Source organism: Pseudomonas kairouanensis (assembly GCF_004682055.1).
Classification (GTDB): domain Bacteria; phylum Pseudomonadota; class Gammaproteobacteria; order Pseudomonadales; family Pseudomonadaceae; genus Aquipseudomonas; species Aquipseudomonas kairouanensis.
In genome coordinates this window covers 114,193-170,387 of record NZ_QUZU01000005.1, presented here as the reverse complement: position 1 = coordinate 170,387, position 56,195 = coordinate 114,193, and the positions used below count along the sequence as shown (strand labels likewise).

At 53.3% G+C, this 56,195-nt stretch carries 54 protein-coding genes, 8 pseudogenes and 1 riboswitch (2 of these 63 only partly in view); of the genes and pseudogenes, 27 read left to right on the top strand and 35 right to left on the bottom strand.

The window, feature by feature from the left end; all coding sequences use genetic code 11:
* The 6 genes from DYL59_RS06760 to DYL59_RS06735 form a co-directional block, all read right to left on the bottom strand.
* A protein-coding gene (locus tag DYL59_RS06760; RefSeq protein WP_135288475.1) for an intradiol ring-cleavage dioxygenase crosses the window boundary here: on the bottom strand, positions 1 to 578 show its 5' portion. 295 nt of this gene lie to the left of the window's left edge; the window shows 578 of its 873 coding nt (coding positions 1-578); the start codon lies at positions 576 to 578; its stop codon lies beyond the left edge, outside the window.
* A gap of 70 nt (positions 579 to 648) precedes the next feature.
* A complete protein-coding gene (locus tag DYL59_RS06755) occupies positions 649 to 1,716 on the bottom strand; it encodes a maleylacetate reductase (RefSeq protein WP_135288474.1) in 1,068 nt (355 codons plus the stop codon).
* Between the two features lie 7 nt (positions 1,717 to 1,723).
* Positions 1,724 to 3,187, bottom strand: a complete 1,464-nt coding sequence (locus DYL59_RS06750; RefSeq protein ID WP_135288473.1) for an aldehyde dehydrogenase family protein — start codon at positions 3,185 to 3,187, stop codon at positions 1,724 to 1,726.
* A 66-nt stretch (positions 3,188 to 3,253) separates the two neighbouring features.
* Positions 3,254 to 4,270: a hydroxyquinol 1,2-dioxygenase gene (locus tag DYL59_RS06745; RefSeq protein ID WP_135288472.1), complete on the bottom strand. Its 1,017-nt coding sequence runs from the start codon at positions 4,268 to 4,270 to the stop codon at positions 3,254 to 3,256.
* Between the two features lie 31 nt (positions 4,271 to 4,301).
* Positions 4,302 to 4,793, bottom strand: coding sequence for a cupin domain-containing protein (locus DYL59_RS06740; protein ID WP_135288471.1), 492 nt, complete (start codon positions 4,791 to 4,793; stop codon positions 4,302 to 4,304).
* Positions 4,794 to 4,940: 147 nt separating this feature from the next.
* Entirely contained in the window at positions 4,941 to 5,870 is a 930-nt protein-coding gene (locus DYL59_RS06735) for a LysR family transcriptional regulator (protein ID WP_135288470.1), read from the bottom strand.
* Positions 5,871 to 6,134: 264 nt separating this feature from the next.
* Here DYL59_RS06735 and DYL59_RS06730 point away from each other — a divergent pair, with 264 nt between their 5' ends.
* Entirely contained in the window at positions 6,135 to 7,052 is a 918-nt protein-coding gene (locus DYL59_RS06730; protein ID WP_135288469.1) for a LysR family transcriptional regulator, read from the top strand.
* Positions 7,053 to 7,084: 32 nt separating this feature from the next.
* Here the strand turns inward: DYL59_RS06730 and DYL59_RS06725 are convergent, their stop codons facing one another.
* Complete coding sequence (locus DYL59_RS06725; RefSeq protein ID WP_135288468.1) at positions 7,085 to 7,474, bottom strand: nuclear transport factor 2 family protein; 390 nt, start codon at positions 7,472 to 7,474, stop codon at positions 7,085 to 7,087.
* Positions 7,475 to 8,075: 601 nt separating this feature from the next.
* Here DYL59_RS06725 and DYL59_RS06720 point away from each other — a divergent pair.
* The 7 genes and pseudogenes from DYL59_RS06720 to DYL59_RS06690 all read left to right on the top strand — a co-directional run.
* Complete coding sequence (locus DYL59_RS06720; RefSeq protein WP_135288467.1) at positions 8,076 to 8,978, top strand: EthD domain-containing protein; 903 nt, start codon at positions 8,076 to 8,078, stop codon at positions 8,976 to 8,978.
* A gap of 230 nt (positions 8,979 to 9,208) precedes the next feature.
* Entirely contained in the window at positions 9,209 to 10,891 is a 1,683-nt protein-coding gene (locus tag DYL59_RS06715; protein ID WP_135288466.1) for a DUF1302 domain-containing protein, read from the top strand.
* Positions 10,892 to 10,905: 14 nt separating this feature from the next.
* A complete protein-coding gene (locus DYL59_RS06710) occupies positions 10,906 to 12,273 on the top strand; it encodes a DUF1329 domain-containing protein (protein WP_135288465.1) in 1,368 nt (455 codons plus the stop codon).
* 57 nt (positions 12,274 to 12,330) lie between these two features.
* Positions 12,331 to 13,389 (top strand): WD40/YVTN/BNR-like repeat-containing protein, encoded by a 1,059-nt coding sequence (locus DYL59_RS06705; protein ID WP_135288464.1) that lies wholly within the window; start codon positions 12,331 to 12,333, stop codon positions 13,387 to 13,389.
* A gap of 3 nt (positions 13,390 to 13,392) precedes the next feature.
* On the top strand, positions 13,393 to 15,813 hold the full coding sequence (locus DYL59_RS06700) for an efflux RND transporter permease subunit (protein ID WP_135288463.1): 2,421 nt from the start codon (positions 13,393 to 13,395) through the stop codon (positions 15,811 to 15,813).
* Positions 15,788 to 16,131: pseudogene (locus tag DYL59_RS06695) on the top strand (IS66 family transposase); the annotation flags it as partial. The gene DYL59_RS06700 and the pseudogene DYL59_RS06695, both read left to right, overlap by 26 nt.
* Before the next feature lie 165 nt (positions 16,132 to 16,296).
* Positions 16,297 to 16,445 (top strand): annotated as a pseudogene (locus DYL59_RS06690) (fumarylacetoacetate hydrolase family protein); the annotation flags it as partial.
* A 162-nt stretch (positions 16,446 to 16,607) separates the two neighbouring features.
* Here DYL59_RS06690 and DYL59_RS06685 read toward each other — a convergent pair.
* Together DYL59_RS06685 and DYL59_RS06680 are read right to left on the bottom strand one after the other, a co-directional pair.
* Entirely contained in the window at positions 16,608 to 17,969 is a 1,362-nt protein-coding gene (locus DYL59_RS06685) for a purine-cytosine permease family protein (RefSeq protein ID WP_135288462.1), read from the bottom strand.
* Between the two features lie 13 nt (positions 17,970 to 17,982).
* Positions 17,983 to 18,657, bottom strand: coding sequence for a cysteine hydrolase family protein (locus DYL59_RS06680; RefSeq protein WP_135288461.1), 675 nt, complete (start codon positions 18,655 to 18,657; stop codon positions 17,983 to 17,985).
* Between the two features lie 943 nt (positions 18,658 to 19,600).
* Between DYL59_RS06680 and DYL59_RS06665 the strand changes: the two are divergent.
* A pseudogene (locus tag DYL59_RS06665) lies at positions 19,601 to 20,086 on the top strand (IS66 family transposase); the annotation flags it as partial.
* On the opposite strand, the gene DYL59_RS06660 reads toward DYL59_RS06665, so the two are convergent.
* Both DYL59_RS06660 and DYL59_RS06655 read right to left on the bottom strand, forming a co-directional pair.
* Entirely contained in the window at positions 20,083 to 20,694 is a 612-nt protein-coding gene (locus tag DYL59_RS06660; protein WP_135288458.1) for a LysE family translocator, read from the bottom strand. The pseudogene DYL59_RS06665 and the gene DYL59_RS06660 overlap by 4 nt on opposite strands.
* A 506-nt stretch (positions 20,695 to 21,200) precedes the next feature.
* The gene (locus tag DYL59_RS06655; RefSeq protein WP_238340625.1) at positions 21,201 to 21,983 is read right to left on the bottom strand and encodes a DUF4253 domain-containing protein; all 783 of its coding nucleotides are present in this window, start codon (positions 21,981 to 21,983) and stop codon (positions 21,201 to 21,203) included.
* Positions 21,984 to 22,195: 212 nt separating this feature from the next.
* Between DYL59_RS06655 and DYL59_RS06650 the strand changes: the two genes are divergently transcribed.
* A complete protein-coding gene (locus DYL59_RS06650; RefSeq protein ID WP_135288457.1) occupies positions 22,196 to 22,432 on the top strand; it encodes a hypothetical protein in 237 nt (78 codons plus the stop codon).
* Positions 22,433 to 22,574: 142 nt separating this feature from the next.
* Positions 22,575 to 22,838, top strand: a complete 264-nt coding sequence (locus DYL59_RS06645) for a hypothetical protein (protein WP_238340624.1) — start codon at positions 22,575 to 22,577, stop codon at positions 22,836 to 22,838.
* A gap of 217 nt (positions 22,839 to 23,055) precedes the next feature.
* On the opposite strand, the gene DYL59_RS06640 is transcribed toward DYL59_RS06645, so the two are convergent.
* From DYL59_RS06640 to DYL59_RS31565, 3 genes are all read right to left on the bottom strand, one after another.
* Positions 23,056 to 23,355, bottom strand: a complete 300-nt coding sequence (locus DYL59_RS06640) for a hypothetical protein (protein WP_135288456.1) — start codon at positions 23,353 to 23,355, stop codon at positions 23,056 to 23,058.
* Between the two features lie 206 nt (positions 23,356 to 23,561).
* A complete protein-coding gene (locus tag DYL59_RS06635; protein ID WP_135288455.1) occupies positions 23,562 to 24,383 on the bottom strand; it encodes a metal-binding protein in 822 nt (273 codons plus the stop codon).
* Positions 24,384 to 24,769: 386 nt separating this feature from the next.
* Positions 24,770 to 24,991, bottom strand: a complete 222-nt coding sequence (locus DYL59_RS31565) for a hypothetical protein (protein ID WP_238340623.1) — start codon at positions 24,989 to 24,991, stop codon at positions 24,770 to 24,772.
* A 265-nt stretch (positions 24,992 to 25,256) separates the two neighbouring features.
* Between DYL59_RS31565 and DYL59_RS06625 the strand changes: the two genes are divergently transcribed.
* Both DYL59_RS06625 and DYL59_RS06620 read left to right on the top strand, forming a co-directional pair.
* Entirely contained in the window at positions 25,257 to 25,751 is a 495-nt protein-coding gene (locus tag DYL59_RS06625) for a hypothetical protein (protein WP_135288454.1), read from the top strand.
* 170 nt (positions 25,752 to 25,921) lie between these two features.
* The gene (locus DYL59_RS06620; RefSeq protein ID WP_135288453.1) at positions 25,922 to 26,257 is read left to right on the top strand and encodes a hypothetical protein; all 336 of its coding nucleotides are present in this window, start codon (positions 25,922 to 25,924) and stop codon (positions 26,255 to 26,257) included.
* A gap of 102 nt (positions 26,258 to 26,359) precedes the next feature.
* Here the strand turns inward: DYL59_RS06620 and DYL59_RS06615 are convergent, their stop codons facing one another.
* The 4 genes from DYL59_RS06615 to DYL59_RS06600 all read right to left on the bottom strand — a co-directional run bounded on the left by DYL59_RS06615 (position 26,360) and on the right by DYL59_RS06600 (position 30,203).
* A complete protein-coding gene (locus DYL59_RS06615) occupies positions 26,360 to 27,304 on the bottom strand; it encodes a DMT family transporter (protein ID WP_135288452.1) in 945 nt (314 codons plus the stop codon).
* Between the two features lie 79 nt (positions 27,305 to 27,383).
* Complete coding sequence (locus DYL59_RS06610) at positions 27,384 to 28,112, bottom strand: helix-turn-helix domain-containing protein (RefSeq protein ID WP_135288451.1); 729 nt, start codon at positions 28,110 to 28,112, stop codon at positions 27,384 to 27,386.
* A gap of 261 nt (positions 28,113 to 28,373) precedes the next feature.
* Positions 28,374 to 28,736 carry a response regulator gene (locus DYL59_RS06605; RefSeq protein WP_122674066.1) on the bottom strand — a complete coding sequence of 121 codons (363 nt, stop codon included), beginning with the start codon at positions 28,734 to 28,736 and terminating at the stop codon, positions 28,374 to 28,376.
* A 24-nt stretch (positions 28,737 to 28,760) separates the two neighbouring features.
* On the bottom strand, positions 28,761 to 30,203 hold the full coding sequence (locus DYL59_RS06600) for an ATPase domain-containing protein (RefSeq protein ID WP_167496663.1): 1,443 nt from the start codon (positions 30,201 to 30,203) through the stop codon (positions 28,761 to 28,763).
* Between the two features lie 844 nt (positions 30,204 to 31,047).
* On the opposite strand from DYL59_RS06600, the gene DYL59_RS06590 reads away from it, so the two are divergent.
* The 4 genes and pseudogenes from DYL59_RS06590 to DYL59_RS06575 form a co-directional block, all read left to right on the top strand.
* Positions 31,048 to 31,383: a hypothetical protein gene (locus DYL59_RS06590; protein WP_135288448.1), complete on the top strand. Its 336-nt coding sequence runs from the start codon at positions 31,048 to 31,050 to the stop codon at positions 31,381 to 31,383.
* A gap of 146 nt (positions 31,384 to 31,529) precedes the next feature.
* A riboswitch (Fluoride riboswitch) is annotated at positions 31,530 to 31,591 on the top strand.
* A gap of 138 nt (positions 31,592 to 31,729) precedes the next feature.
* A complete protein-coding gene (crcB, locus tag DYL59_RS06585; RefSeq protein WP_135288447.1) occupies positions 31,730 to 32,113 on the top strand; it encodes a fluoride efflux transporter CrcB in 384 nt (127 codons plus the stop codon).
* 10 nt (positions 32,114 to 32,123) lie between these two features.
* The gene (locus tag DYL59_RS06580) at positions 32,124 to 32,477 is read left to right on the top strand and encodes a DUF190 domain-containing protein (protein ID WP_073638063.1); all 354 of its coding nucleotides are present in this window, start codon (positions 32,124 to 32,126) and stop codon (positions 32,475 to 32,477) included.
* Positions 32,478 to 32,479: 2 nt separating this feature from the next.
* Positions 32,480 to 32,692: pseudogene (locus DYL59_RS06575) on the top strand (inorganic diphosphatase); the annotation flags it as partial.
* Here DYL59_RS06575 and DYL59_RS06570 read toward each other — a convergent pair.
* Positions 32,686 to 33,381, bottom strand: a pseudogene (locus tag DYL59_RS06570) (universal stress protein); the annotation flags it as partial. The pseudogenes DYL59_RS06575 and DYL59_RS06570 sit on opposite strands and share 7 nt — an antisense overlap.
* A 10-nt stretch (positions 33,382 to 33,391) precedes the next feature.
* The gene (locus tag DYL59_RS06565; RefSeq protein WP_135288446.1) at positions 33,392 to 34,879 is read right to left on the bottom strand and encodes a SulP family inorganic anion transporter; all 1,488 of its coding nucleotides are present in this window, start codon (positions 34,877 to 34,879) and stop codon (positions 33,392 to 33,394) included.
* 594 nt (positions 34,880 to 35,473) lie between these two features.
* Between DYL59_RS06565 and chrA the strand changes: the two genes are divergently transcribed.
* Entirely contained in the window at positions 35,474 to 36,691 is a 1,218-nt protein-coding gene (chrA, locus tag DYL59_RS06555; RefSeq protein ID WP_186351792.1) for a chromate efflux transporter, read from the top strand.
* A 323-nt stretch (positions 36,692 to 37,014) separates the two neighbouring features.
* Here the strand turns inward: chrA and DYL59_RS32220 are convergent, their stop codons facing one another.
* A complete protein-coding gene (locus tag DYL59_RS32220; protein WP_442968582.1) occupies positions 37,015 to 37,743 on the bottom strand; it encodes a methyl-accepting chemotaxis protein in 729 nt (242 codons plus the stop codon).
* Between the two features lie 129 nt (positions 37,744 to 37,872).
* Positions 37,873 to 38,643, bottom strand: a pseudogene (locus DYL59_RS32215) (MCP four helix bundle domain-containing protein); the annotation flags it as partial.
* 808 nt (positions 38,644 to 39,451) lie between these two features.
* On the opposite strand from DYL59_RS32215, the gene DYL59_RS06545 reads away from it, so the two are divergent.
* Positions 39,452 to 40,003: an arsinothricin resistance N-acetyltransferase ArsN1 family B gene (locus DYL59_RS06545; RefSeq protein WP_135288444.1), complete on the top strand. Its 552-nt coding sequence runs from the start codon at positions 39,452 to 39,454 to the stop codon at positions 40,001 to 40,003.
* 26 nt (positions 40,004 to 40,029) lie between these two features.
* Here DYL59_RS06545 and DYL59_RS06540 read toward each other — a convergent pair.
* The 3 genes and pseudogenes from DYL59_RS06540 to DYL59_RS06530 all read right to left on the bottom strand — a co-directional run.
* Positions 40,030 to 40,323: pseudogene (locus tag DYL59_RS06540) on the bottom strand (FAD-dependent oxidoreductase); the annotation flags it as partial.
* Positions 40,221 to 41,285 (bottom strand): hypothetical protein, encoded by a 1,065-nt coding sequence (locus DYL59_RS32000; RefSeq protein ID WP_420359270.1) that lies wholly within the window; start codon positions 41,283 to 41,285, stop codon positions 40,221 to 40,223. The gene DYL59_RS32000 and the pseudogene DYL59_RS06540, both read right to left, overlap by 103 nt.
* 159 nt (positions 41,286 to 41,444) lie before the next feature.
* Positions 41,445 to 42,548: a CHAT domain-containing protein gene (locus DYL59_RS06530; RefSeq protein ID WP_135288443.1), complete on the bottom strand. Its 1,104-nt coding sequence runs from the start codon at positions 42,546 to 42,548 to the stop codon at positions 41,445 to 41,447.
* Positions 42,549 to 42,650: 102 nt separating this feature from the next.
* Between DYL59_RS06530 and DYL59_RS06525 the strand changes: the two genes are divergently transcribed.
* Positions 42,651 to 43,145: a hypothetical protein gene (locus tag DYL59_RS06525; RefSeq protein ID WP_135288442.1), complete on the top strand. Its 495-nt coding sequence runs from the start codon at positions 42,651 to 42,653 to the stop codon at positions 43,143 to 43,145.
* Between the two features lie 319 nt (positions 43,146 to 43,464).
* Here DYL59_RS06525 and DYL59_RS06520 read toward each other — a convergent pair whose 3' ends face one another.
* The 4 genes from DYL59_RS06520 to DYL59_RS06505 form a co-directional block, all read right to left on the bottom strand.
* Positions 43,465 to 43,767, bottom strand: a complete 303-nt coding sequence (locus tag DYL59_RS06520) for a Sir2 family NAD-dependent protein deacetylase (protein WP_420359269.1) — start codon at positions 43,765 to 43,767, stop codon at positions 43,465 to 43,467.
* Positions 43,768 to 43,770: 3 nt separating this feature from the next.
* Positions 43,771 to 44,154, bottom strand: coding sequence for a hypothetical protein (locus DYL59_RS06515; protein ID WP_135288440.1), 384 nt, complete (start codon positions 44,152 to 44,154; stop codon positions 43,771 to 43,773).
* A 90-nt stretch (positions 44,155 to 44,244) separates the two neighbouring features.
* A complete protein-coding gene (locus DYL59_RS06510) occupies positions 44,245 to 44,535 on the bottom strand; it encodes a hypothetical protein (RefSeq protein WP_223816899.1) in 291 nt (96 codons plus the stop codon).
* A gap of 210 nt (positions 44,536 to 44,745) precedes the next feature.
* The gene (locus DYL59_RS06505; RefSeq protein ID WP_135288439.1) at positions 44,746 to 45,141 is read right to left on the bottom strand and encodes a DUF6957 family protein; all 396 of its coding nucleotides are present in this window, start codon (positions 45,139 to 45,141) and stop codon (positions 44,746 to 44,748) included.
* Positions 45,142 to 45,271: 130 nt separating this feature from the next.
* Between DYL59_RS06505 and DYL59_RS06500 the strand changes: the two genes are divergently transcribed.
* Positions 45,272 to 45,733, top strand: a complete 462-nt coding sequence (locus DYL59_RS06500; protein WP_073637131.1) for a helix-turn-helix domain-containing protein — start codon at positions 45,272 to 45,274, stop codon at positions 45,731 to 45,733.
* 139 nt (positions 45,734 to 45,872) lie between these two features.
* Here the strand turns inward: DYL59_RS06500 and DYL59_RS31560 are convergent.
* Positions 45,873 to 46,098: pseudogene (locus tag DYL59_RS31560) on the bottom strand (hypothetical protein); the annotation flags it as partial.
* Between the two features lie 1,917 nt (positions 46,099 to 48,015).
* On the opposite strand from DYL59_RS31560, the gene DYL59_RS06490 reads away from it, so the two are divergent.
* On the top strand, positions 48,016 to 48,249 hold the full coding sequence (locus DYL59_RS06490; RefSeq protein WP_073637135.1) for a helix-turn-helix domain-containing protein: 234 nt from the start codon (positions 48,016 to 48,018) through the stop codon (positions 48,247 to 48,249).
* Positions 48,250 to 48,282: 33 nt separating this feature from the next.
* Here DYL59_RS06490 and DYL59_RS06485 read toward each other — a convergent pair whose 3' ends face one another.
* Positions 48,283 to 49,419, bottom strand: coding sequence for a tyrosine-type recombinase/integrase (locus DYL59_RS06485; RefSeq protein WP_073637137.1), 1,137 nt, complete (start codon positions 49,417 to 49,419; stop codon positions 48,283 to 48,285).
* A 145-nt stretch (positions 49,420 to 49,564) separates the two neighbouring features.
* Between DYL59_RS06485 and dusA the strand changes: the two genes are divergently transcribed.
* Together dusA and tal are read left to right on the top strand one after the other, a co-directional pair.
* On the top strand, positions 49,565 to 50,530 hold the full coding sequence (gene dusA / locus DYL59_RS06480) for a tRNA dihydrouridine(20/20a) synthase DusA (RefSeq protein WP_135288438.1): 966 nt from the start codon (positions 49,565 to 49,567) through the stop codon (positions 50,528 to 50,530).
* A gap of 176 nt (positions 50,531 to 50,706) precedes the next feature.
* Complete coding sequence (gene tal / locus DYL59_RS06475) at positions 50,707 to 51,633, top strand: transaldolase (protein WP_135288437.1); 927 nt, start codon at positions 50,707 to 50,709, stop codon at positions 51,631 to 51,633.
* 191 nt (positions 51,634 to 51,824) lie between these two features.
* Here tal and rssC read toward each other — a convergent pair whose 3' ends face one another.
* Both rssC and rssB read right to left on the bottom strand, forming a co-directional pair.
* Positions 51,825 to 52,307: an anti-sigma factor antagonist RssC gene (gene rssC, locus DYL59_RS06470; RefSeq protein ID WP_010566476.1), complete on the bottom strand. Its 483-nt coding sequence runs from the start codon at positions 52,305 to 52,307 to the stop codon at positions 51,825 to 51,827.
* Positions 52,307 to 53,488, bottom strand: coding sequence for a two-component system response regulator RssB (rssB, locus tag DYL59_RS06465; protein ID WP_135288436.1), 1,182 nt, complete (start codon positions 53,486 to 53,488; stop codon positions 52,307 to 52,309). The genes rssC and rssB overlap by 1 nt, the downstream gene beginning before the upstream one ends.
* Positions 53,489 to 53,763: 275 nt before the next feature.
* On the opposite strand from rssB, the gene DYL59_RS06460 reads away from it, so the two are divergent.
* Positions 53,764 to 54,060, top strand: coding sequence for a PilZ domain-containing protein (locus DYL59_RS06460; RefSeq protein ID WP_135288435.1), 297 nt, complete (start codon positions 53,764 to 53,766; stop codon positions 54,058 to 54,060).
* A 59-nt stretch (positions 54,061 to 54,119) separates the two neighbouring features.
* On the opposite strand, the gene DYL59_RS06455 is transcribed toward DYL59_RS06460, so the two are convergent.
* Positions 54,120 to 54,809: an MlaA family lipoprotein gene (locus DYL59_RS06455; RefSeq protein WP_135288434.1), complete on the bottom strand. Its 690-nt coding sequence runs from the start codon at positions 54,807 to 54,809 to the stop codon at positions 54,120 to 54,122.
* Positions 54,810 to 55,004: 195 nt separating this feature from the next.
* Here DYL59_RS06455 and DYL59_RS06450 point away from each other — a divergent pair, with 195 nt between their 5' ends.
* A complete protein-coding gene (locus DYL59_RS06450; protein WP_135288433.1) occupies positions 55,005 to 55,613 on the top strand; it encodes an HAD superfamily inactivated hydrolase PcrP in 609 nt (202 codons plus the stop codon).
* Positions 55,614 to 55,723: 110 nt separating this feature from the next.
* On the top strand, positions 55,724 to 55,990 hold the full coding sequence (locus DYL59_RS06445) for a DUF4404 family protein (protein ID WP_135288432.1): 267 nt from the start codon (positions 55,724 to 55,726) through the stop codon (positions 55,988 to 55,990).
* 137 nt (positions 55,991 to 56,127) lie between these two features.
* Here the strand turns inward: DYL59_RS06445 and queF are convergent, their stop codons facing one another.
* On the bottom strand, positions 56,128 to 56,195 hold the end of the coding sequence (gene queF, locus DYL59_RS06440; RefSeq protein WP_135288431.1) for an NADPH-dependent 7-cyano-7-deazaguanine reductase QueF. It continues 763 nt past the right edge of the window; only the last 68 of its 831 coding nucleotides appear in the window; the start codon falls outside the window, past its right edge; it ends in the stop codon at positions 56,128 to 56,130.

Below are 56,195 nucleotides of genomic sequence, written 5' to 3'. Positions count from 1 at the left end.
GGGTAACTCACCGGTACCACGGTACGGATGGCGTAACGACCTTGCTCATCAGTGTGGTAACGCCCGCGCAGATTTCCAATCGGCTGTTCGGTGTCCTGGCCGGAGTACATACCGTTGGTAGCGGTCTGCCAGATATCCAGGGTCGCATTTGCCAAAGGGGAACCGTCAGCGTCGGTGACCTTGCCCGTCACCAGTGCTGGAACACCTGGTGTGAAGGCCATGTTCTCGCCAAACTCACGATCAGGCATGCCCTCGATGTAGAACGGCCCGAACACGGTACTTTCAGTAACCGTGTGCTGAGCTCGGTGGTTGATAGCGTCGACCAGCATCGACACCCCGAGCACATCCGACAGGAGAATGAATTCCTGGCGCACCAGGCCATCGCACATCTGGCCAGTTGCGGTCAGAAAGCGCACTCCCGCCAGCCACTCCTCCTCGCTCAGCTCCACCTCTTGAGTAAACGCATGAACGTGGCGAACGAGGCTTTGCACTATTTCGCGGAGCCTGGCATCTGGTGTCGTACTGAAGCTGGCGACCGCCTTTTCGGTGATCGTCTCTTCTGCAGGGGTCTGTTTCATTGTTATTGGCTCCCTGATAAAAAAAGACGCAGGCTCTCCGCATGGAAGCCTGCGCCAAAAGGTGAATACGTCAGGCGGGTGCCATACCCGACCTTGCCCGCTGCAGCATCTGCTCAATCGCCGCACGCTCAAATGGTCGCGGGTTGTAGTAAGGACTTTCGCACGCAATCCTCGCCGTTTCAGCCGGCCCTTCGACAGGGAAGCCAACGGCTTCCAATGCCAATGGGATTCCCAGCTTACGGTTCAGCTCGTAGATCAGAGGCCCGACCTCCTCCGCTTCCACGCCGCCCAATGCGCGCGCAGCGCGCCTGAGCTGGGAGGCTGCTGCCTCTCGGTTGTAGTGGGCTGAGTGCGGCAACATTATCGCGTGAGCTTGGGCGTGGGGCAGATTGAAGGTGCCGCCCAGGGTATGGCAGAGCTTATGGTGGATCGCCATTCCAACCGCCCCCAGGCAGATGCCTGCCAGCCAAGCGCCGTAAAGTGCCTCCTCGCGCGCCGATGCATCATGAGGGTCAGCCACTACCGCAGGTAGCGCATTGGCCAGGGCCCGAATGGATTCCTCAGCCATCAGACTGATCACAGGATTCGCATCCTGCGCATACAGTGCCTCCACTGCATGGGCCATCGCATTCATGCCGGAGCAGGCAGAGATTTCAGCCGGCAAGGTGTGGGTGAGTCGAGGATCGTAAATCACCGTCCTTGGCAGGACACGGCTATCTCGCCCGGTTTTCTTCAGGCGGTTTTCCGTCAGGCCCCAGATGGGCGTCATTTCCGAGCCAGCGTACGTCGTCGGCACCGCGAGAATCGGCAGTCCGGAGTCCAGCGCAATTGCTTTGCCCAGGCCAATGGTGGAGCCGCCACCGACCGCCACGCAGCAATCTGCTCCACGTTTGGCAGCTTCCGCGCAAGCCGCTTGTGCAACCTCCAATGGCACATGCATGACCGCTTCTGCATATACACCAGCACTGCGTTGACCAATCAGTTGGGAAATTTCCTCGCCCAAGTCCCGTTGCTCTGGAGTAGTGAGAATGAGTGCGCGCTCTGCACCCAGGCGCTCGATTTCTTCCGCCAATTTCTGCAGCGCACCTGTGCCAAACACAACGCGGCTGGGGTTACCTTGATACGTAAAAGACTTCATGGCGACCTCAGCGTTTGTAGTGCGGTGGGATAGTTGCATCCACGTTGACCCAGACCGAGTGCGCCTCGGTGTAGTCATGAATGGCCTCGAAGCCCATCTCACGGCCATAGCCTGATTGCCCCACGCCGCCGAACGGGCTACCTGGGCTAACACGCTTGTAGCAATTGATCCAGCACATGCCGGCGCGAATCTTGGACGCCATCTTGTGGGCACGCTGCAGGTTCTGCGTCCACAGACCGCTGCCTAAGCCATAGGCAGTGCCATTGGCGATGGCCAGTGCTTCTTCGTCAGTAGAGAACCGCATCACCGTCACGAACGGCCCGAACACTTCCTCCTGCGACACTCGGTGGTGCGGCAGGGCCTCAACGACAGTCGGTTCGACATAGTATCCATCCACCAGACCAGGTGCGGTTGGCGCGCGGCCTCCGGTGAGGATCTTCCCTCCTTCCTCCTGGGCGATAGCCACAAAGGAAAGGACGCGATCACGGTGCAGGGCTGACGTCAGCGGGCCCATCTCGGTGTTCGGATCCATGGGGTCACCCAGGCGGATGGATTCGGCTAGCTTGATGAATTTTGCCAGGAACTCATCGGCGATACTTTCGTGCAGCATCAGACGAGAGCCCGCAATACAGGCTTGGCCTTGGTTGTGGAAAATGGCCCAAGCTGCCCCATTCACTGCAGCGTCGATATTGGCATCTTCGAAGACGATATTTGCGCCTTTGCCGCCCAGTTCGAGCTGAACACGCTTGAGATTTGCCTTGGACGCCTCAACAATCCTTTTACCAGTGGCCGTCGAACCGGTGAAGGCAATCTTGCCCACGTCGGGATGATCAGCCAGCCGTTGGCCAGCTGTATGACCGAAACCCGGCACCACGTTAACGACACCGTCTGGGAAGCCGACTTCTTTCATGAGCTCGGCGATGCGAAGCGTGGACAACGGTGTGATCTCGGACGGCTTGATTACAACGGTATTACCCGCTGCCAAAGCCGGGCCCATTTTCCAGCTGGTGAACATAAGCGGGAAGTTCCAAGGCACGATCTGCCCCACCACCCCGATCGGTTTACGCTGGACATAGTTCAGGAAGCCCGCCTCGACAGGAATCACCGAACCTTCGATCTTGTCCGCCATGCCACCGAAGTAACGGAAGCATGCGGCAGTGCGTGGCACATCCAGGTTACGCGAATCGCGGATAGGGTGACCGGTGTCACGCGACTCAAGTTGTGCCAGCTCTTCGGCATTAGCTTCAATGGCATCAGCTAGCTTGAGCAGCAAACGACCGCGTTCAGCCGGCGAGAGCGCTGCCCAGGCAGGGAAGGCACGCTGCGCAGCAGCAACAGCCAGATCAACATCCTCCGCTTCGGCGGCAGCGATCCGAGTGAGCAGCGAGCCGTCGAGGGGGCTCATCACATCGATTTCGCCGCCTTTGATGGCAGGTACAAAACGTCCATCGATGAAAAGTTGGTTTTGCATGGCAATAACTCTCCCTACGCCGCAAGGGCTGCGGCGTGGTTCAAAAAGTTCGACGGAACGAAAAAATTAGAAGTCGACGGGATATGGCTTGAGTTCGCCACTCTCGTAGCGCTGAGGCAGATTCGGGGTGGCGTTCTCCCACACCATCAACATCGAACGCTTGGTGGAGTAGCCTTGGTGACGGATGTCGGCAGGCATGGCGGCGATGTCGCCGGCTCGCATGGTCAAACGAGCGCGCGGATTACCGTCGTCCTTGTCACACACATCCCAGATGATTTCGTCCGACATCTGCAGGAACCACTCAACACGGTCATTGCCGTGGAAGATCGGCAGGATGTATTCCTCGGTGGTTGGACAGAACAAGCTGGCCTTGCAGACCGAGCTGACCGATGGGTTCCATGTAACGTCAGAGCGCGACAAGTATTTGAATAGGTTGAAGGCATGCAGCTGCCCTTCAAAACCGGCGGCGACGTGCACCTCAGGTTCATCTTGAACGACATCTTCAAAATGGCGGTTGACCGGCAGGTCGTTACGCAGCGGCGAATCGCCGGGCAGACCAGGCATGCGCTTTGTAGCAATGCGGAAGCGCTCGATGGCCTCAATGTTGTCGCCGTGCTTACGCCCGAATGCACTACCGGTTTCCTCCGGCGCGGCAAATGGATCGAAGCCTTCGTTCGTCCAGTCACGCAGGATGGCCTTGAAGGTTGCCATGATCTTCGGGGTTTCGAACTGCTCGACGTAGTCAACGCCGGCAGCGCGCAGCACGCCGTTGAAGGCGCCGGCGTACAGGTCGACTTTGCCGTAGTGGTTCTGGGTGCCAATCACGGAGTCAAAGTTGACCCAGCCGTAGAAGAAGCCCCAAGCAACGTCACGCATCAGCGCACGCAGGAATGCATCTGCCGGGATCAAGTGCGAACGGGCTTGGCCCTTGGCCGGCCACTCGATACGCGCGAAGTATTCATCGCGGGAGATGGTGAAAGCGCCTAGGCGGAAGGTTCGATAGCCGGTAACAGCGTCGGGCGAACTGGCATCTACTTCTTCGAGCAGTGGAAGCGTGTGTTCTGCGGTCTCAAGCATGGCCATGTTGCGTTCTCCTTAGTCATTAAAAGTCGGATTACTTCAGGCAGATTTCTGCCCACTTCTCGACAGAGAGAGAGCCTTGAATAGTCTGCTGGAGGATCACGCCAGGGCGTGGACTTTCAAAACGGTAGGCGCAGCCTGCTGGCAGCAGGGCTTGGTGGCCACGGCGCAGAATGACGTAGCCCATGGGGCGCCCCTGGGGCTCACTTCCCGCTAGTTGAGTGCCTTCGGCACCTTCGAATGGCTGATCGAGTTTGAGGAAGTCGATGCGCACATCGCCGTCCATGCAGATTGCGAATTCATCATGTGCACAGGTGAACCACGGCGAGCGCCCCTCGGCCCGGAGCACCTCCATCACATAGCCCAGGTTCAGGCCAACGATGACCTTTTCATAGGGGGCCGACTTATCGGCGACCTCAAAGACGTTGGAAAACGCGTAATGACGGGCATCACCCTTGATCAGTTCGATGGTGCCCTTGCGGTAGTTCGCCAGAGAACCGAAGACAGTGCGATAGGCAGCACTCATGTCGGATTACCTTTGTTGTTGTATTCGTGAGTCAAAGGTAAATCCCATAAGGATCACCAACAATCCCACATCCACCGACTTCAGTGTTTGCGAAATCCAAACAACCGAGACGCGCGCGCTTGAGCCCCTCTTGGCCGGCCCTAAGTCCTAGCGAATCCAGCCTTTTTCAAGCAAAGGCTTATCCCAGAAAGGGTCGTCTGCCATGCGCTCAACCAAAAAGTCAATGAGCGTGCGCACCTTTAGCGCGTTGCGCTGGGTTGCCGGGAACACTGCCGAGAAGTTGAAAGACGTAAGTGGGTAGTCCGTGAGCAAGGGCACCATGCGCCCGCTGAGCAAATCAGGGCTAGCAACCAGCGTGGGCAGGCAAACCAGCGCCTCGCCGGTTAGGGCGTAATCCCTGAGCAGGTGCACGGAATTGGAACGGATGTGGCCAGGCAGGCTGAGTTCGATTACGCCCGAGCAGTGATGGAAGTGCCAGCGGTTGCGGGTCGGGTAACCCTCATACAATGCGATACAGTGATTCAGAAGGTCTTCTGGGTGCTTTGGAACACCGTTCAGCTCAAGGTAGCCAGGAGTGGCGAGGAACAATCTACGGACGCTGAACAGCTTGCGCTCGATGAGTGCTTCGGCTTGAGGCGCGAACATCTGGAAGGCGATATCAAACCCCTCCTCAATCGGGTCTACGACGCGGTCATTGACGATGACGTCGAGTTCGATATCGGGATAGAGCGTCGTGAATTCCGCAAGCAATTTGCCGAAATGGTTGATGGCAAAACCGGGCAGCATCTGCACCCGAAGTTTGCCGACGGGCTTGGCGCGCTGATCGCGCATCTGCTCGGTCAGGGCATTGAACCCTGCGACCATATCGGCACATTCTCGATAGTAATTGGTACCTATCTCGGACAACCGGACATGGCGTGTACTGCGGTGAAACAGCGGAGCTTTTATGAACGCTTCCAGCTGTTGAATGCGGTGCGTGACCACGGAACGCGTCACACAAAGCTGCTTCGCAGCACGCGCGAAATTGCCGGTCTCAGCGACACGAACAAATGCCTCAATGCTCAGTAGTTGATCCATTGAACAACTCCATTCTTTTATTCTTATGAATGTAGCAAAGCCAGCGAGACCGTATGCATGTAAAAGGCAAGGCCGATTAGACCCAAAATCATGACGGCGATAGTCCGGCGCAAGGCGGTAGCGATTTTCGTGTAATGCGTGTTCACGGTACAGGTCTCTCTACAGCCGAGCTTTACAGCTGTCGATTCAGGAGCCACTCTACCGCCAATGATTGGTGCTAAAAAGTAGACAATGCGGAAATGTCTGTTCACCCCGGAGTAAACAATGAACCGCATTGAAGCCATGAATGTCTTTGCACGGGTAGCCGAACTCGGAAGCTTCTCTGCTGCTGCTTCGCAGCTCGGCATTGCACGCTCTATGGTCACTCGCCAAATCGCTAACCTAGAGAAATTCCTCAGTGCCAAGCTCTTGGTGCGCACGACCCGACACGTCTCACTCACCTCTGCGGGACTGGTTTACCTGGAGAAATGTCGAGAGATTCTGTCGTTGCTGGAAGAGGCAGAATCCGGGGTTATGGAAGAGCGGCACACACCCAGTGGACGCCTGCGAATCAGCCTACCATTGAGCTTCGGCCTCAGTACGTTGCTACCGCTGCTGATGGATTTTCAACGGGAGTATCCCGATATCCGTCTTGCCTTGGACTTCAGCGATCGGACGATCAATCTGGCTGAAGAAGGCATCGACCTTTCGATCCGGATCACCAGCTACCTTGATCCCATTATGATCGTTCGCAAGCTCGGTGAAGCACGTCTGCTCACTGTCGCCTCGCCCTCCTACCTGCTTGAGCACGGAGCACTTGAGCACCCGGCCGACTTGAGCCGTCATGCGTGCCTGGGTTATTCCCCCCAGGTGAACAATCGCCCGTGGGCGTATTCCATAGATGGCAAGCCGGAGCTGTTCTACCCCACCTTCGTGCTGCAGTCGAACAATGGCGATGCCATGGCCCAGGCAGCGGTAAAAGGCTTGGGCATCACATTGCTCCCGGACTTCATCGTTGCACCACACATCCTGAACCAGGAACTCAAGGCCGTGCTGGAAGCCTACGAGCCCTCGCCTCTTGGAATTTATGCTGTACTGCCCAGCAACATTTACGTGCCATTCCGTTTGCGAGTGCTAGTGGAGTACCTGTCGGAGAAAATTGGCAAAATTATGCCTGCACTGAACCGCTCAGTCAGTGCATGAACGGCGGCACACCTGTTGGGCACCGCCGAGGATCAAGCTTTGATCGGCGTGGCCTGATAGGCGGCCAACTTCCAATGCTCGTCCAGCTTCACCCATACAGCAAGACTTTTGTTGCGCATCGAACGCGCCTCGCCGTTGATGATCATTTCGGCGTTCATTTCCCCGATGACTAACACGGATTCGCCATACACGCGGATTTCATCGACTGGGTGATCGATTGACTTGTAAACATACCAGCCGCTGGAGCATTTCTTCAGGTAACTACTCAGCGTGTCGACTGTGCCGCTCGAATGCACGTAGGCGAGTTCTGGGTGCGCTAGAGCCTCAAATTGATCGAAGTCGCCGTCAATAACCGCCTGGAAACGCTGATTTTCAAGACTGCGGATAAGCTGCTCGCAGGCTTGTTCTTTGTCTTGTTGCACTATTGCCTTCCTCTTTCAGTGTGGGATCAATGGGCTCGTGGCCCGGCAGCTAGACCGACCAGTTCGCCACGCGGGAATGGACGGGTTCCCCAACACGTTCCAGAAATGCATCTGTCCCAGCTACTCCCTTTGATCTCGTAGTTGGAAACAAACGAGAGGTGCGGCTTGGCATTCAGCCATTCGCAATTCGCGCCGCTAAGTTGGGCAAAGGTACGGACTTCAATCATGATCATCTCAATATACAACTTTCGATTAGCCATATTTTCGACCGAGACAACCGATTAAAAAAAGCGCAAAAAATCATCCATACACAGCAAAAATATCGATAGTTGCTCAACTTTGAATAGATTGTTCGAAAATAGCGCAACAATCAAGTGGCATATGCCCTAGCCTTAATCACCTCTGGCTTCATAGCCACCTTGATGTCTTATAGTAAAATTAAAAAAATACCACTCAGCTCGTAACGCTCGATGCGACAGCCGCGCCTGAGCTCGCCGCAGTTTCTGGGTGGGTTTGGGATAAAGAACAGGCAAATATCAGTGCGCTTTTAGACAAAAATGTAGCTCCGGCTCGGCTATCATCAGGTAGGAATTGACAATAGGTGAATATCTTGAAAACAATAAAACCCGATTTACTACTCGAAACGCCTACCCAAAATCCGCAGCGTGATCAGCGGAGCTCTGCCAAAGAGGCAGCTTTGCCAGCGGCAGTGAGCGTTGATCCTGAAAATAACGGACGCGTAGCCAGTTCGAGACCACTCAAGGTCATCTTGTCTTCGACCAAGCACCCTTCGATGTCCCGAGCACAGTTTTTTAACCACCTATCAAACGTCCATGCTCCCCTAGTGCAGAGCATTCCCGGAATCAATCAATATGTCCGCAAGTACGTTCAGAATCACACTCGATTAAAGGAAGATCTCGCCCCAATCAATACCGTTTATCCACACCTCGAGACGCGCGATTCGGTCATCGAACTGTGGTTTGATAGTAATGAAATGTTTTTAAATCTGATGTCTGCGCCGAGCTATGCGGAAATAGTTCGTCCTGACGAAGCGCGCTTCAATGATCTGAGCAAGCTTATTATTCTAGCAGCTCATGAAGAAAATAAATATTACAATATATCGATTGCGGCTACAAACGAGCCAGCGAAGATCAAAACGTTCGACTTTGTAAAACGCAAAGAGGGGATATCACCTGAAGAGTTTTTGATAGGATTAAAAAATTACGAAAAAGCACTCATCGCCAGCCGAGCTTATGAAGAAAATGTCACGGCTCATGTGTGGAATAGTGCGTTGCCTACGGCCAGCAACCCTTTTGGAACCGCGTCGGACTACGATGGAGTCATCGAAACTTGGTTCCAAAGCTATGAGGCTTTAGAAACATTCCAGCAAAAACACTCTGCGCTAGAGCATATTTTTGGACTTGAGTTAGAGTTCGCTGATAAAATTAATTCATTTTCAGTTGTCGCTGAAGAAATGCCTATATACGACGACTCCCAGAAATAATGTATTACGCACCAAAACAATTAATACAAATTAAGTAACGAGAAGCCCCTATTTACTGAAAAAAAGATTTGCAACAAGTCCATGACTTCAATCGCATTGCGCGGGTTAAGCAAAAGTTGGAGTTCACCGCACGCCTTGTTTGATACCGCGACAGTGCGCCGAGCCTTTGGCGCACTCGCTCGCAAACCAACACTGATCTAAAAAAACAATAAAATAATGAGGTGACTCAAATGCTTTCTCGCAAGCGCGCACCCACTCGGCCGTTCCCACCACTCAAACCTCTTGCATTCGCTATAACCATGTTAGCGATCACCGCGGGATTACCTGATGCTCACGCATTCGAATTTGATACGGGGAATCCCGATTTTCGAGCGCGCTGGGATAACACCTTGAAATACAGCGCGGCGTGGCGAACAACTGGTCAGAGTGACAAGTTGATAAATGGCCAAACCGCGCTCAATCTGGATGACGGTGATCGCAACTTCGATAAGGGGCTTATATCCAATCGTCTGGATTTGCTCTCGGAAATGGACATCTCGTACAAAAACGTTGGAGCTCGCCTGAGCGGAGCTGCATGGTACGACGACGTCTACAATAGCGGCACGGACAATAACGATCCAACCCGTGCTAACAGTTACTCCGTTAGTTATGACGAGTTCACCGATGATACCCGCACTCTGCATGGTCGTAAGGGTGAACTGCTGGATGCATTTCTTTTCGGCAAAACCGATATCGGGGACATGCCAGCCTCAGGCCGTGTTGGTCAGTACGCAATGCAGTGGGGTGAAAGTCTCTTCTACGGGATGAATGGTATCGCCGGTGGTATGGCGCCCATCGATGCAGTCAAGGCCTTGTCGGTACCGAATACTCAGTTCAAGGAGCTGATTCGCCCAGTCCAACAGATCTCGGGGCAGCTCCAATTAACACAGGATGTATCGATCGGCGCGTATTACCAATTCGAGTGGGAGGCTAACCGTCTGCCGGCCGCCGGCAGCTACTTCTCGACCATTGACACTTTCGGAGACGGCAACGAACGTCTGTTCATTGGTTCTCCGCTGTTTCCGGGCGCCCAACCGTTAGCTCTTTATCACGGCAATGACAAAGACGCGAAAAACTCCGGACAAGGCGGTGTCCAACTTCGCTGGCGCACCGAATCGGTGGACTGGGGTTTCTACGCCATCCGCTTCCATGATAAGACCCCTCAGCTTAATGTCCGTCCGGATTTCGCTAATCTGAACTCTCAGTCGGGCAAAGCCGGCGAGTACTATTGGGTTTATCCGGAAGGTATTGAGTCTTTGGGCGCAAGCTTCTCGACCACTGTTGGCAACTACAACATTGCTGGCGAAGTCTCCGCGCGCTGGAACCAGCCTCTGGCGTCAACCAATCAACACGCCCTTGCCCCAGACGAGTCGATCAACAACGACGATTCTCCCCTGTATGCGACAGGGAAAACGTTGCACGCGAACCTATCCTGGCTGTCCAGCCTCGAGCCAAACTTCCTCATCCCGGAAGCCAGCTTCCTCGGTGAAATTGCTTGGAACAGAGTCATGAGCGTCAGTAAAAATCGAGACGCTATTGACCCAAATGCAGACCGCGACGCAACCAGTCTTCGTCTTGTTTACGAGCCTATGTATCGCCAATTCCTGCCAGGCCTGGATTTGTCTGTGCCGATCGGAGCCAGTTACACAAACGGTGCTTCCGAAGCCTTAGGTTCAGGGTTCGGTGCTGATCATGGGGGCGACCTCAACATCGGGCTTAAAGGCAATTACCTGAATACCTGGAATTTGGGACTGACATACACGCACTACTACGGCCCGGAAAATACCTTTCTGGACGCCAAAAATAACTACACCTTCGAACAGTCGCTTAAAGACCGCGACTTCCTTGCTTTCACTGTCGGCCGCACATTCTGATCGAGGATTATCCGATGATAAACAATAAGAAATTTGTATCGCTGCTTACAACCTTGAGTGCTTCCCTTTTATTTGCACACGGGGTAATGGCCGCAGTGTCCGTGGATGAAGCGGCAAAATTGAGGTCGACGCTAACTCCGTTCGGAGCGGAGCGCGCAGGAAATGCCGACGGTAGCATTCCCGAGTGGAAAGGCGGCCTCACTAAACCCGATCCCTCATTCAAGGATGGTGGTAAACGCAGCGATCCATTCGCGGCCGATCAGGCACAACTGACCATTACGGCTCAGAACATGGCGCAGTACGCTGATAAGTTGACCCCTGGCATCCAGGCCATGCTGAAAAAATACCCGAACACCTACAAAATCGTGGTGTACCCCACCCATCGAAGTGCCGCTGCCCCGCAGTCGGTTTACGATGCAACTTTCGCCAATGCCACCGGCGGTAAGCTAGTGAATGGCCCGGCCGGCCCCATGCCTGAAAATGCTGCCGGCGGTATTCCGTTCCCAATCCCCCAGAATGGTGAAGAAGCCATCTGGAACCATCTCCTGCGATGGCGCGGAGCTTCGTGGCACACCAACTTCACTCAGTACCTCACCACTGCCGATGGAAAGCATGTACTGACTAACGACTCCCGGGCAGACCAGCAAATGCCTTGGTACCTCCCCGACTTCAGCAGTAGCAAAGGTGTGTACTGGGCAATCCGGATGACAAACGACGGCCCTCCGCTGCGCGCCGGAGAGGCGATTCTAGGTTTACAGAATATCAACGCCGAAAACTCCTCAGGCTGGACTTACTTGCCTGGCCAGCGTCGAGTACGTCGTCTTCCTAACGCCTGTTGCGACACCCCTACCCCTGCGACCGCTGGGGTGATGAGTTTCGACGAATTGACTGTGTATGACGGCCGAATTGACCGCTTCGACTGGAAGCTGGTTGGCAAAAAAGAAATGTATATCCCATACAACTCTAACCGGGTATTCACCGCCTCCAGTCCCGAAGCACTTTTCGATGAGCACCACATGAAATCCGACGCCGTGCGTTGGGAACTGCATCGTGTTTGGGTAGTAGAGGCCACCCTGAAGAACGGAGCACGGCACGTCATGCCAAAGAGTACCTATTACCTCGACGAGGATACCTGGACTGCGGTTTTAGGTGATCGCTACGACGCCCGGGGGCAGCTCGCAAAAGTCTTGTGGACTTCGCCAGTTGCTCTGCCTGACCTCCCAGGCACGGCATCAGTCACTACCGGGTTTTACGACCTGCTCTCCGGTACATGGTTTGTCGGTGACGTTTTTGCCGGGAAGAGCGAGCAATTTCGCATCGTCCCCCCCTATAAGGAGTCGGTTTTCACCGCCGACGCGATGGCTGGCGAAGGCGTCCGGTGATTTTGGCGGGGCGTAAGCCTCGCCTGCTTCAAATAAGAACAATAAAGGTTGTGTGCGATGAAGAAGATAGTCTCCAGTTTGCTCGTGGCAATAAGCTGCGCCTGGCTGCCAGTTCGGGCAGCAGATACGGTAGATGTCCTTTCCCAAAAGGCCGTGCTCGGATCTCAAGCACTCCATGCAGTGCTCCTGGACATTAATCGGGCCGGCTCGCGGCTGGTTGCAGTTGGCGAGCGCGGAGTTGTACTGCTATCAGATGATGATGGCCAGCATTGGCGACAGTCTGCGAGTCCCGTCAGTGCTACTTTGACTAGCGTGCAATTTGTCGACGCCAGTAATGGCTGGGCAGTGGGGCACTCTGGTGTCGTGCTGTATAGCGGCGATGGCGGTGAAAGCTGGCAACTGCAGCTAAACGGAAAGCAAGCGGCCGCCATTGAGTTGCAAGCCGCTGAAAGCTCTGGAGATGCAAAGCGTATCGCTGTAGCACAAAGGTTGTCAGATGACGGTGCGGACAAGCCTCTACTGGCGGTGAACTTTGCAGATGCAACGCACGGTGTGGTTCTTGGGGCATACGGTCTTGCTCTGATTACTAGCGATGGAGGCAAAACCTGGCAGTCTTGGATGAGCAATATTCCAAATCCACGAGGGTTGCATCTTTATTCAATGGCGCGTAATGGCGATGAAATAATCATCGCTGGTGAACGAGGTTTGCTGCTGCGATCCGTCGACAGCGGCGTCAATTTCGAAGCTCTGCAAGGGCCCTATGAGGGTAGCTATTTTGCCGCTGCGATACTTCCAGACAAGCGGATTCTGGTCGGCGGTCTGAGGGGTAAGCTTTTCTCCTCCGATAACGGTGGCATCAGCTTCCAGTCTGTCGACAACCCTGTTCCTGCCTCCCTAAATGCAATTCGCATCGCGGGGCAAAGCCTGTTGTTGGTTAATCAGGCCGGCATCCTTCTGAGAAGCGGGCTTACAAACCTGCGCTTCCAATCAATCGCAGTATCCGAAGGACTTCCTTTGACCGCCGCTACAAACACAGCCGATGGTGCCTTGGTCGCTGTCGGTATGGCCGGTGCGCAGCGCCTGGCACCATCCTCCCTCACCAAGATCGCGGACTGAGCCATGCACGTACAGACCTCCCCTACTCCGTCGACAGGCAGTCTAAACGATTTTGACAGCGCCTCTGGTTCCGTACTGGAGCGCGCGCTGTTTAACCATCGCGCCTTCGTTATGCTGCTTTGCCTGGCCGCCACTCTTCTGCTGGCATGGCAGGCGACACATGTGACGCTCAATGCCAGTTTCGAGAAGATGATCCCGCGTGAGCATCCTTACATCGCCAATTATCTTGAGCATCGCCAGGAACTGGCCGGTCTTGGAAATGCTGTGCGTATTGCCGTAGTGAATCCAGCGGGAAGCATCTACGACAAAAATTATTTGCACACCCTCCAGCAGCTCAACGATGAGGTATATCTGCTTCCGGGGGTCGACCGTGCAGCGATGAAGTCGCTGTGGACTCCTTCTACTCGTTGGACGGGTGTCACCGAAGAGGGCCTGGAAGGTGGCCCGGTGATACCAGATGGGTACGACGGCGGCACTTCAAGCTTGGAGTCGCTTAAGCGCAACGTTGAGCGCTCTAACGAAATTGGACAATTAGTGGCCTTCGACCAACGCTCAAGCATTGTTTACGTACCTCTGCTGGAGCGGACTCCGGATGGTCAGCCACTGGACTACACAGTCTTCGCTCACGAGATTGAAAAGCTGCGTAGTAAGTATCAGGCGCAGGGCGTTGAGATCTATATCACCGGGTTTGCCAAAGTCGTCGGCGACCTGATCGATGGCCTCAAGCAGATTCTGATTTTCTTCGCGGCAGCCATCCTGATCACCGCAGCAGTGCTCTATTGGTATACCCGTTGCGTAAGAAGCACGCTCTTGGTGGTGACATGCTCTTTGGTTGCAGTGATTTGGCAATTGGGTTTACTGCCGTTGCTCGGGTACGAACTCGATCCGTACTCTGTTCTAGTGCCGTTCCTGGTGTTTGCAATTGGCATGAGCCATGGCGCGCAGAAAATGAACGGCATCATGCAAGACATGGGACGTGGGATGCACCGCTTGGTTGCTGCGCGTTTTACATTCCGCCGACTGTTCATGGCCGGGCTTACCGCTTTGCTATGCGACGCGGTGGGGTTCGCGGTTCTGATGATCATCAAAATCCAGGTCATCCAGGATCTGGCAATTATCGCCAGTCTTGGTGTAGCAGTCCTCATTTTCACGAACTTAATTCTGCTGCCGATACTGCTCTCCTATGTCGGCGTTAGCACGAAAGCGGCTCGACGCAGCCTTCGCGGCGAAGAAGCAGAGGCGAGTGGCGCGGAGAAGCATGTTGTATGGCGCTTTCTTGACCTTTTCACCACCAAGCGTTGGGCAACAGTATGCGTGATCGTAGCGGCGTTCATGGCCTGTGGTGGATATGCGGTAAGCCTGAAGCTTAAGGTCGGAGATCTTGATGCCGGCGCGCCAGAGCTACGGCCCGACTCTCGTTACAACCGTGACAATGCGTTCATAACGCAGCACTACGGTGCAAGCAGCGACGTATTCGCCGTGATGGTGAAGACTGCTGCGGGTGAATGCTCGTCGTACAGCACATTAAAGCGTGTTGACGACTTGGATTGGCAGCTTCGCGGACTAGAGGGCGTCGATTCAACAAACTCTTTGGCCTTATTGAATCGCCGTATGCTGGTTGGGCTCTCGGAAGGCAACCCAAAGTGGTATGAGATTGTGAACAACCAGGCGACCTTGAACATGGTCACCGCGGGTGCTCCACGCGGTCTGTATAACGACGACTGCAGCCTTTTGACACTCTATGCCTACCTCAAAGATCACAAGGCTGACACGCTCACCAACGTAGTCGAAAATATTGAAAGCTTTGCCAAGAGCAATACTTCTCAAAACGCCACGTTCCTTCTGGCCGCGGGCAGTGCGGGTATTGAAGCGGCCACCAATATCGTTGTGAAACAAGCGAACCACGACATGCTGTGGTGGGTGTATGGAGCAGTCATTCTGCTATGCCTAGTGACTTTCCGCTCCTGGAGAGCAGTGCTCTGTGCGGTACTGCCCCTGATGCTCACCTCAATTCTTTGTGAGGCGTTGATGGTCTTGTTAGGCATGGGCGTCAAGGTTGCCACCCTGCCAGTCATCGCCCTCGGAGTAGGCATCGGTGTCGACTATGCGCTGTATGTCATGAGCATCGTGCTGGCACAGCTTCGCCAAGGTGAAAGCCTATCCAGGGCCTATTACCAATCGCTTCTGTTTACCGGCAAGGTAGTCATGCTGACCGGTGTGACACTCGCGATCGGCGTAGGTACATGGATCTTTTCGCCAATCAAGTTCCAAGCAGACATGGGTGTACTGCTTGCCTTTATGTTCGTTTGGAACATGGTCGGCGCTCTAGTGTTACTGCCAGCCTTGGCTTACTTCCTACTCCCACAGCGTGCGGGCGAAGCAAAAAAAGTCGCGAACTCTGAGCCAGCGCAAGCTTGTGCATGATGGTTTGGGGATTACCAAGGTGTTGGATTACACCTCAAGCGCTGGGCGGCGTTGAATCGTTACCTGGATGACGGCACCGTCCCCATAGATAATAATCACATCGAAAATCAGATACGGCCGTGGGCGCTTGGACGCAAAAATTGGCTCTTTGCTGGTTCGTTACGCAGTGGTCAACGTACGGCAGCGCTGATGAGCTTGATCCAGTCGGCCAAGCTTAATGGGCATGATGTGTATGCCTATTTGAAGGATGTGCTCACGCGCTCGCCGACGCAGCGGGCAAGTGAAATTGAGGAGTTGTTGCCGCATCGATGGCTACCCGCTTTGTTGCGCAAGACGGGATGTCCGGACGCTTACGGTAAAACAGTACTTATCACTGGCGCAACACGAGGGATCGGGCTGGCGCTTGCTTGGGAGTTAGGACGTCCAGGCGCCAAGTTGGTTGACAGCAGCGAAGACATATATGCGTCCGCGAACATAACGGCGACGCTGTCCGGTGCAGGAACAGTTTCAAATGCCGAACGAGCCGTTGGGTCTGCCGGGGTTTCGGAGCTTAGAGGTTTAGAGGTATCGAGACCATCGCTGAGGGTGCTCCTCGCACCGGATTCATGCGATTCGGTGACCGGATACGGATGGCCAATCCACCACGAGCGTTCCGAGTGACCAGATTGGGGCATTTGGAGACCTGGCAATGAGAAGAAACGCCGACAACGTGCTCGACTCGGCATCGCATTCCAGGTAGGTAGTGCGCCCTGACCAATCCTTCCAAGCGAATGCTCAGGGTGCTACAACGCCTCTTAGACTTCGGCGAGTGTAGACATCGATGTCTTCCGGCGTTTCATGAGCCAGTAATAAGCGATTGCAGGGAAGACCAAGCCTGCAGCCCAAGCCAGATCAATGCCCTCCAGCTGTTGAGCTACCGGCCCTACGTAAAGGGAGGTACTCATGAAGGGTACTTCGAGGATAATGGTTGTGAGGAACACCGTGATGGCTATCCAATTCACCTTCCCATAGACGCCATTCGGCTCAAAGATATCTGCGATCTGGTAGACGCCTTTCCGTAGGGCATAGTAGTCCACTAGATTGATTGCTGTCCAAGGGATGAGGAAATAGCTCATGAAGAAAATGAAATTCAGGAAGAACTGAAGGAAATCATCCTGGGCGAGAGTGCATAGTCCTGTCGCTGCTGAACAAATGACCAGCATGAAGCCGGCGCGTACTCCAGGCGTCACCTTCAGTCTTGAATAGGGCTCTACTACCGTTACGGTAGACATGAAGGCCCCGTATAGGTTGAAAACGTTGATGGCGATTTGGCCGTACAGTACGAACGCGAAGGTGAGAATAGTGCCACCACCCAGTACGCCAACCAAGTTCAAGCCCACGTTATTCGAAAATCCAGCCATGCTCTTTGCAAGCACCGCTCCCAAGATCATCATCCAGCTCCCGCCAATCACTGTTCCGAGGTAGCTGTACCAGAAAACTTGCTGGCTAGATGTCTGTGTGGGCAAGTAGCGCGAATAATCGGCCACATAGGGAGCGTAGGACAATTGCCAAGTCACTGAAATGCTCACCGACGCTAGGAAGCTCACCCAGCTAAAACCTTGTAGTGTCCATTGTCCAGGTTCAATTGCCATGGTGAGAGCGTAATAACTGGCGATACCAAAGACTACTATAGATACCAATGACAGAATCTTTTGGAAACGATGGATCAGTTGGTAGCCAAACAAAGCTACGAGGAAGCAAACCGCACCTAGCAGCACGATATTGGTCTCATTGCTCAATGGGCTCGCGTTTACGATGGCCTGAGCGGCGAGCAGCGTATTACTGACAAAGAAACCGAGATATATCATCATGACGAATATCAATGGTACGATTGCACCAAAAACACCGAATTGTGCCCGGCTTTGAATCATCTGAGGTATGCCCAACTTGGGCCCCTGTGCGGAGTGTGAAGCCATGAAGATTGCGCCAATCATTGAACCCGCCAAGATAGAGATGACGCTCCAAAACAGGTTAAGTCCCAGACTAATTGGCAATACGCCGGCCGCAACGGTGGTGATATTGGCATTCGCACCAAACCACACAAAAAACAACGAACGAGGCTTACCGTAGCGCTCATTTTCGGGTACAAAGTCAATACTTCTATTTTCAACTTTCATTTTGACTCTCCAATCAGATTTCTTTGATAAGGCTATTTTCAAGGCGTCGGATTGCGTCGACAAACGCCGAAGGCTGGAAGGCGAGGTGATCGGGCTTCGAAGTTAGCAATGAAGTTGCTGGCTCACTGCGTAAGCGTCTTATTAACTGCTCCGTAGAAATGATCTCAAGCCCGTAGACCCAGTTGGAGAGAATGAACAAAGCCGAATAATGAGCGGCCAATGTGGTGGCGGTACAAGCGTCATTGACAATGGTTATTTTGAAATCGTGCTGGTAGGCATCGAAAACAGTGGTCATCACACAGACGTCAGTCAATACACCTATTACAACGAGATGTTTGATCCCCCTGCGGTGAAGCATTTGAGCCAACCTAGTTCCGTGAAATGCACTGTAGCGGTGCTTATCGATTATTAAATCGCCCTCGACTGGAGCAAGCGCATCGAGAATCTCAATTGCATAAGTGCCGGCGAGGTAGGTAGTTGGGTGGCCATGACCGTCCACGGGCTCACCAAGCATCAGGTCATCACCTAAGGCTTCATTAACATGCCGGGTATAGAACAGAGGGATTCCCAGATTTCTGGAGATGTCTATCAACGCGGCTGCGTTCTCGACCACCTGATCAAAACGCTCAAGAAAAAAGCCGTCTTCTTTTTGTAAATCGATAACCAATAGGGCTGTATCGTTGCTCATTAACATTTCTTCCGAGTGCAGAACTCCGCAGTAAGCGCCTTCGCGGGCATACGGGAGGGTTATCAGGAATGTGCTGAGTGATGCGGGATCACTCCTAACCGCGAGGTAGATGCTCGCGGAAGAGATTTACCTGACTATCTGCCAGAAACCGTTTTGCTTTGCTGCCACACAGGCAGGCATACGTCCTAGTTCCACCTGGGATGGCGTGAACGTTCGACGAAGGTAGGCCTTCATAGCCCCAGACGGCAACGCATTGCCACAGCTTGGGCTGCGGACTCTTGCATTGATCTGAACGGCTTTGAGGTTGAGCATTGAAAATTTCTCTGCTAGGGCTGCCTTAGAAAGGCAAAAATCAAGCCAACACTTGCGCAGCGTCTGGCCTGCCTCTTTGCGAGGAACGGATATGAAAGTTCGTTACCGTTGGTATTCGGTATGCCGTAATACGGTGGTACTAAACGTAACGAAGGGATGCCTTAGCTACTTTCACTTCCCTGATGCTGCATCGTGCCTGAAGGAGTAGTCCCAGCGCTAAAGTACGTCTCAAAGTGCCACGATGCTGCAGGTGACATACAGAAGTCGTCGCGTTCGAGGAAGGGAATCATCCTTACCGACCAGCTGGTGTTTCACATCGTTTGTGGACGCAGGCGCCACGCCTAACAGATTTTCATAGCTGAACAGAAATCCGCCTGCGTCATCATCGTTCGCTGTTGCGAATTTGAGACCCAAAATATCTCATGAGATCGCCCTCTCCGCAGCAATCAGCGTAGGAAATCCGTGACGTCAGACCAATGTTTTGAGGCTATCTAAGCACGACCACGGCAGAGACTTCGTGGTCGGTGATATCTATTTTAAGACGATTGATCTTCACAAAGGTCTTTCCACACTCGACTTCGACAAGGGAGGTTGATCGGGTGCCCGAACAAGCACTCACTCGACTGGCTGCTTGTACGATATTGAACGCCAAGCGCGGGACACGAGCGATGAGGATCGCTGGCGAATACGCCAGGAAAAGGCAGCGCCGATAATCAAAACGCTGCATGAGTGGATGTTGGCCCTGCGCGATCTGGGGCTCAATGGATCAGCAACGGCCAAAGCCTTGGATTACAGCCTTAAACGCTGGGTAGCGCTGACGCGCTACCTGGACGATGGGGCTATGCCCATCGACAACAACCAGGTCGAGAACCAAATCCGACCGTGGGCACTCGGACGCTCGAACTGGTTGTTTGCCGGATCACTACGCAGTGGCAAACGGGCGGCGGCGATAATGAGTTTGATCCAGTCCGCCCGCATGAACGGGCACGATCCGTATGCTTATCTGAAAGATGTGCTGGCGCGGCTGCCGACACAGCGGGCCAGTGAGATCGGGCAATTAGTGCCGCATCAGTGGGCTCCGGCCTCATCGTGCAATCCTCGTCACCCATGTAATTAGCGCGAGATTGCCATCCACCCGGCGCACCCAGTCATGACGCTTGCGGAGGTTCGATTCAGACGCTTCATGGCTTTAGGTGACCGTATCGCCTGTTTAATACGTGAGGCCAATGTGAGATAGGTCAGTTGAATGGTGAGGTCAATGCTAATCCCTAGAGCGATTATGAATCCCGCTTCTGGAACGGACAGAGCAGTGAGATCAAAAGCATGTGGCAATACTGCACCGAAAAAAACTACCGCTTTAGGATTGCTCAGCGTCAACAAAGCACCGGATAGCAAACCACAGCCTGCGGATCGCTGCGCAGGAGCAGAGGTGTGCTCAGTATTTTTTGACCATAGGTTCCACGCGACGAAGAGAATGAAGGCAACGCCTAGCCACTTGACTGCGACGAACACCTGCTCAAATTGGAGTGCTAAAGCAGCAAGGCCGAGAGTCGCGACGAGCAGCCAAACTGCGTTTCCGAATACCATCCCGGCGAGGAATGGGAGGGTTGATTTGGTACCTCGGGCAACCACCTGTCCCAGTAGAGCGCCTTGAGCGGGGCCAGGTATAGCGGCTGCGATAGCAAACGGAACTACAAAAAACCAAATGGACGACTGAGCCAGCACGGTACGCTCCAATCTCTTTAGCTAAAAATCGGATCGTCGCACCACAGCACAACCACAGCAAGTGAAATGGAGGAGTACGGGGAGCGTTTGCCTGGTTGGGGCGAGGACACGCGCCTGTATGCGTTGACGACATCATGAAGCTGTGAGTAATAGAGTTTCAAATATAAATTTTGTAGAAGGTTTATTCACTGAACGCTTACAAATGACGAACTGCTTGGCGTATCGACCATATCGCACTGAGTAACCAACGCAAGCGGAGCGCGCAGGCTTGCACAGCCGAAGGCGTGAAGGATGGACGCCCGCAGGGCCGAGATACGGCGGAACGCGAGAGCTCGGTTTACGACAGCCTGGCAGCGCACAGCGGCTCGCCAACATAGGTAAGTCAGTCAGATATTGCGGCTCGACTAAGTAGCGCCACCGTAATGGGCCGAACAAAATTTACAGAGCAACTGCCCTCCTACAAGGCTGCGCTATCTACTCAGCCTGGCTTTTGCTGCGCACGTAGCTCATTCCACGTAACCGAGCCACAGATACGTCCGACCGGAAATCGCCTGCGCGACTGCAGAGATGCGTGTTTGTAGGTCTTCCTCGCTAGTGTTGTAAAGCGTACAGAAGTCTCTGGCTACGACGTTAGCAAGTGATATATCAGGCGGCTCAGCACGAACGAAGCCGATGTAAGAAGCACCTACGCCCATCAACTCATAGCCATGGGCTTCTGAAAAGTGACGCGCAACCGCAAGGTTTTTTGCAGGATCCAGGTCGGAAGATAAATAGCCTTTCGGAAAAGCCGCGAGTGCCTGGCAGGACTGCTGAACGGGTACCAAGAGCGCTGAAAGGGGCTGCTCTAGAAGAGAGATAGGGTTGTTCTGGTAACCGACCCACTCCTGCAGTGCCTGCTCATCAAGCGTCAAACCATGAGCGCAAGCATCCTCGAAAGACGTGGCTGCAACCAGGTTCATGAAATTGCGAAGACAGATTGCGAACTCCGCTTTCGTAGTCGGATAGCCTATGTATTCACCATTCTCAAAGCACTCCGGAGGCAAGCCCGCTATGTCATGCACCGACGCATCGTCCATACCCAAATTATTGCGCACATGCCCCGAGGTGTAACGGGCTTGGTGCAGATCATCGAGCGAGAACAGAGGCTTAAAGCCTGGGTGCGTTTCAGCAATCTTACGCCGAGCTTCGGTCAGATCGTCAAAGCTGGTAATCCCGCTCACGCCGTACTCGTCGCATGTACCTATGGACGGGTTGTCACGCATGCCATTACCGCGAAATTCGATATCCATAAACCGTGGCCTGCTCCATGTTGCTACTGAACTGAGTAAGTAATCCTAAGCGTTCCAGGATCATCATTGAAGGTCTGCCGCCGAGCGAAATAGGTCTTCCTGCCATCACATAGCAGCACGCTACGCTAACTTTGACGTTCGCACTTCGAGGTAATGTTGATGTCCGAAACTGGCCTACCATGTAATTTCTAATCGACTCAGGGAAGAAACTGATGACTACAGATCCGTTATGTCTAGTCTTCGTGCCGGCTCTTGCGGCAGTGCTGCAAGCCGCCGAGGATAAAAAGGGCCAGCCGCTTACCGAGATTGAGGTGTGTGAAATCCGAGACAGATCCACCTGCATCGCATTGCCTTTCAGCGCAGCGCTGGCAATGGAAGAAGATCGTGGCTATCCAGACCTCAGCGCTGAGGCCTGCTGGAATGAATGGCAACGTCTACGCTCCCAGTGATTTGCGCCTGTACCAAAACAACGCAGCCCTTCTGTGATCAGACAATCTTCCGACTGTAAGCAACCGTTGCTTTCTGTCGACCACGAGACGCTGATAGCAAACCGAGTACCTTCCCTATCTGCCAAAAGTGAGTCATTCCCTTATGAACGAAGGTTGGCAACACGACGACTATTTCATCGTCTTCGCGGAGGATGAGAGCAAAGCTGCCATGAAGGCCTACAGATTTGATCATCATCTGCCGGGGTACACGCTATTAGGTCTAAAAGGATGGGACGACTTTATCGTCATCAACTCTTTCGGAGTAATGTTTACCATTCCGACGCTGCCACTCGATGCGTCCTATGCCGCGCCGTTTGCCCGGACGAGCGTTTCGCTGGCAAGATCAAGTGGTATACGAAGCCCTTAGTTTTTGGGGGCGACGCGGCGGACAAAACAAATTTCGCATGGATCACTCACGAGCAACATGCTGAGCTTGTCACTTGGTGAAATGATCAATACAGGAGCGTCAAAACACAGAATTAGTGCAATTGCATATAAAGCCTAAATCGCAGCACATCCTCACGTGGCGTGCTGAGGCACTCACGACTAGCCGACACCCTATGTTTTACCAGAGCTGCTCGGTGCTATCGATGAGTGTCCGACTCCTCAGCCGGATAAAAATCGCCTTCCTTCCCCATCTTTTCCAACCGTTCGCGCACCATCAACTCAATGTTGGCTACTGCAGCTTGATCGTCAGGATTGACCACTTTCACGCAAAGACGTCGGACATTCTGATCGTGGGTGCCCTCGCTCATCATTTCGTGTTTGAAAACGTGTTCGCCACGCCATAGGCATAGCCGGGTATGCGTCCCGCTCAACCATATCTCATTGATTGATCCAAGGTCGGTGGTAGCCAGTTGATCGACGGGGATTGTCTTATCCATTGCTCTGTACCTTACCGATGTGTAGATACAGGTAGACTTTCAGGTATAGCGGGTCGTTCCAAGCGTCGGCAGCTCAACCGCGCAGACGGCAGTAAGCCACTCACCAGATAAAGGTCGGGCAATCGACAATTGACGACGGCAAGCACGAATAGCCAAGTGAAATCATGGCTGAGCAAACTATCTCAAAGCTGCAGAAGCAAAGGCATTCAGATGGGGTAACTCACAATCGACTGAGTACCATTTAGTAGAATCATCTGATCCCCTTTCAGCCCTGCATTGGGAAAAGCAGCATAAGGGAGGTGTCCTGAGTCGAGTTTCACATTAAGTGTTTTATCAGTGGGCTTCATAGCCGTCGCACCGGAAGGATAAATCCCCTGACCTTTTTCTGTGATCAAAAACGCAAGCGGAAAAAATGACAAGAGACTTAGGGTGGCAATGTGTCCCTGGTTTTTGCAAGTAAACATCTTGATGCTCATGTGCCTACGGTGAGGATAGAACCAGGTGTAGAAATCATGGGTGCTATCAGTGGCGGTATCGTCACCCATGACAAACTTTTGTAACGGAGCATAGTAAGGAACAGGCAAAGGCTCTTGAAGGCACTCTTTTACAGTGGTTGCTGAAAGCACATGTCCCACCATAGCGCGGCAGAATTTCATCCCATCAAATGGCAAATGCACGTGATTGACTGGGCTGTCTGCCTTCAAGAAATACTGTTTGATCTTCTCTGATATGCCTTTGTAGACCCGCGCGACCTCTTGGTCATTAGCACCGAGATGTGAGCTATTGCAATGCTTGCAGATAGTTCTGAACTTGCTACCGTTAGAAGACTTCACGCCAATGACAGGATCAGAATTGACTCCCATAACCTCCGTCAGGTGAGCCTGCTCAATTTTGGTTATTGTTATACTGCCCTGAGGCGGAACATGATCCCAACTGAGAGGGCCGAAGGTTCCACAGATCAGGCAATAGCCCTCTCTGAGCGGTGTGTGATGACGGCGCTCTGTGAGTCCTTTCGTGTAGTTTCCCATTACTGCACCCCCAGGCAGGTTTATGCCTCGATCTTAGCAGACCTGCCCTCAACCGCTGCTGGTTAAGCAGACGTATTGAGCGCCTGCTCTCGGTACCTTGCAGACACTGTGACCGGGCTTCAGGCCGAGAGTCCCGAGTCGTATACTGCAGTAGCCGCAGAACTCAGACACGACTCTTCGTGCAGTCAAATTAAATTAAACAGACCGAGATATGAAATGGTTGCAGTGCTCTCCGGCAAGCGCACCAGCGGCTCTACTTGGGTAGAAGTCGAACGACGGTCACCCCAGATGGCATTCGAACCCACCATTATAAAATGCGTGAACTATCCTACCCTAAAGCTGACCAGCGCTCTCTCGGACTGACTGCGGATTTGCGCTATGACGTCTTATGGGGTGCCGGCAAGCTCAACGAAATCTGAATCCATATAGAATCCCAACTCCTTCGCTAGTCGCCAGGTTGGATTGCGGTCTTCCCACGAAATGTACTCGGCTTCGCTTACGCTTTCAGGGGGCGCTGGCTCCCACTGCTCAAACACAAGTTTCTTCGCCTCGGATTCAGTGGCAAAATTGGCACCGAAGAGATGGAAGGGCCAGCAGCGATCTTGCATGACACGATCTCGATTGTTGATGAGTCGTCAGGATCGTAACTGATTACAATCGGAGGAGCAGCTTGTCAGGGAAGCCCGACGGGAAAAGATGCTCACAATCCGACCTCGTCCTCATCGTTGTACCAGGGTTGAAATCTGCCCGTCCGTCCAGGTGCAATAGGCTGCCCGTCAAGCGTCCGAGAGTAGTGATCTGACGCGTAGGGTGATATCACTGGAGTATCATCATTCTCTGTGACACAGCCGCACGGCTTTAAAGGACTTCGCCATGCACCAAGCTATCAGCGCCGCCTACCACCGACCTGGATTCGCCAGGAGCGCTTGCGCATGGTTAATGATTGACGGCATTGGAATTGAGCAATGGCTGTCCACTCATCTTGAATGGTCAGACGTCGCAAGCCTTGGTCTTTCTCTGATCTGGCTTATCGACGAAGACGAAGACGCTCTTGCGAACCGTCGCATAATCCCAGCCGAAGATGGAAGCTCTACAATCGTGCCGTTACTGGTCTGTAGCGATGACATGAATTTTGACTGCATCGTCTTGGTCGCAGAGCAGGTAATCGATGCTAACACCGTACACTGGCGGCGCTTCGGTCGAAGTATTTCGGACAAACTGGAGGTTGGAATCTCGACAAAATGGATCGCCGAGAGCAAGCCGGTAAGCTTTGCATTAGAGGACTTCCAAAACGCATTGGAGCAGTTCACTCAGTTGTCGAAGACGAAGCCAGCCAACCATTGCGATGAACCCTTAAGCCCTCAATAGCCTAGCTTACGTTGCATCATTTTTATCGCTATCAAGCCCACTACCACGTTGACATGTTGTGACCACGTAGCCCGAATTCACAGTGGCCATACATGCTCCCAGAGGACACGCTGGAGCCGCCATCCTAGTAGAATTCGTCGATCTGAATACCGCCCACTTTGAGATGTTCTATGAGCACTGAATTAACTGAAGAAGAAATGCGTCGTGCCCTATTCGGTACGCCTCAGCCCGAAGAGCAGATATCTGCTCCTCTAGTAAATGAGCCTGTGGAAGAAGTTGTGCTCGCGAAACCCGTTGTCGCTCCAGCAGCCAAGAAGAAGGTGGCGAAAGCATTTACGCCCAGGCTGCGAGTCACGCTACGGGTTGGAAACGAGTTCGAGGGAAAAATGACCGAGTTGATTCACGAGGCTGATACGTTGAGCTCGTTGCTTGCTGAGCAAGAGGCCGTGAAAGCCGCTAGGAAGAAGTACAAGTATGTGGACGTCGTCTCGGTAAAGTCGATGTAGCCACGCCCAGGTTCGCTCTCCCTCCAAGGCTCTTATAAGTGGCCTTCAACGCTGCGGGTAGGGGTATTCAGTATTCCTGTTGCTGTAGCGTCTCTGTACGAGTTAAACAGCCGGAGAGTGACGGGGAGTACGATGACAATTCAGACACCACACGACACCGGAGACCAGAAGTGCAATCGCCGCAATTTCATATGAGTCGGGCAGCCGATGCTCCCATAGAAATCCAAACAACAGCGCCGCTAACGTCTCAATCACGAGCACTTGTCCGCTTAGTGCCAGTGGTAGAAGTCGGCTCGTCTGATTCCAGCACGCATTACCCACAACCGAAGATAAAAACGCTACGCCACCGGCTACCATGACAAAGTGTAGCCATTCGGAGTTACCATGCGTTCCGACCTGCCAGCCCAGGACAGGTACCGCCAAAAGCAGTGACTGAGCACCAGTCATGACCCCTGTCAGCAGTGCCCAGTCATGGGCGGAAACGCTGACTACTTGAGCCAGCCGTCGAGCGTTGCTCACTGCGAACCAACTCCATGTCACTAACGCGCCCGCTGCGCATAGAATTCCGGCGACGTTTGTCAGTATGTCTGGCTTGTCGCCGTTGATCAGTGCGTGCCAGCTGATGAGTACGACCCCGCCCACAGCGCAGAACAGCGAGGGAGTGAGCTTGCGCAAAGAAATAGCGTTGACGTCATGACGACCTGCCAGCGTGACGAACACCGGAATGAGTCCGACGATCAGAGACGTTGTGGCAATGCCAACCAACTGCACACCGGTGCCCACTAGCGTGTAGTAAATGAGGTTCCCAATCAGGCTAAGCCAGAAGAGTGACTTCCAGTCGGCGATAGTGAGATTGGCGCAAACGCGCCTCCAGCGGGGCATAAGCAAGGCCACCGAAATCGCGCCGTAGCAGAGAAATCTCAGAACGGCGAATTGCAGGCCGCTCAGCCCCGGGGTGAGCTGGGGGCCGAGGAAGATCACTCCCCAACACAGGCCCGCGCAAACTCCGTAGACAATGCCCTTCAGCAGTAATCGATCAGCAAACATTTCATCCGCGCTCCAAAGCGTTATGGGTAAAGTTTGGAGCAACTGATTCGGGGAGTATTGTCGGTAACTACGGGATTTTTTACCCAGACTGTTTTTGCGTTTTACGATAAACCGCCGGGGTCGTGGCCCTCACGCGCTGCATGGCACGGGTCAACGATGCCTGGTCGCAAAAGCCGGCACGCAAGGCAATCTCGGATATGGTCAATGAGGTTCCAAGCAACCATCGTTGAGCTTCTTGCAGGCGTAAATCAGTCAACCAAGCTTGCGGACTCATCTCGAACATTAGCCGGAAACGTTGGTGCATCTGACTCATGCTCATTTTTGCTACTTGAGCCATGCTTTCATTGCTCCAGTTCGCTCCAGGATCCGCCTGAATACGAGCGATCAACTGCTTGATGGGGTCTGGAAAGCGGGAGATATCCGGATTTAGAGACGACAAAAGCAGAGGCCCCAATTGGGAGGCCGCGATGGACAATTGTGCATTGCCGATTAGCTCAGCGAACTCTATAAGCCGACGAGTAGCGGGGGAAATGGGCACATATATTTTCTGAGCAAGACGCTCGATCTGGAGCGTTTCCATAATCGTGGGCGCACAGTCCAAAACTAAAAAACGGCTATCGAGGTTAGTCTGCTGCGAATGGATCGAGCCAGGTGTCACAAGCGCTGCCAATGACTGATCAATGCAGCCGCCGCGACCGTTTACGTCAATTTCCATTTCGCCACGAATCGGGAGTACCAATTGAGCATGCTCGTGGTGGTGGTGACGGTCTTCCCTCTCATAGCTGCGAACTTCAAGACTAAGAAACATTAATGCACCTTCCGGCCCGTCTGGTTATCCAAGGTTGACGTCCCAAAAAGCCCAATGCGCGCCCGCGTTAGGTCAGACTTGCCACTGATTCTAACATCTACGGATCAGACCGTTGATCGCACAAGCTGTATTGGCCATACGCTAACACTTACGCCGCTTATGTTGCAGATGAGCTATTGCGCTCATCCCAGTCGCTAAGCTGTCGCCGGGCTAGAAGGGAGCCCGGCTGAGGTTGCTCTGGGTATGCACATGGGGCACTTACTAATCAGAGGCTAGTAGTTTTTTAACTTCGGCAATGATCAAGTCGATGTTGAATGGCTTTGCCAAAACCGCATCAAACAGATCCGATCTTTCCATACCGATGTGGGCCTGAGCTCCGCTCATCAGGATGATCGGCAATTGATTCGCCGAAGGCAGCGCTCGAACGGCAGTCGCGAACTCAAGGCCATCCATGACCGGCATCATAAAGTCAGTAATGATCAAGGCGGGCCGCTCTCTATCGAGCACCTCGAGCCCTTTCTGACCGTTGCTGGCCGTCACCACCATGAACCCCTCATCCTCCAGCGCAAAACTGAGAATGTCAGCGATCAAATACTCGTCATCGACGACCAGGATGGTGGTCATGTTAAATTCAACCCGCACAAAGGCTTAAGATTTTGAACCGGGCGATGTCTCAGTCGGGACTGAAGGTTCATGTCTTGAAGCCTTTTTCAGGAAAACATCTTGATCACGGATGACGACCTCAAAACGCGAAGGGTCGTAAGAGCTGTCTCGTACTTTAAGAATGGAAAGCGTCCTGCTTAGTTCAGAGTGATTCTCATAGAATCGCATCAGCATCAGGTTGTCGACGATGCTGGACAGGTCAGAGTTTGGTGCGCTGACCTCTGAACCGAACAGATCGCGCATTTCCCAGGATGCAAATACCGTAACGCCCCTAGATCGCAGCTCGTTCATCAGAGCACTGAAGAAGTCAGTAATCCGCGCTGGATTTGTCGTGATTCGCCTCATGCCGCTCAGGCTATCGATGAACAGACGTTTGATGCCCTTTTCTTCAACGATACTCAACAGCCGAGCGCCCAGCCCATCCAGAAGCCCCTCTGTGGTGGGCTGCCAGGCAATGCTCAACGCGCCGCTATCTTCCATGCCTTTGATATCGATACCCAGTGATTGGCCTTTGAGCCGCAGCCGTTGTGGGCTTTCGTAGAAACCAAAATGAAGGCCCGGCGCTTCCACAGTCGACTCGGCCAGGAACTTAAGGCCCAGAGTCGTCTTTCCGATCCCAGAAGGGCCTATGACAAGAGATACACTAGAGCTGTGCAGACCTCCGCCTAATATGTAGTCCAGTGATTCAATGCCACTCGCGATGCGCGTCATATCGGCGCTATCGGGAGAAGACGGGTGGCTGTAGAGACTTTCGAGTCGCGGGTAAACTACCAAGCCCTTGTCGGTAATTTCACACTCGTGAAGACCGGTCATGGCTCCACTGCCGCGAGTTTTGCGCAGCTGAATTCGACGCACTGAGCGAGTGCCATATAGCTCTTCACCCATCTCAATCACGCCATCAACCATGGTGTGCTCAGGACTGCCGTCGTCGAGGCGGGAGCTGGTAAGAAACAGCACCGTGCAACCAGCAAAAGCGGCATGCCCTTGCAGTTCAGAAATGAATTTCTTGGTGTCGATGTGCGAATCGGCTTTTGAACGCGCATTGAGCAAACCGTCTACCACCATCACTGTGGCTTTCTGACGACGTATCTCACGCCGAAGCAGTTTCACTACTTCATCCAAACCGTCGTTTTCCAGAGTGTCAAACGCGCTGACAAACTGAATTTCGGCGCCTACCTTGGAAGAGTCGAAAAAGCTTAGAGTAGAAAGGAACTGAAAGAGACGGTCGTGCGATTCGGCCAGTAGCGTGGCGACCAGAACCCGGCCTCCATTACTCGCATGATGGAACCCAAGCTGGTTCGCGAGGATCGTTTTTCCAGACCCTGGGCGCCCTTGGATTATGTATGAAGAGCCTGCTACCAGCCCGCCCTTGAGCAGAGCGTCAAGCCCTTCGATTCCACTTTCGAGGCGTTTTAGCTTTTCCACAATGCGACCCTGATCTGAAAAACAGGCTGTTTAAGCCGAGTGGACGGAATGCTAACGCCATTTACGCTCAAGAGCCATTCAGAACTAAAGCATGGTTGTTTAACCATCGCGGATGTAGTCCCTGAATCGAAGTTCATCGTCTCTCCCACGTACAAACTGACCAGCATCTCATGCAGAAATGCAGTTGCAATCGCGAAAAGTATCGCCCTGCAACCTCCCAAGATTACCGAGGTACGCCCCGTGGCCTGCGTCGGCTTCAGTACAGCTCCTCGCATGGCTATCCGGCTCTGAATCAGTCTTAAAGAGATTGGCGCTTCCTAATCGGACACATGGCGACGAATGGCACCACGAAATACGTTGAAAATGGATCTTTTATCGAACCATTTATCAGCTATCGTGAGGCCAAACGCCAGGCAGCGACAGGAACTCTCGATTCAGCTAAAGCGTTTAAAAAATCATTTGCGGAAGATCAAAATGAATTATAAAAACTACTCCATTGGCATTGGGGCATCCGCTCTATTAGTGCTATCAGTCCTGCGTTTGTCTACCATACAACCTCCTACGCGAGAAGACTTTGTAAAATACCCTTCTCTTCGGCAGAAATGGTTCACAACATGCGACTTACGCAGCAACCTCGCAGAAATTAATGATGTAGGTTGCAAGCATTTACACGAATGGCAGGCGGCAAACAAATTACCTGTTCTTGATAATTTGATGAGTCAAAATTTAGGTAAATAACTAACCGGATATCCGTCGGAGGATTACGTCTTACGCTCAATAGAACCTGCTGGAGCAGAAATCCTAGTAGAATTAGTCGAGCTGATTACCGCCCCCTTTGAGATATTCTGTGAACTCTGAACTAACTGAAGAAGAAATGCGTCGTGCGTTATTCGGTAAGCCTCAGCCCGAGGAGCAGATGTCTGCTCATGTAGTAGAGGAGCCAGTGGAAGAAGTTGTGCACGCGAAATCGGTGGCCGCTCCAGCAGCCAAGAAGAAAACGGCAAAAGCATTCACGCCTAGGCTGAGGGTCACGTTACGCGCTGGAAACGAGTTTGAAGGAAAAATGGTCGAGTTGATTCACGAGGCTGATACGTTGAGCTCATTGCTTGCTGAGCAGGAGGCTGTGAAAGCTGCTAGGAAGAAGTACAAGCACGTGGAAGTGGTATCGGTTAAATCCATGTAAACGCGCCAAATGACCTAGTCGTGCAAAGGGGGCGGCCCGTAAATGGATCATTGATCAAACATCTTGCCTAGCCAAAAGGGCCTTCAGATCGCTTGCATGCAGCTGCTCTTGATGCCTGTTGATGCCATTGGCGCTGATGCTATAGGATCAGAACAGGAGATGGCATTCCTCCTTTAACCGCCTTCGTGCTGATGATGCCTACGTGAACCCTGGACAGGGTGCGTAGGTGTGTCTCCCTGTCCTCCAATTTAGGACAGGCTATGATCTTACCCTTCGAGTTTCCCTTTTCCTTCAGCGCGAGCCGCTTGCCAGTTAGTCCACTCAGATCTGATGAGGAGGACTCTCCGTGCTGAAGTCATTATTCGTCATTGCCGTTGGCGCTTCACTTGGAGCCTGGTTGCGCTGGCTGTTGGGCCTGAAGCTGAATGCTCTTTTCCCGACGATCCCGCCAGGTACTGTGGTCGCGAACATGGTTGGGGGCTACATCATCGGCCTGGCCATCGCCTTCTTGGCCGCTTCTCCTACCCTCAGTCCAGAGTGGCGTCTCCTGATCATCACGGGTTTCTGTGGTGGGCTTACCACCTTCTCTACATTTTCCGCCGAAACGGTTGCCTTGATTCAGGAGGGCAGACTGGTTTGGGCGCTCGGCTCAATTTCGTTGCATGTCTTAGGCTCGTTAGCGATGACCGCTGCCGGGCTTCTGTCCTACCAAATGATTGGTACTCGCTGAGGAGATAGAAATGAAAGGCTATATGGTCGTTTTCTTCACCCAACAAAACCGTCGTTATCAGGGAAAGATGCTAGGCGAATGGATCGTCGACGTGGCTAAAGAAATGGGGTTGCGAGGCGCCACGCTCTGCACCGGAATCGAAGGGTTTGGGCACACAGGAAAACTGCATTCATCACACTTTTTTGAGCTGGCGGATCAACCCACGGAGATTCGCTTGGCCATCACGGAAGATGAGGCAGAACGATTGTTCAAACGATTGGACTCTGAGGAAATATCGGTGTTTTTCACGAAGACGCCAATCGAGATGGGCACACTTGGAAAAACGCCCTCCAGCTCAACACCCTCCACAACTTCGGAGCTATGAACATGAGCTACGCGGACATCCCAGCTGGCACCGCCATCCCCGACGACTTTTTCACCGTTATCGAGATTCCTGCAAACCACTCGCCGATCAAGTACGAAGTGGACAAGCCAAGCGGACAAATTTTCGTTGACCGCTTCCTCAGCACACCGATGTTCTACCCGGCCAACTACGGGTTCATTCCCAATACGCTCAGCGATGACGGAGATCCCTTGGATGGGCGGATCTCGGCATGCACTAGCAGGCCAGAAGAGGAAAGTGCGATTCGTGCTTTCTCCAACTCATTCTGGTTTTCTTCAGAGTCCGTGCCAACCATGACGATATGAATCGGCAGGCCTTCGCACAGCGGGCTTGAAGCAAGCATCTGTACGGTCTTGTGGCCTGTAGCGCTGCCGTCAAATGCCACCATGACCGTTTCAGGTTTCCTGAAATGGCTGGTTGTAATCAGGATGGGGCGGTGGATAGTTCGGACTACCGCTTCAATCTGGCTGCCAAGACTTTGGGCAGTGCGAGTGCTGTCCTCACCGACTCTTCCAATCACCAGTAATCGAATATCGTCTTGGAGATCGCTCACGCTCTCGACGAGATGGCCATGGCGCTGCTTCAGATCAGGTGACATGGCGCCAGAGTGGACTGTTCGCTCGCGAGCTTTTTCAAGCATGTGCTGCCCATGCTCCAAGGCCAGTTTTGCACGCTGCGCATCCAGCCTGGCCAACTCTTCCAGTAGATGTTCTCTGCTACCGAGACCGATATTGCCGCTGAGGTCAGCGGATGCAGGATATTTCTCCTTATCCAGCACATGAAGCAAGGTCAGGGGAGCGCTGAGTCGTTGCGAGGCCCATGCTGCGTAATCGCAGACCGCCAATGAGGATTGTGAGTTATCAATGCATGCCATTACGTGGGTCATTGTCGTTCTCCTAGTGGCTCATGAGCTTGTCGATGGCGCCGGGTTTGTCATGCACGCCGAAGCGGTCAACGATTGTTGCGCTGGCTTCATTGAGACCGAGCACTTCAACCTCAGCGCCTTCACGGCGGAACTTGATCACGACCTTATCCAGCGCTGCAACGGCGGTGATATCCCAGAAATGCGCCTGTGTGAGATCGATGGTGACCTTGTTGAGCGCTTCCTTGAAGTCAAAAACCTCAGTGAATTTGTCTGCAGAGCTAAAGAACACCTGGCCCACGACGTGGTAAGTCCGATGCGATTTCGTATCTTCCAGAGTGCTCTTGATATCCAGGTAGTGCCCGACCTTATTGGCAAAGAACAGCGAAGCCAGCAGCACACCTACCAGTACGCCGTAAGCCAGGTTGTGAGTGGCCACGACGACCACGACAGTCGCCACCATGACGAGGTTGGTCGACAGAGGATGCTCTTTCAGATTACGCAAGGAATCCCAGCTAAAGGTGCCGATGGACACCATGATCATCACAGCCACGAGTGCCGCCATAGGGATTTTGGAGAGCCATTCGCCAAGAAATACCACCATCAGCAGCAGGAAAACGCCGGCACACAATGTCGAGAGACGGGTGCGGCCACCAGATTTCACGTTGATGATCGACTGGCCGATCATGGCGCAACCTGCCATGCCGCCAAGCATGCCGGCAGCGATGTTGGCCACACCCTGGCCTTTGCACTCGCGGTTTTTGTTGCTGGTGGTATCGGTAAGGTCGTCGACGATGGTCGCGGTCATCATTGACTCGAGTAGACCCACTACGGCCAAGGCAGCCGAGTACGGGAAAATGATGCGCAGGGTTTGAAAGTTCAGCGGCACTTCGGGCCAAAGGAAAATCGGCAACGTATCCGGCAGTTGGCCCATGTCACCGACGGTGCGGATATCCAAACCGAGGTAAATGGCGACGGCAGTCAGCGTCAGGATGCACACCAACGGTGACGGAATCAGCTTGCCGATCTTCGGTACGTATGGGAACAGGTAGATGATCCCGAGGCCCGCTGCCGTCATGGCGTAGACGTGCCAGGTGACATTCGTAAGTTCCGGCAACTGCGCCATGAAAATCAGGATCGCCAATGCGTTTACGAAACCGGTGACTACCGACCGTGAAACGAACCGCATCAACGAGCCAAGCTTCAGGTAGCCGGCAAGGATTTGAAGTACGCCACATAGAAGGGTCGCGGCCAGCAAATACTGAAGTCCGTGTTCTTTAACCAACGTAACCATGAGCAGTGCCATGGCGCCGGTAGCCGCCGAGATCATTCCGGGGCGCCCACCGACAAAGGCGATGACAGCACAGATACAGAATGAGGCGTAGAGACCGACTTTGGGGTCTACACCGGCGATGATGGAAAAGGCAATTGCTTCAGGGATAAGCGCGAGTGCGACCACTAACCCCGCGAGCACGTCGCCACGGACATTGGAAAACCACGTTTGTCTAAGTTTTTGCAGCATAAAAAATATCCAAGGCAAAGCATCGCGCACGCCAAGGGAACGGCGAGCGAATCGATACAAATTCAAATTTTGAGGATTTTTTGCTGTGTGCTTAAGGTGTAAAACCAGGCGTACAGCAGTGCGCACCCGCGAGCGAGGCTAGCGGAAGCAGGATGTTGCGAGGGGGCGTAGCGCTAAGGCGGCGTAGGCTGCCAGTAGATCGTTTGGAGTACAGTCATGCGAGTGTTCCTGTAGCTCAAGGGTATGCAGAGCCGGCAGTATACAGTAAATCCACCCTTGATCGCGACCCAGTGTCAAGCTCCACGAACATTTAATGCTAAAAGAGAGGTAGCTGAAGAGTTGGTTTTTGAGCAACGTCTAATTTGCAAGTATGGCTCTGTTACGGGTGGCAACGGTGAAAGCGGTAAGCATCTCGCGAGACCCGCTTAGAGCTCGAACTGGTTTTCGCTGAGTTGGTACATCATTATGAAACCAAGTTCTGATCCACTCGCAGGGCTAGCCGCGTATGCCTAAGGAAGGCCATCGGTTAGCCTATATACCGTTGGCTCCAAAGTATTTGGTTTTGTGCAGCCGTCATTTTGGGAGGGATGGATATTGTCAGCCGAAGGTAGTGTAAAGGCCGTCACGACTGACTCCCCTTGGGCGGTTTTTCTGGTGTTTCTGCGCCTAGGGCTCACCTCCTTCGGAGGCCCGATTGCACATCTAGCTTACTTTCGCGAAGAATTTGTCGCTCGACGCCAATGGCTGAGCGGGCGTAGTTATGGGGATTTGATTGCTCTGTGCCAGTTCTTACCGGGGCCCGCCAGTAGCCAGGTTGGAATAGGTTTAGGACTATCTCGTGCCGGGGTTCCTGGAGCAGTAGCTGCGTGGGCAGGCTTCACATTGCCTTCGGCAATAATCCTGGTTTTATTCGCTCAGGGTATGTCCTCGTGGGGAGGGGCTCTTCCGAGCGGTCTTTTACATGGTCTTAAAATTGTCGCAGTGGCTGTCGTTGCTCAAGCCGTCTGGGGAATGGGCCGTAGTCTTTGCACTGATGCCCCTCGAATAACCGTCGCCGTGTTTGCTGCTTATGCTGCACTGCTTTGGCCGCATGCTTGGGGGCAGATTGGCGTGATTTTCTTCGGTGCCGTCATAGGATTGATGCTCTTCAAAACCCATCAGAGCCAAACTACGGAGTCTTTGCCGATATCGGTGAGCAGGAAAGTCGGTGCGGTGTTATTGCTGCTGTTCTTCGGCCTGTTAGCTGGCCTGCCATTACTGGTTCAAGTGTGGCCCTCTCAAGCGTTAGCTGTGGTAAACGTCTTTTTCCGTACTGGGTCATTAGTTTTCGGAGGTGGGCACGTTGTGCTGCCGTTGCTTCAGTCAGCTACCGTACCGAACGGATGGGTAGCCAATGACACGTTTCTTGCCGGATATGGTTTAGCACAGACCGTACCAGGCCCGCTTTTTACATTCGCAGCATTTCTTGGCGCGTCCATGAATGCCCAACCTTCTGGTTGGCTCGGGGCTACCGCGTGCGTCGTTGCAATTTTTGCTCCTTCGTTCTTGCTCGTAATCGGCGTGTTGCCATTTTGGGAGCAACTGCGGAAAAGCTTACGCACCCAAGCCGCACTTTCAGGCGTAAACGCAGCAGTTGTAGGCCTTCTCCTGGCAGCCTTGTATAACCCAGTCTGGACGAGCGCCATATTGACTCCAACAGACTTTGGCTTGGCGCTGATAGCGCTTGTGGCTTTGATGTTCTGGAAGGTTCCTCCATGGTTGGTCGTCCTGGTGGGAGGTCTTCTCGGATGGTTACTCAGCATAGAGTTTTGAGGTCGGCTAAACAGATATGTGCGTGCCTCGAATTTTGGGTAGTCGCTGTGCCCACAATTTTTGCGACCGCGCTCAAGCAGACGTCGACTGCAACACACTGTAAAACTCAGCGTGAGTGATTCCAGCGATCCTCCAACTCAGCCTGCTCATCAATCCCAGATACGTTCTACTTCTACAGGATGGCAATCCCACGGCGGATATCAAAGAGTCGAGCTACCGGTGCTCCGCAGGCCCGGAGCACCTAAACCCCACTTGAAAGTTGCGAACTACCTGATAAAAATTGATAGTTTATGCACGCAACGCTCCAGTAAAGAGGGCTATAACTACATTTGAAACTGCTTTACCAGCCTGTTCAACTCGACCGCTAGTTTTGTGAGTTCGGACGTTGCAATAGCTGTCTGACTTGAGCCCTCTGCCGCTTGATTTGAAAGATCACGGATACTCACCAGGCTGCGATCTACCTCCCTTGCAACCTGAGCCTGCTCCTCCGATGCGGTCGCAATCAAAACGTTGCGCTCAGTAATATTGTCGATAGATTCGGTAATCTCCACCAACGCGGAACCAGCGCCTTGAGCAGTGTCCAGTGTTTTCTGGGCTTGGGTGTTTGTGTGAGTCATTGCAGACACAGCAGACCCAGTGCCTTTTTGAATTGAGCTGATCATCTGCTCAATTTCACTGGTTGATTGCTGAGTACGATGAGCTAAAGCTCGGACTTCATCAGCGACTACTGCGAAGCCTCGACCCGCCTCACCGGCACGAGCGGCTTCGATAGCCGCATTCAACGCAAGAAGATTGGTTTGTTCGGCGATAGCGCGTATCACATCCAAAACCTTGCTGATGTCGGTGGCCATTACGGCGAGCCCTTGTACCTCTTGGGATGCGTCTTCAACATTTGCGACCATCAGGCTGATGGCCTGCACGGTTTCATCGACGCGTGCACGACCAGCCAACGCGGCGGAGTTGGATCGATTGGCTGCTTCAGAGGCTTGCGAGGCATTTCTAGCTACCTCTTCTACCGCTGCACTCATCTCAGTGACGGCAGTGGCTGCCATTTCAACTTCGTTATTTTGACGCAGCATGCCTTTATTTGCGTCTTCGGTGACAGCATGCATTTCTTCAGACGTCGAAGCCAACTGGTTGGAGGAATCAGATATCAAAGAAAGGGTATTTCGTAGACCATGCTGCATCACACTTAAAGCTCGCATAAGTCTAGCCACCTCATCGTGTCCTTGAGCTTCGATAACTCCGGTGAGATCGTTTTTAGCAATGCGCTCGGCAATAGCTAGTGATTGGCTGATCGGGCTGGTAATACTTCGGGTGTACATCAAGGCCAGTGCAATAGCTGCCAAGGTACTGATCAATATAAATGCCCCAACGATTAACTTAGCTTGCTCATAAGTTTGACTCGCCTCCTCCCCGGCTCGTTTAGCCTTGTTATTATTAACGTCTATCATTTCTTCGATATGGCCTTCAACAGCATCAGCCGATTGTTTCATCGACTCGCTGGAAAGCTTGACTGCCTCATCTAAACGTCCTGAGGAAATTAGAGATAAGTATTGATCTTGAACAGTTTGATAGCTGGCAAGGCTTTTTGAAAGCTCATCAATTTTCTGCTTGCCTATCGGGGTTACGATTAGAGGTTGCAAAATCGTCAGCGAATTCTGGATATTAACTCTAGCCTTATTTAATTCCTCTAGAGCTTGAGTTTTGCGACTTGCGGGCTCTACAGGGTTGCGCAACCGTGCGTTGCTACCTCTGATGCTTACAAACTCCCTGTCAATTATCCCAAGTATGGATATGCTGGGAACAACATTCGTTTCAACGAAACTTTCAGAATCCTTCAAACTTGACGTCTGCTTAAGGGCGATGATCCCAAGTGCAATAATCATAAGGCAAAAGAAACCAAAGCATAGAGCCGAGCGCGGAGCAAGGTTGAGTTTGCGCAGTATCATAATTAGAACCTCGTGTGAATTATCAGCAATGTCGTCACTCGCCACGCGAGCTTGAGCACCGTTCGTCGGGAAATTCAATGTAGCTCGAGAAGGCTGGCTTTCTATTTTAGGTATTATGTTTCTGAATGTGAGCATTGAGGATTTATGCGGAGGCGTCGACCGAAATAGGATTTAGGGCATGCTTCACTTGAACATATAGAAATTTTAAATTAGCGCTTACCAAGTAATAACTCAGTAAATCATTTATAGGGTATTCGCATTGCATATGAGTGCTTTCGCCATCACCCAGTGAGGTATTTTCACTTGCTTCACTATATTCAGAGCGGCGAGTGTTAATTCGATCAATGTAGACCAGGCAAGCTCCGCCCAATCTCCATAAGCCACCATTCGCAGATCAAATGAGGCGACACTTCGAATTCCATACAAGACGACTTTGGCGTCATTACCAGCGATTCGTAGATTGCCCAGATGATCGAGCGCTGGAGCAAACCCAGTAAACAATATGATGGTATCGAAAAGCGTCTCGTAGTTCGATGTGCACTCTCCGGTTGGGGATGGGTTTGAGGGGAAATTATTGAGTTGATTCACTAGGCTGATACGTTGATCTCGTTGATTGCTGGGCAAGCGGCTCTAAAGGCTACTAAGAAGAAATGCAAGTATGTGGACGTAGTTCCGACCAAATCGTTGCAGACGCCCCATCTGCCCTACTTAGGCGAATGGCAGCGCCCGTAACATTTCTCTATCTCGAGCATGTCCAAGGCTGATCTAAAAAGGGTAATGTTCAGCTTTCGAATCAGGGACGACATACATGGCTTTGAAAATCCGTACGGCGGCGGTAGCAGATGCTGTAGCCATACAGCGCATTTACGCCCCCATCGTTTCTAAAACAGCGATCTCCTTCGAAGAGATTCCGCCAAGCGCTGAGGAAGTCGCTCAGCGAATAGCTACAACGCTTCAGACATATCCCTACCTGGTGGCCGAAGAAGGTGGGGAGATCAAGGGCTACGCCTATGCCAGCCAGCACCGCGCACGTCCGGCCTACAGGTGGGCGGTGGACGTGACGGTATACATAGCTGAATCGGCTCGCCGACAGGGCGTTGGCCGTAAGCTTTATGAGACTTTGCTTCCTATACTTGAAAAACAGAGATTTCGCGCAGCTTACGCCGGAATTGCTCAGCCCAATGAAGGCAGTGTGGGTCTGCACGAGTCGCTGGGATTCGTCCATATCGGTACATATCCGGAGGTTGGCTTCAAGCTTGGGAAATGGCACGACGTCGGCTACTGGCGGCTCGGACTGTGCCAGGCAACTCCGCCACTGGAGCCTATTCTCTTCCCCCAGCTGGAAGTCGCATCACAGTAGGCTCACTCGATTTGCGTTGCGAGCCACTAGGATTCGCTTATGAGATAGCTTTGCACTTGCTTGACTACATCTCGAGCGGTGCGGGTTACTCCGATCAATGTCGCAGAGGCGAGCCCCGTCCAATCGCCGTAACCCACCAGCCACAGATTGGGTGAAGCAACACTCCGGTTTTCGTTCACAGCCACTTTGCCATCCTGGCCTACAATGCCCAAGCTGTTTAGGTGGTCGAGCGCTGGGGAAAACCCAGTGCACCAGATGACGACATCCGCCGTTGTTTCGTCTCCTGATGACCAGACAACGCCTGTTGAAGTGAAGTGCGTAGCGTACCTGCCGTCGCAACGTTCAATCCCTGTTGAAGTGTCGACATTGCTGTTTCAATACTCTTCAGCGCAGTTTTTTCTTTGTTAATGCTCAGCGGTCGGCCTGCAATGTCCTTCTCTGCGAGTAGGGCCTCCTTCTCTATGCGCTCCCGATCAAGCAGATCCGTGTACAGACATTCCTTATCAATACTCGCGGCAGTAGTCGTACTCTTCAGGCCCTGAAGCCATTTTGCTTCGGCGGTGTGACTTAGCGTTTCTGGGATGGCAGGTAACGCTTTGCTGAGTAGCGCCTTCTCTGTTGAAAGCTCTGTGCTAACAGCGTCCGCTGTGACGATCAGTGCCGATACAAACTTCATCCGACTGGGCTCATAGCATGCCTCAGTCCTGCCCATGTACTGCTGCGCGGCCTTGCTATCGAACACCTGTGCGTGCCGTAAAGCTTTGTGAGGGCCGCTTGGGACGTCCCAGTGAACATCCGCTGGCGTACCGTCTATAGACACCTTGAAATGAGCACGGCAGGGCGTGGGCGTTGCATCGAAAACGTTGCTGCGTATCTCGTCCTTGGAGCGTGATCCGCAGATCTCCTTCAACAGCCGCGCAAATCCGCTCTTGCCAGTTCCGTTCTGCCCGTAGATCACCGAGAGATTGCTCTTGCCAAACGGGAGGTTGGCGCCAGCCTTGATGGCATTCAGCCCATGCACATCCAGGATCTCTTCAATCCGGAGCAACGGTCTATTGGCAACCTGCGATAACGTGCCGGGGGTTACGGTCAAAAAACCTGGATCAGCTTCATCCTTGGCTTCGAGCTTGCAAAGCCTAGCTAGCGTTTTGATCTCGTCCTGGTTCAGTTGCCGCTTCGAGTCGATGATCATTCGAGCTGCGGTCTGCAACCATTTGGGGCGCGCATTCAGCCATGTCTCGAAATCATCAGCTACTGCCGGCCCAGCCTCAATCTTAGTCATGGTGCGCTCATCTCACGGAGGAATTCCTGAGCGTAGGCACTAACTGGCTTTTTGCCGTTATTTAGCCATCATAATGATTGCAAGATGTGGCTGTGAGGCATCTAAGGTGATTTACGGGGCTGCGTCGGATGCAGGATTGAAGAACAGCTGGGCCAGTGCTCAAAGTGAAGGTGGCCTGACGAGCGTCAACATTTCTTCAGTCAAACCTTCTTGGACGTATAGTTCTGGTATCGATTCCTCACCAGGCGTCTCCATTGCAATCAAAGCTTTGGCTTGCTCGAACGCCTTGGTGATGGAAAGTCCAAAGCCGATTGCAGAGTAAAACTGCGCAGAGAAAATTCGTGCAGGTAAATCCCCGACATCTCTGTTCATTCCGATGGTCGCGGGCACGTGCTGCAGGCAGCCTTGGGCTTGATTGAACGAGAAACAAGTATTGAAGAATACCAATTTGACACTCTCCGCACCAAGAGCCATAGCACTGACGATAGCCTCTTTGGTGACGTGCTTTTCCTCACCTTGATCATCCTGTAATACGAGCATGTCAGCGCTTGTTCCGTGCCCACTGAAATGAACAACGGTCGGCTGTAGCTCGTTAATGGCTTGAAGCACGTCTCGCGGTCGTACAGCCCACCTAGTATGAAATACCACTACGTTTCTGTGTTCCGATGCACGTATCCGCTCCCCTATTAGGCGTGCTTCTTCATCCAGAGCAAGCTTCGTGGTGGAGGTGCTGCCTGGATCAGCTGCGAAGAAAACGACGGTGATTTTCTCTGGGAGGCTCTTTAAGCGCTCAATCTCTAGAGCGGTTTGGCGGTGTAAATGTTCGTGCCTTGAAAGGCCTTGGGTAATGTCGCGAAGCGTGCGCTCTTGCTTAAGCGTGACTCGCTTCTGCTCGACCATTAGTTTCTTTTCTTCCGTAACTCTCCTAGCGTGGACAGCATCTTGCTTTTTGCGCTCCTTGCTCAGCTCATCCTCCAGGCGCTTTTGTGCGGTAACGAGCTTTATGTGCTCAGCAGCAATTTTATGTTCGATTTTGCCGACTTCAGTTTCAGCTTTTGCCTGCTCGTCGGAGTATCGAATCGCCTCCCGTCGTTTAGACGCCGCAGCCGACGACGAGGATGTACGCGCTGCTGCTGCCAAGGCATCATGACTTTTCTTGCCGGCTTTCGCAGCGGCATCGACCTTCTTGGCCTTGTCGCCCTGCAGCTTGGCAATGCTTTTTTGAATATTGGCAACTTGCGTACGGTACTGATCAGCGCTCATAACAAATTCCTTTCTGTCGATGCTTTCATATCGCTACTATACCGCGATTAGGTTCGAGGGTGATTGTGCCTATGGGCCGCTCAGCATGGGAATTACTCTTCGATGAATGAAACGATTTCGTACCTGAAAGATAGGTTCAAAGAGGAGCAATCTCGCTTCGATCAGGTGGAGAATAAGAGTGCTAAATTTTTCACAGCTGTGTCAGTTCTGGTTGCAGGACTTAGCGCCTTAGCGGCAATGAAAAATGGGATTATCTTCCAGCTACAAACGCCGCTGGCCTTGGGGGCGTTGGTTGCTTTTGTGGTGGCAGCGTTCGCTATAGCATGCGCTTGGGGGCACGCTCTCAGTGCACTTAGCATTAAAGCCTACCCGAGTCTCCCATCAAGTCGTGAAACCGCAGAATATTTGAAGGCGGTAGATGATGACGCTCAGAAAACACATATCTATAACTGTTATGTCGACACGCTTGAGATCCTCAAAGCGGCTATCGACGAGAAGTCAAAACCTCTAGGTTTGGCCTACCAAGAAATCACTATAGGCGCTGGTGCATTTGCCGTACTCGCCGTACTTACCATTGTCAGGGAGTTGATCGCATGACGGATGAGAAAAAGCCACAAAGTAGCGAGCAGAAAACGCCAACCCCTCCACCGACCACTGAGTACCAACGGCGCGATAAGGAGTCGCCTTTGAGCCATCAGGAGCGTCATAAACGTCAATAGAGATTAATGCAAGACATTGATATTTATGAACATCAAGGATGATGCTTCTCAGCTTATCCAGTAGAAGAACAGGTCGAAGTCTTGGTCGATTACGACAAAATGTCTGCCGAGAATTTCAAGCACTAGCGACGAGGGGGCGCGCGATTTTGTTGATGGGGCTGCAAAGTGGCTGAGAAAGACGGGATTTCTTCTGGCTGTCAAGCCTCAATCAGCACGAACGCTTCGTCGAACTGGCTCTGCACCATGACTGAGGCCGGGCCTTGTAGAAAGTGCTCCTGGCTGCTGATATCGAAGCACACTGGATTGATATGAACGACAGTCGCCCCGCTACCCAAAGCACGTAGCGGAAGTTCTGCAACCGGGTACACAATCCCGGACGTCCCTATCGAGAGGAAGACATCGCATTCCTTTGCGGCTGTGAGGCCTGCGCTCCATGCACCTTCGGGCAGCATCTCGCCGAACCAAACAACACCTGGTCGAATGTACCCGTTAGGAGGCACGCCTTATTGCAGCAGGTGCGGGGATAGATGATGCTGACCACTAGACAGCCGTAGGTATTGGCGGAGGCTCGCACGTCCATTATCCCGCTGGAACGTTGCTAGTACATAACGCGAATTCACGGTTGTCATCACCCAAAATCGCCCTTCACGCTCGACTTTCAACACGTCAGAAGTCCTGATCAGGTGGCCATCGCCAAACCGCCCATACTGGTCTTTACGCTTGTGGCCAAAAACAACACCGATTCCTGCGCGCGACCTGATGGAAACACCGCAAAGGTAAGCGGTCACCGGCACATCAAAGCCTTGCTCCTGGGCTTTAATGATTCGTTTGAGATCGAAATCTGTATGGCGCTTTCCGTGAAAATTTACATCTATCGTGTCGAGCATCACTGCGCTCCGGTTGCGATCTGTAGGGAGTTATCAAGAATTGCACACGCAACCAGGAGCGCTGGTATCGTGGGGGATTACTGGTAAATTTCAGGCTGATCGAATCATGCTTGAGAGAAAGACGGGCCTCAGGTTAGCCAGCGCTTCAATCTTGAAGTCTCGCTGGTGTGAGGTGTGATACACCGCCCCCTTAGCCACTTCCAGCAAGCAAACCTCAGAACCAGACCTGTCCTCACCTACGGTTACTCTGGTTAACCGCTCCATCTGCCAGCCCCCGGACTTATTCATCCAAGATGGCGTCACAGCCATAATCTCGGTGATAGCTAAATCCGCACCTTGGCTTACCAACATTTTTTGAAGCTGGTGGGTGTCGTCAATCATCACCGCGCACTCGCTGAGCCGACCCTCGTTTTCGACGCTAAGGGTTAAGTGATACCAAGGTGTTCGAAGCAGCCTTGAAACTCCACGCCAATGGGACACGCCCTCCCCGAACATTCCTGGGACGCCTATCAGGTCGTTGTCTAAGGTTCTGAACATGTGTCGCCTCAAGCTGCTTGAGCAGGTCAGTTGCCCAGCAGAACCGGTGGGTAATCAGAAAAGGGAAAATATCGCTTCGATAGAAGCAGACTTACGATGGCCTGGCCCGAGCAAGACGTAGACGGAATTCCGAGTTTCGAACAGAAAACCGTCGTTGAACGCAGTCCCCATACTCGACCTCACCCAATGGCCTGGCTCGAAACGCCTCTGCTCATCGTCAACAACTTTGTGGGCAAACATAAACATTGGTTGGCAGCCTGCGGCGGCTACTTTGGCTCGCTCGGCGTCGGTGACGATGGCGTCTAGGATGATCCATTCCTCGACGGCGCATAGGGGCATCCATTTGTAGCGTTTTCTGGCCACTGCGACGGCTTCATCAAGGGAAAGTGCGGAGCCCATTAATCGGATACCAAGATCACCTAGCAGACCGTCTTCGATGATCCCATCCATCGCCCAAGCCCTCTCTGTCAATATCCAATAATTAGCAACTGAGGCACAATACCGCCACACCCACAAATATATCTGTTTGTGTGGCGGCATGCAAATGCGACATACCGTCTCCTTTTATCGGGATAGTGAAATGTCGCTGCGCAAATCTTATGCAGCAGTAGTTCAACTGCTTCGCACTCAGAAAGGTCTATCTCAGGCAGGTCTTTCGGGCTTCGTCACGCAAGCGCACGTCAGCGAGCTAGAGCAAGGAAGGAGCTCAGCGACCGTCGATATGAGTGCACGTCTCGCCTTAGCGCTGAACGTAGAACCGATCACACTGCTGGCACTCACTGTTGCATCCCATGAAAAACGCTCAATGCGCGAAGTTCTTCTGGCGTCGCTAGCTGAGGCTGAGGCGCTAGGGCTGGCAGATAGACCGCTTCCAACCGAACCGAAAGCCATCAATCCGCCTCGAGAGTTGGAGGCTCAGAGGAAATGGTTGGCCGTGCAGGAGCTTAAGACGAAAGGGCTTAGCCAGAGTGAGGCAGCGAGACAGCTAGGGCTGCCGGAATCGACGTTGCGCCGGTTGTGGCACCAACCACCAAAGGAATGAATATCAGTCCTGATAGCGGAAATAGCCTTCCATTTGTCAACACTGATCAACTCCGCGATTCGCCTCGACGTGCGTGCGTTGCATTTCGTAACTTGCTCCGCTCGACAGGCCAATCCAGATTGCTGATCAATTCATCTGATTAAGATAATCCGCTGCCTCCGCACACAGGCGCAAACATGCCTGCGATAATCCTGGCGTCGAGCAACGCATGGTGGGGGCAGCTCTTCACCCTCGCTAGTCTGAGAAAGCATTGTTGCGTCAGTAGGAAAATTACGAACGATTCTGGGCCAGTGCCCATCGTCGTAGGCGAGATCACAGAAGAGCTCCCAGTCGTATTGGGGAGCGTCTGTGACAATTTCTACAGCCTGATCAAAGGATATGCTCAAAGATCTCGCGATTGATTTCAAAGCCGTTACAAGAGTGCCCAGGAGGATCACAAAACTCCTCCTTAGGAAAGCGGCATTCAGTCCTTCCCGGCAGACAGAATTGCACTTCAGCGACTGAGGTCGCGATGGGGCTGACGCAGGTTGATACCCGAGAGCGGGGCGAGCCTTGTTAGCTGATAGATAGCAGTAGGAAGGGAGTCCGGAAGTGATGTGGGTTGAGGCACTTAGCACTGATGACCAATCAAATACCTCCCCTGCTGTGCCAGCGGATGTTAGACCTCCTAAGATTCTCAGACGGAGCTATCCCTCACAATTTCTGGCTTTTTTGCTTCTTTTTGAAATCAAAAAATAGCAGCGCCTTACGGCGCAAAGAGGCGACATCTCACTGCCCTACGGGCCTATATCCAACACCGCAGGTTAAGCTGTGCAACAGCCATCATTTAAAAGTAGACAGGGAAAACAGCCTAAAAACCAAAGCAACAGCAAAGCAATCGAGTCGATTGCCTTAAAAGCTCGTGGAAAAACCAAAAAAGCGAGGCTGTCGGGATCGCTGCTTTTCTTTTGTCCTCAAATATAACATCTCCGGTTTTGAAAAATGATTTCAAGGGGGGTAACGAAAATATTTTTTTGATCACCCTCGATCTCGCTCTATATTGCACAGGCAAAACCCAGCCTTAGTAAGCATCCAGAAGACATCCTGGGCGCAGCGTCCCGCCCTTTTGGTCAAGCAGCTGGATCACCCAATCGAGTAATCCATGTCATCGGAGCCATGCAGATGCCCCGGTCGGCATACTCTGAAGAGAGCTTAGTGGAAGCCCGGATAATCCTCAGATTGAAGAGGTCGCACCGGGGGGCGCGTGAGCACATCATCAAGCATTGTCGCGACGGAGTTAAAAGTGCCTAAATGGTATGTGCAGGTCACACCGGATTCCACGCCCTATTCGCCCTGGTAACTTATTGGCTACGGACTGCGCCCGTGGCGGAGACGGCCCGCTGGCAATTATTGCGCGCAGGAGGACGTCACATTAGTTGATGATCGCTCCGTTTCCCCCCAAGGCATGGACTTGTAACAGAGCAGTCGCAAAAGCTCGAACACACTTTTCCAACCTGAGCACGGCCTCTCAAGGGACAAGTTCATTGAGTTATGGCAATCGCTCAACAGCAATAAAAATCACCGAACCTGCTCAAGATAATATTGCAAAAGCCACAAAAGCCCACATGCGACAGCTTAGGGAATCAGTTGAAATTGAAGGCCATATAGTCCTAGCAAGAATTAAACAAATCTCCGGAACTAATGGATCCCATGCACAGAACGGAATCTCTTGTTTAGTATCTTGACAACAAGCCATACACACATCAAAGGATATAACATAAGAAGTAGCATCTCGAAGTTTACTTTCCGTTTCTTCTGGGCATACCCATAAGCTGCACGGCCAATCTCCGGCGTTTTTTTATACAAGTGGCCTTTTGGTTAAGACTACCAAAGTATATTTTTAGCATACTCTAGCTAACGGTATGCCCTACGTAGACTGTTTAAAAAATTTGCCCTGCGCCTTGACGGCATCTGGAAAAACATATTCCATATATTGACAAAGCAACGGTACGACACCGTTTTTTTTGAGAGCTCAGGGAGCACTGACGGTCATGATGACGGGTGCTTTCGGGACAGAAAAATGCAAAAAGGAATCGCGCAGGAAGTGGGTTTTCTTACTGAAGATGACGTAGCCCACCTATATAACGTGAGCAAGTCTACACTCGACTACTGGAGAGGAAATAGCCATGGCCCGGCTTACGCATATTTAGGGAGTAGCTTCTTTTATTCTGCGGACGGAGTAAGCACGCTCCCGATGTTCAGGCTCAAGGGCTTCGTTTTCACTCACGGAGGAGCGATCTGACATGAGCGACATCAGAAGTAAGATTGCTCACGAGATCAACTGCTACACCGCCGAAGATATCAGTGAACTCGCTAAGGTCAACCTTGATACTTTGGCGTACTGGAGAAAGCACGGCAAGGGGCCGAAACCTATCCGCTTTGGCTCTGCTTACTTGTATCCAAAAAACGCTGTGATGGAATTCATCGGCAGTCTGATGGAATCCGATTCGGACGAGTTCATTAGACGCTGCATTTAAAATGAAGGGGCCAACTGGCCCCTTTTTTCATGCCTAGGCGCTTTTGAGTTCACCAAGTTGCTGCAAAATCAGGGCGAGTTGTCCGTTGATATTTTTAGCGTCCTGTTGCTTGATGTTCAGCGCGTTGTAAGCAGTGTGGACATCAGTCGCTTTGACGTGTGTGTATCGTTTCAAAGTCTGCCAATCACGGTGGCCGCTCATCAGCGCGACTTGGGGAACGTTCAGGCCAATGCCGAAAAAGTCAGTGATCGCTTTGTGCCGAAGATCGTGAAAGCGAACTGGTCGAGACACTCCAGCTTCCGCCCGTGCGCGTGTGAACGCAGTACAAACGGACTTCGGATTGTAGGGAAAAATGCAGCCCGATTTCCGCCCCCCGATAAAGCTCTCTACAAGTTCCCAGGCTGAAGGCAGCAGTGGAACAGTCTCATCGTTACCTTCCTTTAAGTCAGGATGCTTTCGGTCACGAATAATGACTGTCTTATTCTCCCTGTCCAAGTCTTCAATTCTGATTCTGCAGATCTCTGCTTGTCGCATAGATGTGTAGAGACTGAATCGGATCACCTGCGGCATGTCGATCTGCTGACGGGTTTTTGTAGCAAAGACAGCAGTGATAGCGTCGATCTCCTGCTGTGTTGGTACACACTCCACTTCGCGACTTTTGATTCTCATTTTGTGACTTGTCTTCAGCCCCTTACGCGCCTTGTCGGCCAGATCTGGGTCAATATCAAGGTGCTTGGTGTCATAGCAATAGCGAAGCACAGATGACAGCAATGAGAGATCACCAGCAATTGTTTGACCCTGGACGCCCTCTTTTTTCCTGGCATCAATAAACGACTCCAGGTGACTCTTCGAAAGCCGTTCGATGCCGATCTTGCCCAGGCGTTTCTTCAGAGCTTTGTAGATGAACAGTGCGCTCCGCTGAAGGGTACGGCCCTGCTGTATGTAATCGAGGTAGTCATCGATATAATGCGCGACAGTTGAACCCTTGGGAGCAGCGGCCCTGCCGGTGGCTTTGATCTCTTCAAGCTGACGTGCTTTTTCCTTTGCAAACGCCTTTGCAAGCTTCTCTGTCGTGAACGTTTCACTGATCGCCTTGTGACCCTTTGATCGAATCAGCACACGCCAGTTGCCGCTTGGAAGCTTTTGGATTGAAGCCATGGTCGTGTTCACTCAGTGTTCATTTATCCATACCCGATGCATACCTTTGATGCACACGGCGTGTACTCCAGGTGTACCCAAACCGTTATTTTGGCCCCTGAAATGTACACGAACGATAGCACAATAACCTGCTTAAGGGCTTTAAATACAAGGCTTTATGAATCGTAAATTTTCTGTAGCACCCATGATGGATTGGACCGACCGCCACTGCCGCTACTTCCTACGCTTGCTCTCCAAGCACACCCTGCTCTACACCGAGATGGTCACCACTGGCGCGATCCTGCACGGCGATCACGACCGCTTTCTGCGCCACAATGAAGCCGAGCACCCGCTGGCGCTGCAGCTGGGCGGCAGTGTTCCGGCGGATCTGGCAGCTTGCGCACGCATGGCTGAGGCGGCGGGTTATGACGAGGTGAACTTGAACGTCGGCTGCCCCAGCGACCGCGTGCAGAACAATATGATCGGGGCGATCCTGATGGCCCATCCGGCCTTGGTGGCCGATTGTGTGAAAGCGATGCGGGATACGGTGTCGATTCCTGTCACCGTCAAGCACCGCATCGGGATCAATGGCCGAGACAGTTATGACGAGTTGTGTGATTTCGTCGGTCAAGTAAAGGACGCGGGCTGCACCAGCTTTACCGTGCATGCACGCATTGCGATCCTTGAGGGGTTGTCGCCGAAGGAAAACCGGGACATTCCACCCTTGCGCTATGACGTGGCTGCGCAGTTGAAGCGTGATTTTCCTGAGTTGGAGATCGTTCTCAACGGCGGTATCAAAACGCTGGAAGAATGCCACGTCCATTTGCAGACATTTGATGGGGTGATGTTGGGTCGCGAGGCTTATCACAACCCGTATTTGCTGGCGCAGGTGGATCAACAGTTGTTTGGCTGCGAACAGCCGGTGATCACGCGTGCCGAGGTGCTGGTGCAGTTGCGTCCTTATATCGCCGAACATTTGGCAACGGGTGGTTCGATGCACCATATCACTCGGCACATCCTGGGCCTGGGCACAGGCTTCCCCGGTGCGCGCAAGTTTCGGCAGTTGCTGTCGGTGGATATCCATAAGGCAGCCGACCCGTTGGCGCTGCTGGATCAGGCCGGCGCGTTGCTGGAAGGTCGTTGAATACGCCTTCGATTTGAACCTGCGGGACGTTTTGCCCTCCTATTTAACAGTCAGGCCCGTCATTCAAACGATCGTTCTCAGGTTGTTGCTGCGACGGGCCGCTGAACGCATTTGCGCCCTTGAGCGGCTGTCTGCGCTCGGGTAATGTCACCAGACCCATAGGACAGAGCACGCCCATGACTTCCAAGCTGGAACAACTCAAGCAGTTCACCACCGTCGTAGCCGATACCGGCGATTTTGAAGCTATCGCTCGTGTCAAACCGCAAGACGCCACCACCAACCCTTCCCTGCTGCTCAAGGCCGCGTCGATCCCGGCGTATGCCAAGCTGCTGGATGAGTGCGTGCAGGACTGTAACGGTGACGTCGGTCTGGCCAGCGATCGCTTTGCTGTGGCAGTGGGTCAAGAAATCCTGAAGGTGGTACCTGGCCGCATTTCCACCGAAGTGGATGCGCGCCTGTCGTTCGACACTGACGCCGTACTCAAGCGTGCGCATCGCCTGATCGATCTGTACGAAAAGGCCGGTATTGGCCGGGATCGTGTGCTGATCAAGATCGCGTCGACCTGGGAAGGCATTCGTGCCGCCGAGAAGCTGGAAAAAGAAGGCATCCAGACCAACCTGACACTGCTGTTCTCCTTCGCCCAGGCCGTGGCGTGCGCAGAAGCGGGCGTATTCCTGATTTCGCCGTTCGTAGGTCGCATCTACGACTGGTACAAGAAAGCCAACGGCAACGACTACACCGGCTCCGATGATCCGGGCGTGCAGTCGGTGACGCGCATCTACAATTACTACAAGGCCAATGGCTACAAGACTGTGGTCATGGGCGCAAGCTTCCGCAACCTGAGCCAGATCGAAGAACTGGCCGGCTGCGATCGCCTGACCATCAGTCCGGACCTGCTGGAGAAACTGGCTGCCGACAATGGCAAGCTGGAGCGCAAGCTGTCGCCGGGCCATGCAGGTGAGGCGCGTGTGCATCTGACCGAAGCGCAGTTCCGTTGGGAGTCCAACGAAGATGCGATGGCGACCGAGAAGCTGGCAGAGGGTATTCGTCAGTTTGCGCGGGACCAGGAGAAGCTGGAGGCGTTGCTGACTGCCAAGCTGTAAAGCCGGCAGCAGCAAAAAAAGGGCGGTACCTGTGAGGGTACCGCCCTTTTTTTGCTGTCTCATGCCGATCACTGCTCAACTGTGGGAGCGAGCTTGCTCGCGAATGCAGTGGTCAGTTATGAATTCACTACTGACACACCGCTTTCGCGAGCAAGTCCGCTCTCACATTCAGATTGTGTTTCAAGTCCAGATCAGTGGCGCTCTAGCGCGTTGACCAAGTCGTGGAAGGCTTCACGGTTGGACTCGTTCAAGCCCATCAGGATCTTGTGCGCTTCCAGCACCTTGATCCGTACGACTTCCTCGGACTGGTCCTGGGATGGCAGATCGGTCAGGCATTCCGGGCAGGGTATCGGGCGATCAACAATGTTGAACACCTGGTCAAAACCCATGGACTGCAGCAGACGGGTGATGTCTTCGTGGGTGGTGACGACCGTCGGCAACAGGCCGACCTTCTGCCGAGACAGAATGGACAACTTGGCCAACAGCCCAAGGGTGGTGCTATCGATGCTGCGGGTTTCGGTCAGATCGATCACGATCGCCGAGAAATTCAACGCTGTGAAAATCCGCTCAATCGTCGCATCCAGCGCCGAACACAAGGTCAGGCGCACTTCACCGACAAATTTCAGGACAAAGGTCCCGTCCTGCTCGGCGAATTGGATTCTTCCGGTACTCATCAAAGATTCCTGCTCAACACCAGTAGGGCGATATCATCCGGCATCTCCCCCAGCGTGGCCAATCCAAACACTTGCCGCAGGCCATCCAGGCTGCCGCCCGCTGCCTTGACCTTTTGGGGCAAGGCGGCTTCTTTCTCCTTGAGTGTAGGCTCTGGAAGCAGGTCCAGGATGCCGTCGGACATCAGCGTAAGGCTGAACGTCGGTGGCAGCTCCAGGATGTGGTCTTCGTAGGTCGCTTCATTGAACAAGCCTACGGGCAAACCACGCCCTTCCAGGTAACGCACACTGTCGGGAGTGTATAAAACAGGCATCGGCAGGTGACCGCCAATGCTGTAGGTCAAAAGACCGGTTTCTTCATCGATCACGCCGCCGACCATCGTCACATGCTTGCCCAGCTTGCAACTGATCAGGCCCCGGTTGATGTGGCCCAGCACCTCGGAGGGGGTGAATTCCGGCAAGGTGCCATTGCGTTTGGACTCGAACAACAGCCGGGTCGTCATGAATTTCAACAACACCGTGACAAACGCCGAGGACGCGCCATGGCCGGAAACGTCGGCCAGGTAGAACGCCACACGCCGCTCATCAACGCGGAAATAGTCAACGAAATCACCCGACAGGTACAACGACGGGATGATCTGGTGAGCGAACTGGAACTCGTCGATGGTCCAAGGGCTGACCGGCAGCATGTTCATCTGCACCTGGCGACCGGCATTCTGGTCTTCCTGGAGCAGGTTCAGGCTGGCTTCGAGTTCGCGGTTGGCGGTTTCGAGCTTTTCGCGGTAACGCTGGTTTTCCAGCAACAGTCGTGCACGATCCAGGGCACGGCGTACCGAGTGCTCCAGCACCGCCAGGTCTTCCAGGGGCTTGATCAGGTAGTCGGCAGCGCCCAGGCGCAAGGCCTCGACGGCATCGTTCATCACCCCGGCACCTGACACGACAATGACTGGCGTCTGCGGGGCAAGCTCGGTCACCTGGCGAATCAGCTCCAGGCCGCCCATCTGGGGCATGCGCAGATCGCAGATCACGAGGTCGGGCTTGTCGCGCTCGAATACCTGGAGACCCTGTTGGCCATTACTGGCCTGCAGGACGCTGAAGCCACTGTCTTCCAAATAGGCCGCGAGGCTCGCGCGCACTACTTCGTCGTCATCGATTATCAGCAGCGTGGCACTGGTTTTTTGCATGTGGGCAAACGGCGCCAGAATTAGGTTGGCGTAAGTGGCCAGGCAATGGCCGGGTCACGTACTGGATTCGCTTTCTAGCCTCTCTGTCCTACAAAACACGGGCTTTTGGCCCACGCACAACGGTAAAGCAGAGGTGCCCTTCTAAGGCGCAGACGGTACTCCCATCCGCCAGGGGTTTCAAGCTCATGCCGATGGTCGCTGGGCGTCTTTACACCGCAAATCACCGGGAGTTATAAGAACAGCCACGACCACAACACAAAGTAAGGATGGAACCCATGAGCGAACACGAGCGCGACTACGCCGAAAAGCGCGATTTCATCCGTATGCGCGTGGATGCCGACGTGTCCCTGATCCACGCCGGGCAAGAGATTGCCGGCGTTTGCCTGGACCTTTCCAGCTCGGGCATGCAGGTGCAGGCGCCGCGCCAGTTCCAGGTAGGCGATCGCCTCACCGTGCGCATCGATTCCGAGCACGCCGCCCTCAAAGGGCTGGAAGCGGACACCGAGGTGGTGTGGGTCAAGGGGGCAGACGACGGCCAGCATTTGGGCCTCAGGATCTTGAAGATGCACTGAAACCAGCGCACAAAAAAGGCGACCCTCGGGTCGCCTTTTTTATTTCAAAACATCACGATTTAAAAATCGTCGACAACCTTGCCGTCCTTGACCTTGAACTCGCGGTTCTGAAGGTAAGCATTGCGAATAAAGGTGTACTTGTCGCCGGTGATCAGCTTCTCGCTGTCGAGCAGGCTGGCACGGGTATCGACGATGCCCAGGCCCATTACGCTGTTACGCAGGGAGACATCGTCCATGTAGCGGTACGGCTGGGTGTAGCTGTCCACGTATTTGGACGGCGCATCGCGCAAAGTGCTAGGGCCCAGCAGCGGCAGCATGACGTAAGGACCACTGCCCACACCCCAGTAGCCCAGGGTCTGACCGAAGTCTTCATCACTGCGCTGCAGCCCCATTTTGGTGCCCACATCGATAAAGCCCAGCACGCCAAAGGTCGTGTTGACCAACAGGCGGGCGGTATCGACGCCGGCATTATGGGGTTTGAGTTGCAATACGTTGTTGGCCAGGTTGCCAACGTCACCGATATTGCGGAAGAAATTATGGATACCGTCTTCAACGAATTGTGGCGTGATCCACTCATAACCCTGGGCCAGTGGCTTGAGGGCATAGGTATCAACGGTGTCGTTGAAGGTGAAGATCGGGCGGTTGACGCTTTCCCAGGGATCATCTTCCGACGCAGCTTGTACGGCGAACGGGGCCAGCAGGACAGTGGCACACACTGACAGCTGAGCGAAGTAGTGGCTCCAGCGCATAGCTTTTGCTCCTTGAATGGTCTGTCATGGGCGCTATGCCCTGAATAAGGCCGTGAGTATATGACGGAAGTGTGCATTTAGGCAGCAACAGGGAATAGTCCTAAGACAAATTGACTAAAATCCCACAATTAACGCCCATGTCATCGGCTTGTCATCCTCGCTCGGTAGCGTCTCAGCTATTTCAGGGATGTCGATATGCCCCACGCCGAAATTGCCATCGCCAGCGCGCCTGCCCTGACTGCCGTTTTGTTTGGCCTGAGTGGCTGCCTGGTGGACTTCGGTTCCCAGGCGCGTACCGATTCGCCCTGCGCCGACTCCCAGGCCACGCCTGGCGCCCTGAAAATCCTGCGCAGCTTGAAGGAGCAAGGCGTTCCCTGCGCCTGGCTGGATGAACTCCCGCCCGCTGTCACCACGCCCCTGGCCGCTGTGTTACCCCGCTGGCTCAAGGCGACGCCGCCCTCCTCCATTCGCTGGCCCGCGCCCCATGCCTGCTGGCAAGCCTTGATGGCGTTGAACATCGAACGTTTGGAAGGCTGCGTGCTGGTCAGTGGTGAGCCACGCTTGCTGCAATCGGGACTCAATGCCGGGTTGTGGACTATTGGGTTGGCGTCTTGCGGATCCCTGTGCGGCCTGGCACCGGATCAATGGCAAGCGCTCAGCGATCGGGAGCGTGAACACATGCGCGGCAAGGCGACCGTAGCGCTGTACGGGCTGGGGGTGCATTCGGTCATCGACCATCTCGGCGAGCTCGGTACTTGCCTGGCCGACATCAGCTTGCGCCAGCTTAAAGGCGAGAAGCCCTGATCGAGATCATGCACAGTCGCCGCAGGTGGATTAATCTACAGGTCAGCCCGTAGACCTTTCACGGCGTGCCGCGGTCTATGCCAGTGACTATCGATAAAAGGAAGAACGCCATGCCTGATCGCAAAAAGCTGGAAGAACAGGTCGAGATTCTGCGCGGGCAACTTGAGCAGCAACCGCCGCTGTCATTGGAAAAGCGTGAAGCACTGGAAGCCTTGATTGCTAAGTTTGAGCTGCAACTGGAGCTGGAGCCGGCGACCCAGACCGCCAGTATTTCCGATGATGTGAATCAAGCCGCCATAGAGTTCGACGCTGAACACCCGGTTATTTCCGGGACCTTGCGCAATATCATGATCACCTTGGGCAATATCGGGATTTGATTCCAATCTAAGCCAAGTACAAAAGCAAAATGTGGGAGCGGGCTTGCTCGCGAAAGCGGTGTATCAGTCAGCACAGCTGATACTGACAGGCCGTATTCGCGAGCAAGCCCGCTCCCACATTTGGTCTTGCGTGAAGGCTACTGGCGGGCCAGACGCACGTTTTGGAACCCGACATCTTCAGTGCTGCGATACGGGTTGATATCCA

Bases quoted from the DNA above. Each gene is read 5' to 3' on its own strand.
- DYL59_RS06755 (WP_135288474.1), bottom strand. From the start codon at position 1,716: ATGAAGTCTTTTACGTATCAAGGTAACCCCAGCCGCGTTGTGTTTGGC.
- DYL59_RS06750 (WP_135288473.1), bottom strand. From the start codon at position 3,187: ATGCAAAACCAACTTTTCATCGATGGACGTTTTGTACCTGCCATCAAA.
- DYL59_RS06745 (WP_135288472.1), bottom strand. From the start codon at position 4,270: ATGGCCATGCTTGAGACCGCAGAACACACGCTTCCACTGCTCGAAGAA.
- DYL59_RS06740 (WP_135288471.1), bottom strand. From the start codon at position 4,793: ATGAGTGCTGCCTATCGCACTGTCTTCGGTTCTCTGGCGAACTACCGC.
- DYL59_RS06735 (WP_135288470.1), bottom strand. From the start codon at position 5,870: ATGGATCAACTACTGAGCATTGAGGCATTTGTTCGTGTCGCTGAGACC.
- DYL59_RS06730 (WP_135288469.1), top strand. From the start codon at position 6,135: ATGAACCGCATTGAAGCCATGAATGTCTTTGCACGGGTAGCCGAACTC.
- DYL59_RS06715 (WP_135288466.1), top strand. From the start codon at position 9,209: ATGCTTTCTCGCAAGCGCGCACCCACTCGGCCGTTCCCACCACTCAAA.
- DYL59_RS06710 (WP_135288465.1), top strand. From the start codon at position 10,906: ATGATAAACAATAAGAAATTTGTATCGCTGCTTACAACCTTGAGTGCT.
- DYL59_RS06705 (WP_135288464.1), top strand. From the start codon at position 12,331: ATGAAGAAGATAGTCTCCAGTTTGCTCGTGGCAATAAGCTGCGCCTGG.
- DYL59_RS06700 (WP_135288463.1), top strand. From the start codon at position 13,393: ATGCACGTACAGACCTCCCCTACTCCGTCGACAGGCAGTCTAAACGAT.
- DYL59_RS06685 (WP_135288462.1), bottom strand. From the start codon at position 17,969: ATGAAAGTTGAAAATAGAAGTATTGACTTTGTACCCGAAAATGAGCGC.
- DYL59_RS06680 (WP_135288461.1), bottom strand. From the start codon at position 18,657: ATGAGCAACGATACAGCCCTATTGGTTATCGATTTACAAAAAGAAGAC.
- DYL59_RS06655 (WP_238340625.1), bottom strand. From the start codon at position 21,983: ATGGATATCGAATTTCGCGGTAATGGCATGCGTGACAACCCGTCCATA.
- DYL59_RS06650 (WP_135288457.1), top strand. From the start codon at position 22,196: ATGACTACAGATCCGTTATGTCTAGTCTTCGTGCCGGCTCTTGCGGCA.
- DYL59_RS06645 (WP_238340624.1), top strand. From the start codon at position 22,575: ATGAACGAAGGTTGGCAACACGACGACTATTTCATCGTCTTCGCGGAG.
- DYL59_RS06640 (WP_135288456.1), bottom strand. From the start codon at position 23,355: ATGGATAAGACAATCCCCGTCGATCAACTGGCTACCACCGACCTTGGA.
- DYL59_RS06635 (WP_135288455.1), bottom strand. From the start codon at position 24,383: ATGGGAAACTACACGAAAGGACTCACAGAGCGCCGTCATCACACACCG.
- DYL59_RS31565 (WP_238340623.1), bottom strand. From the start codon at position 24,991: ATGCAAGATCGCTGCTGGCCCTTCCATCTCTTCGGTGCCAATTTTGCC.
- DYL59_RS06625 (WP_135288454.1), top strand. From the start codon at position 25,257: ATGCACCAAGCTATCAGCGCCGCCTACCACCGACCTGGATTCGCCAGG.
- DYL59_RS06620 (WP_135288453.1), top strand. From the start codon at position 25,922: ATGAGCACTGAATTAACTGAAGAAGAAATGCGTCGTGCCCTATTCGGT.
- DYL59_RS06615 (WP_135288452.1), bottom strand. From the start codon at position 27,304: ATGTTTGCTGATCGATTACTGCTGAAGGGCATTGTCTACGGAGTTTGC.
- DYL59_RS06610 (WP_135288451.1), bottom strand. From the start codon at position 28,112: ATGTTTCTTAGTCTTGAAGTTCGCAGCTATGAGAGGGAAGACCGTCAC.
- DYL59_RS06605 (WP_122674066.1), bottom strand. From the start codon at position 28,736: ATGACCACCATCCTGGTCGTCGATGACGAGTATTTGATCGCTGACATT.
- DYL59_RS06580 (WP_073638063.1), top strand. From the start codon at position 32,124: ATGAAAGGCTATATGGTCGTTTTCTTCACCCAACAAAACCGTCGTTAT.
- DYL59_RS06565 (WP_135288446.1), bottom strand. From the start codon at position 34,879: ATGCTGCAAAAACTTAGACAAACGTGGTTTTCCAATGTCCGTGGCGAC.
- DYL59_RS32220 (WP_442968582.1), bottom strand. From the start codon at position 37,743: ATGGCAGCCACTGCCGTCACTGAGATGAGTGCAGCGGTAGAAGAGGTA.
- DYL59_RS06545 (WP_135288444.1), top strand. From the start codon at position 39,452: ATGGCTTTGAAAATCCGTACGGCGGCGGTAGCAGATGCTGTAGCCATA.
- DYL59_RS32000 (WP_420359270.1), bottom strand. From the start codon at position 41,285: ATGACTAAGATTGAGGCTGGGCCGGCAGTAGCTGATGATTTCGAGACA.
- DYL59_RS06530 (WP_135288443.1), bottom strand. From the start codon at position 42,548: ATGAGCGCTGATCAGTACCGTACGCAAGTTGCCAATATTCAAAAAAGC.
- DYL59_RS06525 (WP_135288442.1), top strand. From the start codon at position 42,651: ATGAATGAAACGATTTCGTACCTGAAAGATAGGTTCAAAGAGGAGCAA.
- DYL59_RS06515 (WP_135288440.1), bottom strand. From the start codon at position 44,154: ATGCTCGACACGATAGATGTAAATTTTCACGGAAAGCGCCATACAGAT.
- DYL59_RS06510 (WP_223816899.1), bottom strand. From the start codon at position 44,535: ATGATTGACGACACCCACCAGCTTCAAAAAATGTTGGTAAGCCAAGGT.
- DYL59_RS06505 (WP_135288439.1), bottom strand. From the start codon at position 45,141: ATGGATGGGATCATCGAAGACGGTCTGCTAGGTGATCTTGGTATCCGA.
- DYL59_RS06500 (WP_073637131.1), top strand. From the start codon at position 45,272: ATGTCGCTGCGCAAATCTTATGCAGCAGTAGTTCAACTGCTTCGCACT.
- DYL59_RS06490 (WP_073637135.1), top strand. From the start codon at position 48,016: ATGAGCGACATCAGAAGTAAGATTGCTCACGAGATCAACTGCTACACC.
- dusA (WP_135288438.1), top strand. From the start codon at position 49,565: ATGAATCGTAAATTTTCTGTAGCACCCATGATGGATTGGACCGACCGC.
- tal (WP_135288437.1), top strand. From the start codon at position 50,707: ATGACTTCCAAGCTGGAACAACTCAAGCAGTTCACCACCGTCGTAGCC.
- rssC (WP_010566476.1), bottom strand. From the start codon at position 52,307: ATGAGTACCGGAAGAATCCAATTCGCCGAGCAGGACGGGACCTTTGTC.
- rssB (WP_135288436.1), bottom strand. From the start codon at position 53,488: ATGCAAAAAACCAGTGCCACGCTGCTGATAATCGATGACGACGAAGTA.
- DYL59_RS06460 (WP_135288435.1), top strand. From the start codon at position 53,764: ATGAGCGAACACGAGCGCGACTACGCCGAAAAGCGCGATTTCATCCGT.
- DYL59_RS06455 (WP_135288434.1), bottom strand. From the start codon at position 54,809: ATGCGCTGGAGCCACTACTTCGCTCAGCTGTCAGTGTGTGCCACTGTC.
- DYL59_RS06450 (WP_135288433.1), top strand. From the start codon at position 55,005: ATGCCCCACGCCGAAATTGCCATCGCCAGCGCGCCTGCCCTGACTGCC.
- DYL59_RS06445 (WP_135288432.1), top strand. From the start codon at position 55,724: ATGCCTGATCGCAAAAAGCTGGAAGAACAGGTCGAGATTCTGCGCGGG.